Below are 57,307 nucleotides of genomic sequence, written 5' to 3'. Positions count from 1 at the left end.
AGCCGTCCCGCCCGCCCGAAAGGGGCTGGGACCAGCTGACGGGGTCCGTGCCGGAGCTGGTCCGTTCGGGCACCGCCGCGCCCTTCGGCAGCCGCAGCACGGTGCCCGCCTCGATGCGGTGGGTGCCCTCGCGGAGGGTCACCTTCTCGGCGTGGTGGCGGGTGCGGTCGACCGCACCGGTGACGGTCAGCGTGAGTGGTTCGTCGATTTCGACGCGTACGGTGTCGCCGATCCGGACGTCGGTGTCGGCGCGGAGCACGGCGGGTGCGTCGAAGCGGGCGCGGGGCGCGTCGTCGCCGGCCCAGGCAGCGACGAGGAACAGGGCGGGGACCAGCAGGGCGGTCAGCTTGAGCCAGTACTGGAAGGCCTGCACGAAGGTGATGCTCCGCATGCCCCCGGCCGCGACAGCGCCGGTGACGACGACGGCGACGACGAGCGAGCCGAGCCAGTCCGGGGCGCCGGTGAGGATCTCCAGGGTGAGCCCCGCTCCCTGCAGCTGGGGCAGCAGATACAGCCAGCCGATCCCGACGACGAACAGGGACGCCAGCCTGCGGACGGCGGCCGACTCCAGCCGGGCCTCGGCGAAGTCGGAGAGCGTGTAGGCGCCGGAGCGGCGCAGCGGGGCGGCGACGAGCACGAGGAGAACGAGATAGCCGGCGGTGTAGCCGACCGGGTACCAGAGCATGTCAGGGCCCTGGAGCAGGACCAGACCGGCTATGCCTAGGAAGGAGGCGGCGGAGAGGTACTCGCCGCTGATGGCGGCGGCGTTGAGGCCCGGCTTGACCGTGCGCGAGGCGACGTAGAAGTCGGAAGTGGTGCGGGATATGCGCAGGCCGAGCGCGCCGATGAGGACGGTGGCGAGCACCACGACGGTGACCGCGGCCACCGCGTAGGTCTGGTTCACGGGTCAGCGGCCTTCGACGAGCCTGGTGAAGTCGCGCTCGTTGCGCTCGGCCCGTCGCACGTAGCGGCGCGCGATCAGCCACATGACGGGATAGACGCCGAAGCCGAGGGCGGCCCAGACGAACGGGGCCGGGGAGTCGAGCGAGCCGCCGAGTGCGGCGGGCAGGGCGAAGAGGAGCGGCAGGGTGCCGACGAGCATTCCGAGCGCGCCGAGGGCGTAGAGCGCGGCCCTGAGCTGGCTTCGCATCAGCGAGCGCACATAGGTGGCGCCCAGCGTGGTCTGCTCGCTGATCTCGAATCGGGCGGGCGCGTGGCCGGGTGGCCGCCGGGTGCCACGCGGCACCCCGGTGACCACCTCGCGGCGCGGGGGCTGCTCTGCTGACATCGGCGTTACGCTCCGGCGTCTGTCTGCGAAGTGGGGAGGAGGAAAGGAGGGGCATCTGGGATGGGGAGTCTACGCAGCGGCGATCACGGCCGGTAGGGGCGAGCCTGCCGCCTCCGGGCCGGCCGGCCGAGGGAGCGGACGCGGGTGAATCGACCGGACCGAGTGAGCGGACCAGAGGGAGTCGACCGGAGGGCGGCCGGGGCAGGAGGAGCCGGGCCTGCGGCCGACCGGGCCCAGAAGGCCGAGGCCGGAGGACGCCGGGGCCGTAAGGGCCGGGGCCGGCTGGCAGCCGGGCCGAGAAGGCGGGCACCGAGGACGCCGAGACCGATGAGCCGGGCCGCGGAAGCCCGAGCGGGCGGCGGGCCGGAGCGCCCCTGGCCTCAGGACCCGGGCCCGAGGGACCGGGCCGTAGGGGCCTGATCAACCGGTCAGCGCGCCCCGGGGCTCGCACAGGCGCTGAGCGCGATCTCCAGCTCGACGTACGACTCCTCCGCGCGGCGGAACGCCACCTCCAGCGCCGCCTCGGTACGCGGACCCCCGAGGCCCTTGGACGCCTCTCGGATGTCCTCCAGCACGTCCGCCCAGCGGCCCGCCGCGCTGCGGGCGGCAGCGAGCAGCGTCTGGAGTTCGGCCGGGCCCGAAGGACGCACGGACGGCAGTCCGCGCAGTTCGTCCAGCAGTGCTTCGATGTCGGACATCAGGCCCCTTCCTCCCCGTTACGGCGGTCGTGATCAAGGTTAGGGGCCGTGCCGCGGCACCAGGTGCCGGCCAGGGTGTGCCTCGCCCAGCGGGTGGCGTACGTCGCCGTACGGCCCGCCGCCTGCGACGAACGGCCGTTCGCGGCCGCCGAACGGTCAGCCGCCCGCCCCGGGCACGACCTCGCCCGTGCTCTTGGGGCCGCGCGGCAGCATCAGCAGATCCCGTAGCTGGCGCGCGTGGCGGCGGCTGACGGCCAGCTCGGCGGTGCCCACGCGGACGGTCGTCGTCCCTGCGTCCAGGCGTAGTTCGTCGATGCGGGCGAGTGCCACGAGGTGGCTCCGGTGGATGCGCACGAAGCCGCGCGGGGCCCAGCGCTCCTCCAGCGTCGACAGGGGGATACGGACCAGGTGGCTGCCCTCAGAGGTGTGGAGCCGCGCGTAGTCGCCCTGGGCCTCGACATAGGTGATGTCGTCGACCGGTACGAAGCGGGTCACACCGCCCAGTTCGACCGGTATCTGCTCGGGCCCGGGGACGACAGTGGCGGCCGCGACGGGCACGGGCCTGCCGCGCTGTGCGTCGCGCTGCGGGACGATCAGCTCCCGGACTCTGCGCACCGCCTCCGCCAGCCGTTCCCTGCGCACCGGCTTGAGCACGTAGTCGACGGCCTTGAGGTCGAATGCCTGCACGGCGAAGCCCTCGTGGGCCGTGACGAACACGATGAGCGGCGGCCTGGCGAACCCGGCGAGCAGCCTCGCGACGTCGAGCCCGGTCAGCCCGGCCATGTGGATGTCGAGGAAGACGACGTCGATGGCGTCGTCGCTGTCGGGACCCGCCTCCAGTGCCCGTCCGATGCGCCGCAGCGCCTCGGTGGCATCGGTGGCACCTTCGGCGCTGCGGATCCGGGAGTCGGCACGCAGGAGGTAGAGCAGTTCCTCGAGCGCCGGTTTCTCGTCGTCGACGGCCAGTACGCGCAGCATGGTGCGGAGTGTAGGCGTGCCTCGGGGCCGGGACCATGTCCCCGTTCCCGTACGGGTTTGCGAGCGCGTCGGACGCCTCGCCGCCGGGTTGAGCAGAGCGCCTTCCTGCTGCGTATTCCAGGGTGACCGCCCGTAACATGAGGAATCGAGGACCCCCCATGAGCCGCCAGCAGCCGCACGAGGATGTGGCCGCCTACGCGCTGGGCGTCCTGGAACCCGCCGACGCATTCCGCTTCGAGGAGCATCTCGCCGAGTGCGTGATGTGCGCGGTCCGGCTCTCGGACTTCACCGACGTCGCCCGGTCCCTCGCCGAACTCGCCGGCCCCGCCCGTGTCGACGCCCGTCCCTCGCCCCGCCTGATGGACCGGCTCACCCAGCACGTGGCACTGGAGCGGCGGCGGGGCCGCAGGCGGAGGCTGCGGCTGGCGGCCGCGGCCGCGGTCCTGATCGTCGGCCTGCCCGCCGCCGTGGTCGCGGCGCAGGACGGCGCAGCCCCCGCCCCGCAGCCGGTCGTGGCGGCCGATCCGGTCACCGGGGTGCGGGCCACGGTCGCGCTGCAGGACCGGGGGTGGGGGACCTCGGTGGCGATGCGACTGGCGGGCCTGCCGGGGCCGCGCACCTGCCGGCTCGTTGCGATCGGCAAGGACGGAGTGGAGCATCCGGTGCTCAGCTGGTGGGTGCCGGCGGGCGGGTACGGCATGGCGGACGGCCCAGGGCACGCGGGGCCGCTGGACATCGAAGGGGGCACCGGGCTGCACACGGCGGAGATCGGCCGGTGGGAGGTGCGCGGCGAACGGGGCGAGCGTCTGCTGTCGATCGGCGGCTGAGCCGGGCAGCGGCACGCGATCACTTCAGCAGGCGCGAGAGCCTCCGGTCGGCGAGCGGCTTGCCGCCCGTCTGGCACGTGGGGCAGTACTGCAGGGACGAGTCGCTGAACGACACCTCGCGGATGGTGTCGCCGCACACCGGGCACGGCTCCCCCGTACGACCGTGCACGCGCAGTCCGCTCTTCTTCTCCGACTTGAGCCGGCCGGCCGCCACGCCTCGCGAGCGGGCGACGGCGTCGGAGAGGGTGGCGCGCAGTGCTTCGTAGAGCACATCGGCCTCGTGCTCGTCCAGCTGGTGGACGAGCTTGAAGGGCGACATCTTCGCCGCGTGCAGGATCTCGTCGCTGTAGGCGTTGCCGATGCCGGCGATCAGGCTCTGGTCGCGCAGCGCGCCCTTGATCTGGCGCCGCTCCCCCGCGAGTACGGCCGCGAAGGCGGCGCGGTCGAAGGAGTCGGCGAGCGGGTCGGGGCCGAGCCTGGAGATGCCGGGCACATCGGCGACGTCCCGTACGAGGTGGACGGCCAGGCGCTTGGTGGTGCCCGCCTCCGTGAGGTCGAAGCCCGCGCCGTCCACCAGGACCGTGCGCAGGGCGAGCGGCCCCTTGCCGGGCCGGGGCGGCGTCGCAGGGAACTCGTCCTTCCATTGCAGCCAGCCGGCCCGGGCGAGATGGACGACCAGGTGCAGACCGGCGGCGGTGACGTCGAGCCATTTGCCGTGCCGGTCGACGGCGGTGACGGCGGCTCCCTCGATCGCGGTCAGCGGGGGGTCGTACGTCTTGAGGACGCTGACGGCCACCGGCACGACACGGGCGATCTCACGGCCGACGAGATGGCCGTCGAGAAACTCTCGGAGCGCTTCGACCTCGGGCAGTTCGGGCATGTCTCCACCCTGCCGCACCGGGCGGCCCGTCGCATCGAGTACAGCCCGCGCGCGGGGGTCGCTGCCCGTGGCGCGGCCGGGTTCCACCGTCCGTGGACGCGTCCAGGTTCCACGATCCGTGGACGCGGGCGGTGTCACAGTCCGTGGACGCGTTCCGTGTCACAGTCCGTGGACGCGGGCGGCCGTCGCGCCGGAACGGCCCGTCGTTCCTCCTCGCCGAGCACGTCCGTGAGCTGCCGGGCCGCGTCGACGGCTTCGCCCTAGACGGCCGGCCGGCACACCGGCCGGTCGGACCCGAAAATCAGCCGCTCCGTCCGAAGGAGTCGAGCACGGTCCCGTGTACGCCGCAGGTCGCGCACGCTCCAGGCGGCTCAGTCGGCCTCCGTGACAAGCCCGGAGAGCATGCACATCGTTGGGTCGCTCGGCCGAGCCAGTACCGCAGCGGCCCACGCCGGCCAGTTCACCGCGGGCGACGGGCGGCTTGCCGAGGTGGCCGAGCCCAAAAGTGAGTCCGTTGACCCGGGCCGCGGCCTCGGCGACGGGCAGCTGAGAGGGCAGGATGACGAGGTCCGAGGCGAGTTCGGCATGGCGACGGCCTCATCCATGCGAAGCGTCCTCGTGCGCCCTGTGGCCGCAGACGAGGGCCAGCAGCTCGTCGAGCTCCTCCCGCGCCGCATCCGCCAGGCGGTCGAGGTCGGGCAGAGCCTTGCCGTCGGCGACGAGCCCGATGTGCACCTGGCCGCTGTACGTCGACATGGCCACCGCCAGGGACTGGCCGCGGGCGAGCGGCGCCATCGGGTAGATCTCGCGCAGGGGGCAGCCGCCGAGGGACAGGGCCGAGCGGGGCAGCGGCACGCTGGTGACGAGGACGTCGAAGAGCATCCGGGCCGCACCGCCCGCCAGCGGGGCGCCGAAACGGTGGGCCAGCGGCGGCAGCTGGTCGGCCAGCAGCGCGACGGCGCCGGCGCCGCGCGCCGGGCCCGCGGCCTTGTTGCGGTCCATGGCCTTCCGGACGGAGGCGAGGCGCAGCCAGGGGTCGGGTTCGGCGACGGGCAGCTGGAGCAGGTACGCGGACAGCTTGTTGCCCGCGCCGGGCGGACTGCCGGGGCGGCGGCGCGAGACCGGTACCAGGGCGCGAGGGCCCGCGGCGGGCAGCCGTTCGCCACGCCCGTGCATCCAGCGCCGGAGCGCGCCGGCGACGACGGCGAGCAGGACGTCGTTGGCGGTACCGCCCATGACCCGGCGCACCTGTTGCACATCGTCCAGGGGCAGGACTGCGGTGCCGAGCCTGCGGGTGCCGCTCGGGGCCGCGGTCAGGGCGGGCAGTCCGCGGGGGTCGAGCCGGCTGGCCCGTACGACGGAGGCGCCGACGCCGACCGCGCGACCCAGTTCCTCGATACGGTCCTGGGCGAAGTCCGCGAGACCGCGCGGCCCGGCGAGCCAGGAGCGCGGGGGCAAGGGGCGGGCGCGGCGGGAACCGGTGCGGCGGACGTCGGCGATCTCGTCGAAGATGCCCGCGCCGATGGCGACGGCGCGCATGCCGTCGGCGAGGGCGTGGTGGAGCTTGACGAGGACGGCGAAGCGATCGTCGCGGGCGCCGCGCAGGAGGTACATCTCCCACGGCGGCAGACCGCGTTCAAGGGGACGTTCCATCAGCTCACCGGCCGCGGCCGTGACCTCCGCGGTGAAATCGTCCCCGACCAGGCTCACTTCGCGGACATGGCGGCGTACGTCGAAGTCCTTGGCGGTGCTCCAGGCCGCTCCGCCGACGGGCAGCAGGACGTCGCGCACACGCATCCTCAGCCGGGGGATGGCGGCGGCGCGGCTCGCCAGCAGATCGACGACGCCCGCCGCGCCGGGCCGGGACTCGAAGAGCGCCAGAGCGCCCAGGTGCATGGGGTGACCGGCGGATTCCAGATGCCAGAACGCCAGGTCCAGCGGGTCGAGCAGCTCAGAGCTCAAGTGATCCTCATGTCTTCCGGAGGCCGGGAGTCGCAGTCAACCGCTTTCTATCGGTTACGGTCAAGTATGATCTGTTCACGCACAGTTAACAGTCGTCGAACCATCAGGTCTCGAGCCTGTCGGGGATGAGGAACTCGCACCACACGCATTTTCCGCTCCCCCGCGACTCCACGCCCCAGCACTCGGACAGCCGGTCGATCAGCATCAGGCCCCGTCCGGAGACCCCTGACTCCCCCGCGTCCCGCCTGCGCGGCAGCGCACTGGAGCCGTCCTCGACCTCGATCCTCAACCGCCGTTCGCTGCCCGACAGCACCCGTACGGTCACGAAGGCCCCGCCGTCCGTGTGCAACAGCGCGTTGGTGATCATCTCGTCGGCGGCGAGCTCCACCTCGTCCACCCGCTCCCGCGCGCCCCAGGCCAGCACTGCGGCCCTGACCATGTGCCGCGCCGAGCGCAGCGCCTCCGGGTCGTTCTGTCCGACGTGCTGCTGGAGGCGGCCGCCCGCCTGGGCCGTGATCGCGCCTCTGCGGCGCAGCAGCAGCAGGAGGGCCACGTCGTCGTCCCCGGCACGCTGGTCGACGACCTCGCACATCCGGTCGGCGAGCAACTGGAGGTCGCGCGGCCCGTCGTGCACGAGGGCGGTCAGGAACTGCATGCCGTCGTCGAGGTCGGCACCGGGCTGTTCGACCAAACCGTCGGTGAAGAGCAGCAGCGTCTGCCCCGGGTCCAGTTCGACCGTGCTCACCGGGTATTCGAGCCGGCCGAACTCGGCCGAGAGCCCGAGCGGCAGCCCGCCCGGCACCGGCACTCTGCGGCAGCTGCCGTCCTCGTCCCTGATCAGCGGATCCACATGGCCCGCGCGCACCGTCTGCACCACGCCGGTGGACAGGTCCACCTCCGCGTAGGTGCAGGTGGCGAACCGGCCGGTGTCGAGCTCGTGGAGAAAGACCGAGGCGCGGGCCATCACCGTGGCGGGAGGGTGCCCCTCGGCCGCGTAGGCCCGCAGCACGATGCGGAGCTGCCCCATGACGGCGGCCGCGTGCGTGTCGTGGCCCTGTACGTCGCCGATGACGGCACCGACGCGGCCGCCGGGCAGCGCGATGATGTCGTACCAGTCGCCGCCGATGTCCCGGCCGAGGCGGGCGGAGCGGTAGCGCACCGCGATCTGCGCGCCGGGCACCTCGGGAATGCGGCGGGGCAGCATCGCCTGCTGGAGCCCCTCGGCGAGGTCGTGCTCCTGCTCGTACAGCACCGCGCGCTGGAGGCTCTGCGCGATGCTGCTGCCGAGGGCGACCAGAAGGTTGCGGTCCTCCAGGGTGAAACCGGTCTTGTCCCGGTACAGCAGCCCGAGGGCCCCGATGGGCCGGGCCTGGGCGATGAGCGGCAGATAGGCGGCGGCGGAGATGCCGAGGCCCTTGATGTGCGGCCACAGCAGGGGGTACGACTCGGCGAAGTCCTCCTTGGACTCGATGAAGCGGGGAGTGAGCGTGCGCACCACTTCGCTCATCGGGTACTGCTCGTCGACGCGGGTGTAGCGGGTGCCCGGCACGAAGGCGTCCTCCGGGCCCTCGGCGACCAGATGGATCCGTCCGGATTCGAGCAGGCCCATCACGAGGCTGGTCGCGCCGAGAAGTTTCAGGCCGTGCGACCCCTTCAGCAGTTCGATGACGTCCTGGATGGTGCGGGCGTGGGCGAGCGCGGCCGTCGTGGACTCCACGACGCTGGCCTGGCGGCGGCGTTCCACGTCCACCTCGACGCGTGCGCTGGAGTCGGCGAGTTCCTGGGTGGCGTCCCGCACTATGCCGATGATGCGTACGGGGCGGCCGGTCTCGTCCCGCCGCACGCACGCCTGGGTGTGCGTCCAGCGCAGCGTTCCGTTACGGCAGCGGATCCGGAAGTAAGCGCCGTATCGGTCGTTCCCGCGCTTGAGTGCCTGCGCCACCATGGAGTCCAGCCGGACGGCCTCGTCCGGCGGCACCCGTACGGCCAGGCTCGCCGGGTGGCCGTCGTACTCGTCCGGGTGCAGATCGAACACGTCGAGACCGGGCTCGTCCAAGTGCATGAGACCGCTGATGAGGTCCCAGTCGAAGGAGCCCATGCGGTTGAGCGTCAGACTTGTGTCCGCGTGCGCCGGCCAGTCGTCGGGGAGCGACAGGGCACTTGCTGCCCGATCAGCCATGGAGCCACTCTGCCATCATTCATTGCATTCCACGACCGGATCCGGCGGGCTCCTTCAGCCCTGGAAGCCGTCCGGCCCCCCGGCCGCCGCCGCAGGCGGCACCGGGTCCGGATCGACCGGCGCCTGCGGCTCCAGATCCGGGACGGGCGGGTCGGCCGGCAGCGGCTCGACCTCGTCCTGCGGCGGCTCGTAGGGGAAGTCCGCGGGGGGCACGGCACCCGGGTCATCGGGCAGGGGCTGGTCAGGCAGAGGCTGATCGGGCAGAGGCTGATCGGGCTGGGGCTGATCGGGCTGGGGAGCCGGGGCCTGGGGCGCGGGGGCCTGTTGCGGCGGGGGCTGGGGCGCCGGTGGGCCGTCGGGCCCGGTGGCCGGGACCGAGGCGTCACCCTGCATGGCACCGGAGGACTCGGTACGCGTGAGGTCCGAGAACACCTCGTCGGGGTCGACGGGCGGCAGGACCGCCGGGCGGGCGTCCTCCTCCCCGTCGGTGCCGGTGGGCCGTTCGATCCAGGTGCTGTCGGCGATGTTGACGATCACGAGGTTGTTCACGACCTGGGTGGCCGGCTTGATCACGACGACGCGGTCACTGCGGTGGCCCGACCACGCCGCGCCCTCGATCACCACTGGGCGCTTCACGGCCATCGGCGGCTTCAGCGGATTGCCTCCGGCGCAGCGCACCCGGGGAGCGCCGTACTCGTCCACGAGCACAGCGGTCCCGGCCTGGAGGACGGCCTGGAAGGCGGCGGCTTCGCCGTCACGGAAGCCGTAGCCGGTGATGCGGGTGTCGGCACGGAGGACGACAGGGGTGAGGCCGCGCAGGAACGGGGCGATGTCCTCCTGATCGATGCCGGCGCCCTCGGCGAAGGCCCGGACCTTGTTCTTGTTCTTGTTCTTGTTCTTGTCCGCGCCGTCCGCGCCGTCCGCGCCGAGGTGGCGGACCAGGGCCTCGACGTCGCAACTCGCGGTCTCCTGGACGCCTCCGTACAGACCAGGGGTCGAGCCCAGCATCGTGCGCAGGCTCGTACCTCCGCCCGCCGGGCTCTTGGGAGCCGGCGCCACGGGCGGCGGCGCGAAGGGGGCCGGGGCGGACGCGGTCGACGCCGTGAAGGGATCCGGGCCCCTGGCAGCGAGGGGCTGGAGGAGCACGTCCGCCGAGTCCGCCGCGCGGCTCTCGCCGCCGCATCCGGTGGCCAGCGGCCCCACGCACAACGCGGCGACCGCCGCGACCAGACGATGCATCGGTGAGCGCACCAAGATCTCCCGTCTCCTGCAAATCCGAGATGTCCCTCTCTTTCTGACGGACAGACAGACGAGGCGCGACTTGAACGCGTTCAATTGAGCACCTAAGCTTCACCCCAATGAATTGAACGTGTTCAACCATGGGGGTGGCTGCCTGATGTCCGCACTGGTCAACATGATCGTGATGCTCGGAATGCTCTTCGTGGTGCCTGCGGGACTGCGTCTGATCGACCCGGTCGGGCTCGCGTCCATTCGGCGCACATGGCCGTTGTTCGCGGTGGCGGGTTCCGTCGCCCTGTGGCTTCCGCGCGGTGCGGCCGCCGTCGCACTCGCCGCTGTCTACGGCGTGGGCACACTGCTCCTGGCCGCCCAGGCCCCGCGCCGGCTCGTGCGCACGCGGTCGCTCGCTCCCGCCGAGTTCGCGGTGCTCACCGCACTGGTGACACCGGCGGTCGCGGGCGTCGCGCTGGTCGCCGAGCGGGCCGGTCACGAGCTGTTCGGCTTCACGCTGCCGATCCTGGCCCTGACCGTGCCCCACTTCCACTTCGCGGGCTTCGCGGCGGCGCTCGTCGCTGGGCTGGTGTGCGAAGCGGCGGGCGCGGCCGGCCGTCTCGCCCGGTTCACGGCCCTGAGCGTGCCGGTCGGCACCGTGCTCGTCCTGGGCGGGTACTTCGTGGGCGACTGGGCCGAGCTGTTCGGCGCAGTGGTGCTGACCGCGGGTATGTGGGCGGTCGCATGGCTGACCTGGCGCGACGTCCGCGGCGGCGAGCGGGACCGCGGCACGCGGGCACTGCTCGGCGTCTCGGCGGCCGTACTGGTTGCGACGATGCTGCTCGCACTGAGCTGGGCCGTCGGCGAGGCCGCCGACCTGCCACACCCGGACCTGACGTGGATGGCGGCCACCCATGGCCTCGGCAATGCGCTGGGCTTCGCCCTCTGCTCAGTGCTCGCCTGGCGACGACTGAAGGAGAGTGCCGTATGAACCGCCCGATGAACCACTCGCAGGACATGCGAGGCTCGTTCACCTACCCGGAGACGGGCGCCACCCGGCACGGTCCGCTGCCGGACGGCTACCAGCATCTGCACCACACGACCCGCGTCGGCCGCGGCCGCGCGGCATTCGAGCAAGCCGGGGCCGCGGTGACCGGCTGGGACATGCACCGCAGGTCCGGAGCCCGAGTGCGGGCCACCGCCGCACGGGCCGAGGCCGGGGTGCGGGTGCAGGTCTCGCTGGGCGCCGGGCCATTGCGGCTGGCCGCTCCGTGCGAGGTGGTCTGGGCGGCGTACGAGCAGGACCGCATTGGCTTCGCGTACGGGACGCTGACCGGCCACCCGGAGCGGGGCGAGGAGTCGTTCGTGGTCGACATCCGCGAGGACGGCTCGGTGTGGTTCACGGTCCTGGCCTTCAGCCGCCCCGCCGCCTGGTACACCCGGCTCGCCGGGCCGCTCGTGCCCGTGGCGCAGCGGCTGTACGCCCGGCGGCTCGGCCACACGCTGCGGCGGATCGCCGCCGGCGCCGGGCGGCCGTCCGACTGACGGGCAGGACCGGAGCCGACCCGACGGGGCCGCCGTCCAACCGACCGGCAGAGCCGGAGCCGACCCGCCCGGACGCCCGTGCGAACCTGGCGGGACCTGAGGCCCAACCGCCCCGGCCACCCACACAACCGACCCGGCACGACCGCACCCCACCAACCCCGGACGCCCGCCCAACCGGCCCGGCACGACCAGAGCCCAACCAGCCCGGCGCGGCCGCCAATCGATCGGCGGGGCCGCACCCCACCAACCCCGGCCACCCACACAACCGACCCGGCGGGGCCGGCCAACCGATCGGCGGGACCGGAGCTGCCCGATACTGAGAGGGATGGAATGGTTCGGCGACGATGCCTACTGGCTGAGCCGGCTGGTCTTCCAGCGGGCTCTGGCCGCCGTGTACCTGGTCGCCTTCCTCTCCGCGGCGCTGCAGTTCCGTGCGCTGATCGGCGAGCAAGGAATGCTCCCGGTGCCGGCGTTCCTGCGCCAGGTGCCGGCCCGGGCCGCGCCAAGCCTGTTCCGGCTGCACTACAGCGACCACCTCTTCGCCTTCGTCGCCTGGACCGGCGTCCTGCTCTCGGCGGCCCTGGTCGCCGGGGCGGCCGATGATGTGCCGCTCGGTGGCGCGATGGCGTGGTGGGCGGTTCTCTGGGCGCTCTATCTGTCGATCGTCAACGTCGGCCAGACCTGGTACAGCTTCGGCTGGGAGTCGCTGCTGCTGGAGACCGGGTTCCTCGCGATCTGGCTCGGCAATGAGCGCACCGCGCCGCCGGTCGTCGTGCTGTGGCTGCTGCGCTGGACGCTGTTCCGGGTGGAGTTCGGCGCCGGACTGATCAAACTGCGCGGCGACCGGTGCTGGCGCGAGCTGACGTGCCTGTACTACCACCATGAGACCCAGCCGATGCCCGGCCCGCTGAGCTGGTACTTCCACCATCTGCCCAAGCCCGCGCACCGGGTCGAGGCGGGCGCCAACCATGTGGTGCAGCTGCTGGTGCCCGTCCTGCTGTTCACCCCGCAGCCGGTCGCGAGCATCGCGGCGGCGCTGATCGTGGTGACGCAGCTGTGGCTGGTGCTGTCGGGCAACTTCGCCTGGCTGAACTGGCTGACGATCGTGCTCGCCCTGCCCGCCGTCGACGGCTCGCTGATCGTCGACGGGCCCGAACTGTCACGCGCGCCGCTGTGGTACGCGGTCGTGGTGCTCGCCGTGTCCGCGGGGCTGCTGGCTCTGAGCTACCGGCCCGTGCGCAACCTGTTCTCGCGGTATCAGGCCATGAACCGCTCCTACGACCCGTTCCATCTCGTCAACTCCTACGGGGCGTTCGGGACGGTGGGCCGGGTGCGTTACGAGATCGTGATCGAGGGCACGGACGAGCGCGTGGCCCACGCGGGCACGGTGTGGCGCGAGTACGGCTTCAAGGGCAAACCGGGCGACGTCCGCAGACTGCCCCGTCAGTTCGCGCCGTACCATCTGCGGCTCGACTGGCTGATGTGGTTCGCCGCACTGTCCCCCGCGTACGCCCGGTCATGGTTCCTGCCGTTCGTGGAACGGCTGCTGGAGGGCGACCGGGACACGCTGCGCCTGCTGGCCCGCAATCCCTTCCCGGACGCCCCGCCCGCGCAGGTGCGCGCGAGGCTGTACCACTACCGGTTCACGACCCGGCAGGAACGGCGGCAGACGGGGGCGTGGTGGCACCGGACCGCCGTACGGGACTTCCTGGCGCCCATGAGGCTGCACTGAACGACGGGCCCGCGGCCGCCACGTGAGCCTGTGGGGAACAACGCCGGTGCGCGGCAGGAGCCATGAGCAGCCCCGTGCCCCCTGCCGGGGCGGGCAGGGGGCACGGGGGCACAGCGCAGATCAGTCGATGCCGGGAAGGATGTGCGGCTCGGCCAGGTCTTCCTCGTACCCGGCGAGTCGGATCGGGGCCGAACGGGCCCAGACCTCGAGGTTGCGAATCTCTTCGGCCTTGCCGGGCCGTTCGCCGCCGTCCTCCGACGGCCGCTTCTCGTGCTTCACATCTGGTGTCACCGCGCACTCCTCTGTGTCGCGTATGTGGGACAGGGCAGTTGGGTCGCGGTGGCGCCGTCAACTCTGGCGGGACCGCGGCCGGGTTGAAGACCTGTCCCAGGAGGGCCGAAGGGGATTGGTAAGTCCCTTGGAGGCCGTCCATTCACCCCAGGGTAACCAAATGAGCGGACCTGCGCTCGATGGGGCCAATAATGCGGCTCAATTCACGCCAACGACCCCCTCTGGATGGACAACGGCCGGTGCACCTGCTGGTGCACCGGCCGAAAGGGGTGACGGTATGGGTGAATTACCCGTTTCCTACCAGTTGGCGAGGCCGTAATCCTTGAGGAAGCAGCCGAACAGGTCCTCGCCGCTCTCGCCCCGCACGATCGGGTCGTACACGCGGGCGGCTCCGTCGACGAGGTCGAGCGGGGCATGGAAGCCCTCGTCCGCCAGTCGCATCTTGTCCGGGTGCGGGCGCTCGTCGGTGATCCAGCCGGTGTCCACGGCGGTCATCAGGATGCCGTCGCTCTCGAACATCTCCTGCGCGCTGGTGCGGGTGAGCATGTTGAGCGCGGCCTTGGCCATGTTGGTGTGCGGGTGGCCCGCCCCCTTGTAGCCGCGGCTGAAGACGCCCTCCATGGCGGAGACGTTCACGACGTACTTGCGCCGGCCCCGGGCCGCCGCCATCGCCGGGCGAAGCCTGCTGATCAGGATGAACGGCGCGGTCGAGTTGCACAGTTGCACCTCGAGCAGCTCCACCGGGTCGACCTCGGAGACCGTCTGGATCCAGCTGTTGCTGTCGTGCAGGTCGGGGACGAGGCCGCCGGCGTCGATGGCGGTACCGGCCGCGATGCGCTCCAGGGACGCGGAGCCGCTGACGAGCGCGAGGTCGGTGACCTCCTGGGCGCTCAGGCCCTCGCCGCGGGACGAGGGCAGGGCGGCGACGGAGTCCACGGCGCCGCTGCCGAACGTGCCGATGACCTGGGCGGGCGGCAGCTCGCCCGTCGGCAGCGGGGCAGACTCGGCGACCACGAGCTCGCGGTACGCCTGCGGCGAGCGGCGCACGGTCTGGGCGGCGTTGTTGATCAGGATGTCGAGCGGACCCTCGGCGGCGACCGAGTCGGCGAGGGCGACGACCTGGGCCGGGTCGCGCAGGTCGATGCCGACGATCTTGAGCCGGTGGATCCACTCGTCGCTGTCCGGCATGGCCTTGAAACGGCGGATGGCGTCGTTGGGGAAACGCGTGGTGATCGTGGTGTGGGCACCGTCGCGGAGCAGCCGCAGCGCGATGTACATGCCGATCTTGGCACGGCCCCCGGTGAGCAGGGCCCGCTTGCCGGTCAGGTCGGTGCGGGCGGCACGGCGGGCGCGGTTCTCTGCGGCGCACTTCTGGCACAGCTGGTGATAGAAGGCGTCGACCTCGACATAGCGGGTCTTGCAGATGTAGCAGGAACGGGGGCGCTGGAGTATGCCCGCGATCTCCCCCACGACGGACGAGGAGGGCAGCAACCCCTGCGTCTCGTCGTCGATGCGCTCGGCGGAACCGGTGGCGGTGGCCTCGGTGACGGCCCTGTCGTGCGCGGTCTTGGCGGCGCGGCGCTCCTGCCGGCGGCGCTGCTTGACCGTCCGGTAGACGCCGGCGGTGGCGCGGCGCACCGCGATGGCATCCGGGTGGTCGATGTCGAGCTTGTCGAGCTCTTCGAGCACGCTCAGGCAGACGGCCAGACGCTCGGGGTCGATGCCCGGTCCGTATACCGGGCTGTCCTCTGTGACGGTCATGGCCTGTGTTGTTCCTCGATCACTCGAATGCCGGAGTTTCAAAAGCGCGATTTTACCGAGTGATGAGGTGCCGGCCAAATGACGAGCGTCACCCAAGGACGGTGCGGTCGGGCGGAGTGCTGCGCGCCCAGTGATCCGGTCGGCCCGCCGCGTTGCCCGTGGGGCGTGGCGGCCATGAGCGGACTGGCCGATTCCGTGCGCTGGCCGACTGGGCCGATTGGTCTGGACATGTGACGAGAGACACCACATCACGGCAACCGCTTGCATCAGACGGCATACGGGTCCTTGGGCGGGCGGTGAGTGGCGGGGAGGGGGCCCGGCGGTGCCGCAGGCCGTTCGTCGGTTGCGGGCGGGCGGATCCGTTTCCCGCCAGGTTTCACCATCCGCACACAGATCCCCCGGATTGCACCCCACTATGTGATCCGACAAGGCCACCGACCACTCGGAAAATGGGGGGGTGGGGCATGCCGGATGGGGGTCCGGCATGCCCTACCGGGATCCCGGCACGCGGTCGAACACGCAGTCCCCGCACAACCCGCCGACCGGGCAGCGGTAGTACAGGCAGCAGGTGCGGCGCCGCAGTGCGGGACCGTGCACGGTCCCCGACAGGTCGGGGTGGGCGAACAGCTCGTCCGCGAGCGCGGCCGCCTTCTCGGCGACCTCCGGCCGCCCGGTGCGCCCCGCCCACGCGGTCAACTCCCGTACGGCACCGGCGAGGGCCGAGCCCGCGTTGCCCCACAGCAGCCGTGCCGAGATCCGGGTGTCTCGGCGCAACGCGTCCGCGAGGGGGACGAGATGCCGCAGCTGGACGCTCTCGCGGACGGCGGTCGCGCCCCCGCCCCCGGCCGACGGGCGCGGCTCCCGCAGCACCAGATCGTCGGGCGACGTCCTGCGCGGGTCCCAGTGCAGAACGGCCGGGTCCAGATCGGGCACGCAGTCGTGGAGTACCGCGGAGCCCAGGGCCACGGACCACAGGCGCGCCGCGAGCCCGAGGTGGGCCACCGAGGCGGCGACGCGCCGCTCGGGTGCCCCCAGCCGGGCGGAGACGGCGTCGACACGCCAGGTGAGCAGGGAGCCGTCCCCTGGCTCCGCCGCGTACACGTGCGCGAGCGGGGTGTGCCCCGTGCCGGGCTCGCCGGCCCGCAGCGCGAAGAACCCTCCCACGGACGCCGTCTCCGCCCACCGTGCCGCCTCCACACCGCTCCCCTTTTCTCCCACCCGAAGCTCTCCCGCCATATCTCTCCCACCCGTGCCGGACCGCCCGTATCTCTCCCACCCGTGCCGAACCCGTGTCTCCCCCACCCGTACCGGCTCGTGGAAATTCCGGTGACGCCGTGCGTGATCACCGTAAGGATGTCCCGGTGCCCGGCGGCGAACGACGCCGGTGTCACTGCCGCGCGCGCGGCAGTGACGCACATCGGATACTGGGGATGAACCCGCGCGCCGAGCGGGTCGGCGGTCCCCCCGATCCGCCTGCGCCCCCGCCGGAAGGGGGAGTCGGACGTCATCCCGTACTACGTCAGCAGTACGGACAAGTGCCTGCTCAAGAACGACGACGTGAAGGCAGAAGGGGGACAGGGTAATCATCATGAGCTCCCTCGCGCTGTCCGTGCTCCTGTCGCTGGTCTCCGCGGTCGCCTACGCGGCCGGGGCGATCCTCCAGGAGCACGTGGCGACCACCACGCCGTCCCGCCCGTATGCGCCGCTCAACCGAGGCGGTTGGTGGGTCGCCGTGCTGCTCAACAGCGTGGGCGCGGTACTCCACGTCGTCGCGCTGGCGTACGGGCCGCTCAGCGTCGTGCAGCCGCTCGGCGCGCTCACCATCGTCTTCGCGCTGCCGATGGCGGCGCTGTTCGTACGGCGCGGGGCAGGGCCGACGGCCTGGCGCGGCGCGATCATGGCGACCGCAGGGCTCGCCGGGCTCCTCGCGCTGACCGGGGGCTCCGCTTCCCAGTCGCTGGGCGGCGTGGAGCGCGCGGTGCTCGCCGCGGTGACGATCGGCACGGTTGCCCTGCTCTTCCTGGGCGCTCAAGGGGTGCGCCGGCCGATCGTGCGCAGCGTCCTGCTGGCCGGAGCGGCGGGCGTCGCCTTCGGTATCGCCTCGGTGTTCACCAAGACCGTCGCCGTCGACTGGGACTGGAGCGCGCCGCTGACGCAGTGGCCGAGCCTGCTCGTCGTGGCCGTGCTCGCGGTCGGGGGGCTGCTGCTGTCCCAGGCGTCGTATCGCGGAGCGGGCCTCGCGGCCCCGCTCGCCACGGTCACCGTGGTCAACCCCGTGGTGGCCGCGGCGGTCGGGATCACGCTGTTCGGCGAGGACTTCAGGTACGGGCCGGCGGGCACGGTGCTGGCGCTCGGATGCGGTGTCGTGGCCGCGGGCGGGCTCGTCCTTCTGACGATCGAGCGGCTGGGCAACGGCGTGCAACCCCGGGACCGCCACGTGCACCGGGAGCGCTCAGAGGGGCGTGCGACCTTGTCGGGAGATCGCGTCGCTCCCCCGCGCGCCGGATCAGATCGACACGCCGCCGGCCCTGAGGTAGGCGAGGGGATCGATGTCGGACCCGTATCCCGGTCCGGTGCGGATCTCGAAGTGCAGATGCGGTCCCGTGCTGTTGCCGGTGGATCCTGAGCGGGCTATCCGCTGGCCTGACGTCACCTGCTGGCCGGTGCGCACGGTGAGCGCGGAGAGATGCGCGTACTGGCTGTACCGGCCGTCGCGGTGCCGGATGACGACCTCGTAGCCGTACGCGCCGCCCCAGCCGGCCGACACCACCGTGCCCGCCGCCACCGCCTTCACCGATGTCCCGGTGGGCACGGGGAAGTCGACGCCCGTGTGATACCCGCTCGACCAGGAGGAGCCCGCCTTGCGGTAGGCGGTGGACGGCCCGGCGGTCACGGGTGCGCTCAAACCGGCATGCCGCTCGGGCCGGGACTCCGCCTTGGCCTGCCTGTCGGGCTTTGGTTGGGGCTTGGGCTTGGGCTGCTGTTCCGGCTGGGGCCTGGCCTGCCGCTGGGGCCTGGCCTGCTGCTGGGGCTTCGTCTGCTGCTGGGGCTTCGTCTGCTGCCTGGGCTCGGCCTGCGGTTTCGGTGCCTGCTGCCGGGGCGCCGGCGGCTCGGCGGCGGGCGCTGTGCGCTCCTTCGGAGGAGCAGCGGGAGCGGCGGGAGCTGCCGCCGTGGCGCGCAGGACCAGTCGCTGGCCGGGGAAGATCAGGTCCGGGTCGTCGCCGACCACGGCGCGGTTGTCCGCGTACAGCCGCTGCCATCCGCCCCTGACCCGCTCCTTCTCCGCGATGCCGGACAAGGAGTCGCCGCGGGCGACCGTGTATCCCTCCCGCTGGGTCGGAACGGTCGTGGGCGAGGCCGCGCGTTCGAAGGCCAGCGCTCGCTTCGGCTCGGCGTGCACAGCCGGCGCCATGGCGGGTGCGTCCCCGCCCCGGGTGAGCCGGGCACGCTCCGAGCAGGTGGGCCAGGCGCGCTCGCCCTGCCCTTCGAGAACCTTCTCGGCGATGGCGATCTGCTGGTCCTCGGTGGCGAGGTCGGCGCGCGCGGCGTATCGGATCCCGCCGTAGGCCTCCCAGGTGGACTGGGTGAACCGGAGCCCGCCGTCATGGCCGTTGCCGGTGTTGATCTTCCCATGGCCCGTGGACTCGCAGGCCGCGACCTTCCCCCCGAGATCGCCGGATGCCGCGTGGGCCGATCCCGCGCCGATCAGGGGAAGCGCCATGCCGGCGCCGCCGACGGTGACGGTGAGCGATGCGCGGTTGATACGACTCGGCTGATATCGACGGTGCCGACCGGTTCCGGCCATGGTGTGCTCCCCCACTACATGTAGGTCACGCATGCAGGTCATGCCGCAGGCGGCCAACGTAGGGGTGGAATACGGAGCGTGACAAGGTTTCAGACCGAGAGTGTCCGGAATGCTTCCCCGGCCCCGGCGGGAGACACCCCGCCGGGGCCCGGGCCGCCGCTTACGGCTCCACCACGATCTTGCGGCCGTGGCCCGCCGCGAACCGCTCGACGGCCTGCGGGTACTGCTCCAGCGGCAGTCGGTCGCTGATGAACACCGACGGGTCGAGCACGCCGGTCGCGAAAAGTGCGGCCGCCCGCTCGTAGCTGTGAAGAACGGCCATGGAGCCGGTGATGGTGATCTCCTGGTTGTAGATCCGGTACGGCTCGATCACCGCCGTCGTCGCGTAGTCGGCGACGCCGAACTGGAGGAAAGTGCCGCCCTTGGCGACGCGGCCGAGGCCGTCCTGGATGGCCTTGGCGTTGCCGGTGGCATCGATGACGACGTCCCAGCCGCCGGGGCGCTCCAGTTCGTCTGCGGAAGCGGCCGTACGGGAGCAGCCGAGGAGCCCGGCGGTAGCGAGGCGGTCGGGATTGACGTCGAGGACGTCGACGCCCGCGGCGCCGGTGCGCTTGGCGAGCTCCAGCATCATCAGGCCCATGGTGCCGGAGCCGTAGATCAGGACCTCGGCACCGAGCGTGCCGCTGAGCACGTCGTAGCCGCGCACGGCGCAGGACAACGGCTCGATGAGGGCGGCGTCCTTCACATCGATGTGGCGGGGCAGTCTCACGCAGTTCGCCACCGGTGCGACGGCGTACTCGGCTGCGCCACCGGGAACGGTGACGCCGATGGCCGCCCAGCGGTCGCAGAGGTTGCCGCGCCCGCTGCGGCAGTAGCGGCACTCGTGGCAGTGCAGCGACGGATCGACCGCGACCAGGTCTCCTACAGACAGTTCCGTGACGTCCCTGCCGACGCCGACGACCTCGCCCGCGAACTCGTGGCCGGGCACGATCGGCAGGGTGGGCGCGAACTCGCCCTGAAGGATGTGCAGATCGGTGCCGCACAGGCCGCACGAGGCGACGGAGACGACGACGTCGCGGGGCCCGGGGGTGGGGTCGGGCACGGTCGTGACGGTGACCTTGCCGGGTGCTTCGACGATCGCTGCCCTCATTTGACGGCTCCAAGAGACAGGCCCTGGACGAGCTTGTCCTGGGCGGCGTAGCCGGCGGCGAGCACCGGCAGGGACACGACGACGGACGCGGCGCACAGCTGGGCGAGGAAGAGACCCTGGCTGGTGACGAATCCGGTCAGGTACACGGGTGCGGTCTGGGCGACGACGCCGGTGAGCACCCGGGCGAACAGCAGCTCGTTCCAGCTGAAGATGAAGCAGATCAGCGCGGTGGCGGCGATGCCGGGCCCGGCGACGGGCGCGACGACCCGGGCCAGAATGGTGGGCAGCCGGGCGCCGTCGACCTGGGCGGCCTCGATGATGGAGACCGGCACATCGGCGAGGAACGACTGCATCATCCACACCGCGATCGGCAGGTTCATCGAGGTGTAGAGGATGACGAGGAGCCAGATGTTGTCCAGCATCCCGGTGTTCTTCGCGAACAGGTAGACGGGGAGCAGCCCGGCGACGACCGGCAGCATCTTGGTGGACAGGAAGAAGAACATCACGTCGGTCCACTTGCGCACCCGCCGGATGGACAGCGCGTAGGCCGCTGGCAGCGCGAGCACCAGCACGAGCGCGGTCGAGAACAGGGACGCGGACAGCGAGTTGATCAGCGGCGGCCACGGGGTGGGACCGCCGCCGCCCCCGAAGAACTCGCGGTAGCCGTCGAGGGTGAGCGAGGCGGCGAACGAGGGCGGATTGGTGGCCGCGTCCGCCTCCGAGTGGAAGGAGGTGAGCAGCATCCACAGGGCGGGCAGACAGAACGCGATGCCGGCGATCCAGGCGACGAGGCCGAGGGCTGCGGAGCGCCTGCGGGCCTTGCGTGCCGCGGGCGGCAGCGCCTGGTGGGACGGTCGGACGGTGGCGGTGCTCATGCGCGGGTCGCCTCCTCACGGAAGAGGGACGAGACCACCCGGAGTGCGAACGTCGCGATGACGATGGTGCCGATCACGACGACGACTCCCGCGGCGGACGCCAGTCCGTACTCGTGGGCCTGGTAGAAGGTCTGGTAGATCGTGTAGGGGAGGTTGGCGGTGCCGAGCCCGCCGGAGGTGAGGGTGAACACGGCGTCGAAGTTCTGCACGATGTACACCGAGCCGAGCAGAATGCCCAGTTCGAGGTAGCGGCGCAGATGCGGCAGGGTCAGGTAGCGGAACGTCTGCCAGGCGCTCGCGCCGTCGAGCCGGGCGGCCTCCATCATCTCCGCGGGCCTGCTCTGCAGTCCGGCGAGCAGGATCAGCATCATGAACGGTGTCCACTGCCACACCAGGGCCGCTTCGACGGCGAGCAGCGGCATCTCGGAGATCCAGTCGGGCTGGGCCGGTGCGTCGATGCCGACGAGCCCGGCGGCCCAGTTGAGGGCACCGTTGAACAGCCCGTACTCGGGGTTGTAGAGGGCGTGCTTCCACAGCAGGGCCGCGGAGACGGGCACCAGCAGGAACGGGGTGATGAGCAGGGTGCGCACGATGCCGCGGCCGAAGAAGGTGCGGTCGAGCAGCAGGGCGAGGAGCAGTCCGAGGACCACGCTCGCGATGACGACACTCGCGGTCAGCAGCACGGTGGTCAGGACCGAGGCGCGCAGCGCGGCGTCCGTGAACACGGAGGCGTAGTTGCTCAGGCCCGTGAAGGCGCGTTCGTCGGGGGCGAGGGAGTTCCAGTCGAAGAGGGAGATCACCAGTGTGGCCACGAAGGGCAGCTGGGTGACCGTGATCAGGAACACGAGGGCGGGCAGGAGCGGAGCCCTGGTGGCCCAGGCACGCATCCGGTCGCTGCGGCGGGCCGTGCGCGGCGCGGAGGGCGGGGGCTCGGGTGCCGTGCCGGCCGCGGTCTGCGGCCGCTGCCCGGCGGGTGGGGGGGACGGCGTGCTCAGCGATGTACTCACCGGTACTCCTCGGCGACCTTCTCGGCCAGGGACTGCGACTTCTTCAGCGCCGCCTCGACGGACTGGCGGCCGGCGATGGCCGAGCTGATCTCCTGAGACACCCTGGTGCCGAGGTCGGTGAACTCGGGGATGCCGACGAACTGGATGCCGGGCGCGGGGCGGGGCTGGGTGCCGGGGTTCTTCGGGTCGGCCTCGGCGATGGCCCGCTTGGTGACGTCCGCGAACGCGTCCGCCGCCTTGAGGTATTCGGGGTTGGAGTAGGTGGAGGCCCGCTTGCCGGCGGGCACGTTGGCCCAGCCGATCTGCTCGCCGACCAGCTCCTCGTACTCCTTGCTCGATGCCCAGGAGATGAACTTCCAGGCGCTGTCGGCCTTCGTGGACGCCTTCTGCATGCCCCAGGCCCAGGTGTAGAGCCAGCCGGAGCTGTCGGTCTTCTCGACCGGCGCGGGCACATATCCGATCTTCCCCTTGACCGGGGAACCGGCGGCCTCCAGGGAGCCGGCGCCCGCGGTGGCGTCGTACCACATGGCGGTCTTGCCCTGGGTCATGTTGTTGAGGCACTCGGCGTAGCCGGACTGGGCCGCGCCCGCCTCGCCGTGCTCCCGGACGAGGTCGACGTAGAACTTGGTGGCCTTGGTGAACTCGGGCGAGTCGAGCCGTGCTTCCCAGTCCTCGGTGAACCAGGTGCCGCCCATGGTGTTGACGACAGTGGTGAGGGGAGCCATGACCTCGCCCCAGCCGGGCAGGCCGCGCAGGCAGATGCCCTTCATGCCCTTCTCGGCGCCGTCCGCCTTCGCGGCGAGGTCGGCGACATGCTGCCAGGTGGGCTTGTCGGGCATGGTCAGGCCCTTCGCCGCGAACACGTCCTTGCGGTACATGAGGAAGGACGACTCGCCGTAGAAGGGCTGGCCGTAGAGCTTGCCGTCCTCGGCGGTGAGCGAGTGGCGCAGGGGCGCCAGGATGTCATTCTGGTCGAAGGCGGTGTCCTCGGCGGCGTATGTGTCGAGGGAGTGCAGCCAGCCGTTCCTGGCGTAGATCGGCACCTCGTAGTTGCTGATGGTGGCGACGTCGTACTGGCCGGCCTGGTTGGAGAAGTCCTGGCTGATCTTGTCTCTGACGTCGTTCTCCGGGAGGACGGTGAAGTTGACCTTGATGCCGGTGTCCTTGGTGAAGTGGTCGGCGGTCAGCTTCTGCAGTTCGACCATCTGCGGGTTGTTCACCATGAGCACGTTCAGGGTCTCGTTGCCTCCGGAGGAGGACGAACCGCCGCCGGCACCCCCGCATCCTGCGGCGAGGACGACGAGGGCAGCCGTGGCGGCAACCGCACTGATGCGCTTTCCATGGTGTCGTCGCTTCAGGGTCATGGATGTCTCCTGGGATTTCAGAGCGGCTCATTGTGCCGGTTTCGGGCGGTTCGTTCGGCTTTTCTGGGTGTGACGGGCCGCCCCCCCGGGGGGTGCGGTGGGTGCTGTTGTGGAGGTGTCGGATCAGACGCGGACGACCTGCGGCCCCAGCAGGGAGTAGCGCTGGGCCTCGGCCGAGGAGAGGCCGGTGTCGGTGATGACGGCCTCGAGGTCCCCCACCTCGGCGAAGCGGCAGAAGCTCACCGCGCCGAACTTGGTGTGCACGCCGGCGAAGACGCACCGCCGCGCGCTGCGCACGGCCTGCGCCTTGACTTCGGCGACGGCCGGGTCGGGTGTGGTGAGGCCGTATTCGCGGGAGATGCCGTTCGCTCCGATGTACGCCAGGTCGATGACGAAACCGGCCAGCATCCGGGTGGCCCAGTGGTCGACCGTGGCCAGTGTCTGACCGCGGACCCGGCCGCCGAGCAGCAGCACGGCGATCCTCTCCGCGTCCGCGAGGACGGTCGCCACCGCCAGCGAGGCGGTGACCACGGTCAGCGGCCGGTCCCTCGGCAGGGCCTCGGCGACGAGCTGCGGGGTGAAGCCCTCGTCGACGAAGACGGTCTCGGCGTCGCCGAGGAGGTCGGCGGCGGCCGCCGCGATCCTCGACTTCTGCGGTACATGACGTGTGGTGCGCATCGCGAGCGTCGTCTCGAAGCCGGCGCTCTCGACCGGATACGCCCCGCCGTGCGTGCGCCGCACCAGTCCGTGCTCCTCCAGGGTGGTCAGGTCACGGCGGATGGTCTCCTTGGCCACCGCGAACCGGGCGGCCAGCGCATTGACCTCGACCGACCCGTTCTGCCGGGCCGTGTCGAGAATTCCCCGTCGGCGTTCCTCGGTGTCCACGACGCACATCCCTGCTGGTGCCGGTCTTGCTGGCGGGCTCGACGTCCGTTCGGGCCCATGCGTCGTTTGTACAAGCAACCGGGGCGGCTGGACCAGCGTCTTCGCGGGGTGCGGTGTGCCCGTTCATGCCCGTTTCGTCCATCGCGTCGTGGCTGGTGGGCGGTGATGTGCTGGGGCGCCACGGGTCCTCCCGGTGCCCGCTTGGGGCGTGAGGGAGTCCGAACGGCGCCCGGGTGCGGGCGCAGGGGCCCGGGCAGGGTGCGCGGCACCGCCCGTACGCCGACGATCGGTGAATGGCCCCGGCCGCCCGGACGTATGCGTACGTGTACGAAGGGCGACAGCGGCATGACGGCATGACGGCACGGACGTACTTCCGACGGACATCCAGGAGCACACAGATGAGTGGCACAGCTCAGATCGGCGTCACGGGACTCGCGGTGATGGGCCGCAATCTCGCCCGCAATTTCGCGCGCAACGGTCTCACCGTGGCCGTGCACAACCGGACCGCGGCACGGACGCGCGCGCTGGTCGAGGAGTTCGGTGACGAGGGCACGTTCGTGCCGGCCGAGTCGGCCGAGGAGTTCGTGGCGGCGCTGGAGCGGCCCCGCCGGCTGGTCGTGATGGTCAAGGCCGGTGAGGCGACGGACGCGGTGATCGAGGAGTTCGCGCCGCTGCTGGAGGACGGCGACGTCATCATCGACGGCGGCAACGCCCACTTCGCCGATACCCGCAGGCGCGAGAAGCAGCTGCGGGAGCGCGGCATCCACTTCGTGGGCGTGGGCATCTCCGGCGGTGAGGAGGGCGCGCTCAACGGCCCCAGCATCATGCCGGGTGGCTCAGCCGAGTCGTACACCTCGCTGGGCCCGCTGCTGGAGCGGATCGCCGCCAGGGCCCCGGACGGCGCGCCGTGCGTGACCCATGTCGGTCCGGACGGTGCGGGCCACTTCGTCAAGATGGTCCACAACGGCATCGAGTACGCCGACATGCAGCTGATCGCCGAGGCGTACCACCTGCTGCGCGCGGTCGCCGGGTACTCACCGGAGCAGATCGCCCGGACGTTCCGCGGCTGGAACACGGGGCGGCTGGACTCCTATCTGATCGAGATCACGGCCGAGGTCCTGGCGCACAAGGACGCGGCGACGGGCAAGCCGTTCGTGGACGTGGTCACCGATCAGGCGGAGCAGAAGGGCACGGGCCGCTGGACGGTGCAGATCGCGCTCGACCTCGGGGTACCGGTGTCGGGCATCGCGGAGGCGGTGTTCGCGCGCTCCCTGTCCGGCCACGCCGGGCTGCGTGAGGCGTCGCGGGCGCTGCCCGGCCCGGCGGCGAGGCCGCTCGGCGCGAAGGAGGCGGCACGTTTCGCCGACCGGGTCGAGCAGGCGCTGTACGCGTCGAAGATCGTGTCGTACACGCAGGGCTTCCACCAGGTGCGGGCGGGCAGCGAGGCGTACGGCTGGGATGTCGACGCGGGTGCCGTCGCGGCGATCTGGCGGGCCGGGTGCATCATCAGGGCGGCGTTCCTGGACCGTATTCGCGCGGCGTACGACGCACAGCCGGAGCTGCCGAGCCTGCTGGCGGACAAGCGGTTCGCGGAGGAGATCGGGGCGGCGCAGGAAGACTGGCGCGAAGTGATCGCGACGGCGGCGCGGCAGGGTGTGCCGACGCCCGGGTTCGCTGCGGCACTGGCGTACTACGACGCGCTGCGCGCGGAGCGGCTGCCGGCGGCGCTCACGCAGGGCCAGCGCGACTTCTTCGGCGCGCACACCTATCGCAGGATTGACCGCGAGGGGTCGTTCCACACGCTCTGGGGCGGTGACCGCTCGGAGGTCCGGTCGGACTGAGGCCTCGGGCGGGGACGGTACGGGATCCGGCGGGGCGGGCGGCTGTCGTCCGGTAAGGGCTGGACTCCGGCGGGGCGGGCGGCTGTCGTCCGGTAAGGGCCGGACTCCGGCGGGGCGGGGGTCGGGCGAGCGGGCTGTCGCCTGTACGCGCCCGGCGGCGCGGGCGGGTTCGTGGCCGGCCCGGCCGTACGGGTGGCCGGGCCGGGCAGCGGGACCTCTCAGGCGTGGGCCCGTGTCAGGCCGGGCCCGGCTGCGGTTCGGGAGGCGGTACGGGCTCCGGAGCAGGTCCCGGTGGTGTGGGGATCGGGTCCGGGGCGGGGCCCGGCTGGGGCGTCGGCGTCGGCACCGGCCTGGGCAGCGGGCCCGGATCGGGGGGCGGACCGGGGGTCGGTGAGGGGATGGGCTGTGCGGGGTCGGGATGGGGGTGGGTCATACCGCACCTCCAGAGTGCGAAGTCGTGCGTTCCCAATCTCTACCGGTGCGCGTTCCCACGCTCGCCGTGTCCAGTCGTCGGGCCGCCGATCCGGTGGCTGCCTGTCCCGGTCCCGTCAGACCCGGCCGGGCCACCGGACCGCCGGCCCGGTGGCCTCACCCCCTGTCCGCGGCCCGGGCTGCCCGGGCCGTCGGACCGCGGGTCCGGCGGCCGCGGCCGCGGCCGCGGCGCGCAGACCGGGCTCGGGGCTGGCGAGCACCGGCAGCGCCGTACGCGTACGAGCGGCGGCGTCGGCCATGGAGGCCTGAGCCAGGACGACGACATCCGCGTCGCGCACCGTGTCGACGGCGGCCGCGACCGCGTCCAGGTAGCCGTCCCGGTCCCCCGCACGGAAACGCTCCCAGGCGTCCTCCACCAGGAGCGTCCGCAGCTGCGGCGTACGGCCCCGGGCCTCCTCACGGATGAGCTCGGCGGTCGGCTCCAGGGTGCTGCGGAGCGCGGCCACGATCACGATCCGCTCCCTGCGGGCGGCGGCGGCGCACATGGGCCTGTCGACGCGCAGCACCGGTACGCCGGCTCGTGTCGCGGCCGCCTCGGCCACGCCGCCGATCGTGGAGCAGGTGCACAGCACGGCGCTCGCACCGTCCGCGGCAGCGTCGGCGATCACGTCCGCGACCGCGTGTGCGACGGCGTCCGCGCCCTCGTGCCCGGCTCGTTCGAGCAGGTCCTCATGGACGAGGTGGCGCAGGGACAGGGCGGGATGGTGCGTGTCGCGCAGGGCCTCGAAGACCGGGACGTGGACCGGGGACGTGTGCAGGAGTGCGAGCATGCCGGGATCGTAGGCGGTGCCACCTCTCGCGTCGCAGGTGTCACCGATGTCTCAACGGGGAACACCTCCTGCTTCGAAACCCGCGAGCATCTGCTCCAGTGCCTGCTGGTCGGGGCCGATGAACGGGTCCGCATCGGGTGCGGCGGCGATGGTGTCGATCATCTGCGGGGCGAGGCCGAGCGCGGGCGGCAGGTGGGTGCTCAGCACGGCTTCGGGCGCCATCTCGCGCAGCGGCCGGACACTGGCCGCGTACCTGTCCGGGTCGACGTTGTGGATCCACGGGCTGTCCACCGCCGCCCACAGCAGCTGGCCCGCCCGCAGTTCGTCGTCCTTGATGTCTCCGGCGGTCGCTCCGGAGGCGAGTTCGGCGCTGGCGACGGGTGCGCCGAAACAGTCGGAGCTGAAGCAGGCGCCCGACTTGTCGTCGTAGAAGCCGACGGTGGCGGGGTTGTCGAACAGCGGTGGGCGGAAGGCCCGCAGGACGCGGTCGCCGACGTCGAGAGACTGCCCCGGGTTGAGCAGGAAGACCCGGTCCAGAGGCAGGGGCCGCTCCGTCGACATCATGCCGACCGCCAGATACGTGGTCACGAGGCGGGCCCGGGGCGCCGCGTCCAGGAGTGCGAACAGCCCGCCGGTATGGTCCCGGTCGGGATGCGTGAGCCAGATCCAGCGCACGTCCTCCGGATCGATGACGCTGCTGAGGGTTTCCAGGAACCGGCGGTCGGGAAGGCCGAGGCCCGTGTCGACGACGACGGGTTCGGCGGCGTGGAGCACGAAGGCGTTGACCGTGAGGTAACCGATGCCCGGAACCGGCAGGTGGTCGCCGAGGACGCAGATCTCGTGTCCGATTCTGTGAATGGCCATGACTTCTCCGGGAACCCCCCAGGGGCAGGATCGGATCACGGCTCACGGTGCCGCGGTCACACACGGGCCCCGCGCCGGGTAGGCACGCCCGTCCCCGGGCCGTCATCAGCGCTTCTGCTCACAGTCTCCCCCCACCGGGCCGGGACCGCTGGCCCCACGGTCTCGCCTGCGCGTGGGGCCGGCGGTCGACCACCGGCCCCACGCACGGGCGAGCAGGGTCCTCACAGGCCGGGATGCTCCTTGAGCTGTGCCTCGGCCTCGCGGACGAGTTCGGCGGGTGCGGTGGGCGCCTCATCCGGATGCTTCTGGGCCCACTTGGCGGCGTACGGGCACAGCGGCACGACGGGGACGTTCTCGCGGGCCGCGGTCGCGTAGAACTCGCGCACCAGGGAACCGGCTATGCCCTTGCCCTCGTGGCCCGGTTCGACGACGGTGTGCACGGCCACGAGGGCGGGGGTGTCCCCCGCCAGCACGAAGTACTCGACGCGGCCGGCCACCTCCCCGTCCACGTGCGCTTCCAGCAGCCCCGCGGGCCTGTTGTCGCGGATCTCGGTTGCTCCCACTGCGGCGGACTCTCCTCGGTGGATCGGACGGGGCCGCCGACGGGCGGTCCCCGCCGGCGGTGGGTCGCGAGCGGTCAGACCACGGCGTGCGGGCTGCGCGCGGTGTCAGTGCCGGGCACGGGAGCGGACGCGTCCGAGCCGAGGGCGACGATCTTGTTGGCGGCGTCGACGTGGACGACGCTGGGCACGAGCGAGCGTGCCTCGGCGTCGTCGACCTGGGCGTAGCTGATGAGGATCACCAGATCGCCGGGGTGGACGAGGTGCGCGGCGGCCCCGTTGATGCCGATGACTCCGCTGCCGCGCTCGCCCTCGATGACGTAGGTCTCCAGGCGCGCGCCGTTGGTGATGTCGACGATGTGGACGAGTTCGCCGGGCAGGAGGTCGGCGGCGTCCATGAGCTCGCGGTCGACGGTGACGGAGCCGACATAGTGCAGATCGGCCTGGGTGACGGTCGCCCGGTGGATCTTGGACTTGAACATCGTACGAAGCATCGAAATACTCCTGGATCTAGGCTCCCTGCCTGCGTTATTGCAGGTCAAGGGCGATTTTCCTACCCTACAACGAGTCGCGTGTCCGGGCAGCACCCCCCAGGTCTTTCAGGACTCATGCTGACCGCTTACCGACTTTCCTGACGCTCCGTCAGGCGGCTGTGGGAGGGCTTCACCCACTCTCCCGAACCGGACTACGACGACGACGACACAAGCCTACGCAGCACCCCGAAGGGCGTCCATGAGCACCGTCACTCCGGCGGCCTGGGCGGCAGTCGGGGACGAAGGCGGTCGACCGGGAGTCAGGCCGCGCGCCGCCATGGATCAGCTGACCCAAGCCCCTCCGTACGCCAGGCCGATCCAGCCCACCCGTGCTCCGCCCCTCAGGTCGAACCTGCTCCCGATCGCGCCGCGTCGTGAGCGGGACGGCGTACTGCGTCACACCCGCCGCCGTACTCGGATCGGCTACTCGGATCACGTACTCCGGCCCCGAGCCCGGGTCAGCTGCTTCAGTTCGATGATGGTCGCCACGGCGCGCAGCCAGGTGGCCGCGGTGTCGTCGGCGGCGGTCCCGCCCACGAGTTCGGTGCCGGCCCGCAGCCACTCCCGTACGAGCACGGCCGCCTCCCGGCGAGGCAGGGGCTCGGGCAGCTCCGCGGCGCGGGCGAGTCCGCCGGCGCGCACGGTGTCGGCGAGGAAGGCGACCGAGCGCGGCTCGGTGCCGAGGCGGTCGAGGATGACGGCTGCGGCCGCGGCGCCGTCGCCGAACAGGGCGGTGCGCCGGGTGCCGGGCTCGGCGGCGAGGCCGTAACGCAGCAGGACGGTGATGTCGAGCCGGGCCAGCTCGTCGTCCGTGCGGTCCGGCGGGTACGGGGCGTCGTCGTTCATGGCGGGGCCTCGGGTGTCTCGTCTCATCTGACTGGTCCGCTGCGGCTCAGTTGACGGTGACGGTGTAGGTGATGCGCTCGGGGGCCTGGGAGGGGGTGGTCGCCCCCGTGGTCGGGGTGGCGGAGGGTCCGGTCGTCTCGGGGGGCAGGCTGGAGGTGTTGCCCTGGCAGGTGGTGAATGTGCAGTGCAGCAGCGTGAATTGAGTGGTCCCCTTGCCCTTGGCCTCGAAGGTGAAGGTGAGCCGGCCGCCGGCACCGGCCACCGGCTCGTCGCCGGAGTCGGACGCGTAGTCCTGACCGCGGCTGACCAGCACCGAGCTGTCGGGCTCGGGGTCGACCAGGTACCAGTACTCGCGGGTGGAGGCGTTCTGGTCGACGGTGAGCGTGAAGCGCTCGCCCGGCTCGGCAGTGATGCTGGTGTCCTTCACCGGGTGGCTCGTCGGGCGGCTCGCGGTGCTCGTGGAGCCGCCGGCCGGTTCGTCGGCGCCGGGGCCGCAGCTCGTGGCGAGGGCGAGGAGCGCGGCCGCCGCGAGGGCGGCACCGCCCCTGCTACCGCGGAAGATAGACGCTGTACGCGTTGGGGAGATCACTGTTGGAAGCCTTGCCCATGTGGCCGTTGATGAAGTCGTCCTCGCTGACCCAGGTGGTCGAACCCCAGGGGTTGTACACCTGAAGCATGTCACCCTCCTGGGCGATGATGGTCATCGCGTGGGCGCCCTCCTTGCCCGAGACGTCGACAGGCACCGGCCGCCCCTGCGCCACCGACTTCTCGACCTCGGTGAGGACCGCCCTGCGTTCGGCGGCGCTGTCCAGGTCCTGGCGCTCGTAGTCAGTGCCGGTGGCACTGCCGACGGCGGTGTCGTTGATCCGTTCCTGCCCCTCCGGCCCCATGCCGCCCCAGTTCTCGCCGCCGTCGCCTTCGGTGTGCAGCCGGTGCTGTTCGGCCACCAGGCGCTGCTTGAAGGCGTCGGGGTCGTCCTGCTGCCCGTCGGGGCCGCCGGTGAGGTCGAGCGCGTACAGGGGGTCGACCATGGCGCGGGACGTGACGGTGGACGAGGCCACGCAGGTGCCCTCGGAGCCGTCCCCGCCCTGTACCCACCGCTGGCCGTTGAACGTGACGAAGTCCTTGTTGTTGTTCGAGCCGTCCGGCGCCAGGCCCTCGTCGTTCATGCTGTCCCCGGCGGTGACCACCGGAGTGAGGTGCCGGCGCAGCCAGTCGGGGTCCTTGCCGTGAATCTTGTCCTGGAACTCCCCGATCTCGGCGACGCTGTGGCCGGCGGCCAGGGCCTTCATCAGGTAGGCCCGCTCCTGCGGGGTGTCCGACTTCGCCAGCATCCGCTCCATGGCGATCTCGTCGTCGAGACCCAGCCGGTCCATACGCGTCGACGCACGCGCCAGGTCGCCGGCCGCGAGGATCTCGTTCAGCTCCGCGTCGGCGCCCCAGACGCCGGTGTCGGCGAGCATCAGCTTGTCGACGGCGGTGAGTTCGCTGGTCTCCATCTTCCCGGCCCGTGCCTCGGCGGCCCACTTGTTCAGGTCCCGGGCCGCGACGCGGGTGGCCTCCTGCGCGTCGGAGACGGCGTCGTGCATCAGGTCGACCGCGTAGGAGCCGAAGTGGGCGGCGTTCTTGCGGTCCCACTCCTCCTCGTCGTTCTCGTGCAGGTCGTCGAAGAAACCGTCCTTGCCGCCGAGCGTCTTCCTCTGCTCCAGCAACTGTCCGCGGCCCTGCTCGTCCTTGCGCTGTGCGGCGCCGATCGCGTCGGCCAGCGTCAGCAGCACCGACGCGCACTCGTGGAACGCCTCCCTCATCTGGCTCACCGACCGCCCGGCGGCGTTCACCGCGTCGGAGGCGAGGACGCTCGTGTCGCCGACCCACACCTCCGGAAGACCCCTGCGGCCCACCCGGTCGACCTGGTCGAAGACGCTGCCGACCGGGTCGACCTGGCCGCGGTACAGCTTTGCCAGGCCCTCCAGCACGCCCTGGTCGCCGCCCGGTACGGGCACCGAGAGGGCGTCGTCGATCAGGTCGAGGAGCTCGTTCTTGCTCCCGGCACCGAGCATCTTCTTGGACAGCCCGGCGAGCCACGCGAGGCGGAAGGAAGGGGAGTCGAGAGGAGAGAAGAAGAACGACACCGGCCCGCTCCTCAGTAGCTCAAGAGGGCGGAGGTGCGCACGCCCTGCGTCGATGTGTCGGTGCGGCTGCTCGTGCCGCCGGTGGGGACGCTGTCCACCTGCGTCTCCACGAGACCGTCGGTGCCGCGGTAGGTCTTCTTGGCCAACTGCACCTTGCCACCGAGCTCGTGCAACGCCGACGCCAGTGTCTTGGCCTCCGCCTCCCAGGCCTTGACGAACGCGTTCAGCGCCGACGCGGCGTCATCGCCGCCGACATCGCCGTACGAGTATTCCGTGCGGGACTTGACTGCCGAGCTGACGCCGTCCATGTCCCTGCCGGCGTTGTCGAGTTGCTGAGCCGGGCCGGTCATACCTGCCTTGGCCTGGTAGCCGTCCGAGCCCACCGCGCCTCCCCCGTGTGCATTCGATTGTGACCGGCGGGCAGGCTAACACGCACTGGGCATACAAACGATCATGCGTCTTCCGTCACACACACCTCCTCCACATCACCCGCCCACGGCACGCCTTGGCGCTGATCCCGTCCCAGGCGATCGGCTACAACTCGCCGTAGGCGTGCAGCGCGTACGAGCCGACGCCGCGGCTTACCCCGCTCTTCCCCAAGCCCCGAATTGGCGCCTCCACTTTGCGGCTGGTCGTGTTCACGTCCGACGCCGCCCGTCCGCAGCCACCAGGCTACGCGGAGGATCGGTTCAAGTCGCCCGACCGGACGTCGTCAATCAGGCCGTATTCGCTGTCCTTGGCGAGAGATACGGCCTCCAGCCTCCAGGAGCCGGTCATCCTACGGAGCGCCCAGGCCCCGAATCTGCATTGCACCTCCGAGCGGGCACTTTTGCGCGACGAGTACGCCGCCGAGCCCCGCGTCGCCGCCACGATCGCGGCTCTGGTCCCGTGAATGCGCTGTGTCGGGACCTTGTCCATGCGAAGGCGTGCTCATTGGAGGCCTGGACCTCGGAGCGGAGGAGCTGGGTTCTCCGTTGCAAACCGTGCGTCCCTTGTGGCCACGAACACTGCGAAGAAGATCGGCGCATATCTGCGTCAGGCGCTCGATCCCGTCGCCCTGAGTGCCGACGCCGGCCTCTCGCACTGCTCACCGAGCGTGTCCCTGAAGGCGAGCCATGAAGTGAACCTTCCGAGCGGGAGCCAGGCATCTGCGCCCAGGTCCCCGCCACGTAGGTCACCAGTTCGGCAAGCCGGGACACCTCCGTCCCAATGCTGACCGTTTGCTGACCCGAGCGGCCTGATCACCTCCCTGGCCTGCATAACTGCCGGGACGCTAGATCTTGCCGAGAGTGCTGCGCCAGCCCCCTCCACTCCCCCGCCGCGACAACGATGCCGGCGTACGCAACGCCGCTCGGGAGATCTCCGTGATCACCGTCACTGCGGCATTCAGTGGCGAGGCACCCTGTCTGCCCAACGCCAGCCGACGGTTCGATAGAGCACCTGCCGCACGGACACTCCGGAGCCGGCGCTTGGCGCGGCGGTGAACGAGTCGCGGGGCGAACATGCCCGTCAGGGGGTGGCAAGCGGGACGATGACGTCCACCCACGGGTCTCGGATGGGTTCGTGCGTGGCGGTGTCGTCCGTGATTTCGATGAAGCCGCGGGGCCGGGCCCCGCGCTCGGTGCAGCGTCCCTGCCTCTCGGCGCTTGCGTCGAGAGCGAGATGGCGGTCCAATGCTGAACGTGACTGCCGTTGGTGGGCGCGGTTCCACAGGCGCCGCGGCCGGAGAGCGCGCAAACCCTCTCGAGGAGCTCTCGCTCGAGCAGCTCCGTCGGCGCAGAAGCATGAAGTGGCGCACACATCCAGCGGACGTCCTGCCCCTGTGGGTGGCGGAGATGGATGTCCCGCTCGCGCCGCCGGTCGCCGACGCACTGCGCGAAGCCATCGAGACCGGTGACACCGGGTACCCGGCCGGAACCGAGTTCGCGGAGTCGCTGGCCGGCTTTGCCTCGCGGCGCTGGAAATGGGACGGGGTGGCGGTCGACCGCGTCGCCGTGATCCCGGACGTGATGATGGGCGCGGTCCAGGTGCTGCGGCTGATCACCGACTTCGGCGACCCTGTCGTCGTCAACTCCCCTGTGTACGCACCCTTCTACGCCTTCGTCACCCATAACGACCGCCGGATCATCGAAGCGCCCCTCGGGCAGGACCTCCGGGTCAGCCTGGAAACGCTCGAGGAGACGTTCCGGCGTGCCCGGGAACACAGCGGCAAGGGCAAGATCGCCTACCTCCTCAGCAATCCACACAACCCGACAGGCACGGTTCACACCTTTGAGGAGCTCGCCGCCGTGGCGGCACTGGCTCGGCAGTACGGAATCCGTGTCGTCGCCGACGAGATCCACGCCCCACTCGTACTGCCGGGCGCCACGTTCACGCCCTACCTGAGCGTGCCCGGGGCCGAAGACGCCTTCTCGCTCATGTCGGCGACCAAGGGCTGGAACCTCGCCGGGATCAAGGCGGCGCTCGCCATCGCGGGGCCTGAGGCAGCCGCCGATCTGCGCCGGATGCCCGAGGAGGTCCACCACGGCGCCAGCTACCTGGGCGTCATCGCCCACACTGCGGCCTACCGCCACGGGGACAAGTGGCTCGATGCGCTGCTGGCAGGGCTCGACGCGAACCGAGCCCTGCTGGGCCGGCTCGTCGCCGAACACCTGCCCGGGGTCGAATACACCAGGCCGGAGGGAACCTACCTGGCCTGGCTCGACTGCCGGCCCCTCGGCCTCGCCCCGGAAAAAGGCACCACGGACCTCGCGGTTGTGACAGAACTGGCAGGCCCCGCACAGCTATTCCTCGAACACGCCAGGGTGGCTCTCTCCTCCGGGCACATCTTCGGAACGGGAGGAGCCGGGCACGTCCGCCTGAACTTCGCCACCTCCCAGTCCGTCCTCACCGAGGCGATCACCCGAATGGGACGCACCGCCGCCCTCCACACGCACTAGCCGAACGAGCCCCCGCCTCGACGCGTCGGCGTGCCCCCATGGCCGGATCCCGCACGAGGGACAGCAGCCGACTCATCCTGCGCCCACGCACACCGGCTGCACGCAGCCGGGGCGCGATCCACCCCCGACCCAACGAGAGCCGACATGGAAGTCGGCCGACCTCAGCAGCGTGGCCGGCATGCTCACCTTCTTCATCAACGGCCGCAGACACCGCGGTGCCTGATGTCGCCGAGCGCCTGACCATCGCGAGCCCGACAGCGGCTGTCCGCGCTGTCTGCGGGGGGCGGCACGGTCAGTTGCTGACGGCAGGTGGCAGCGCCGGGTACGAGATCCAGGTGCCCAGGCCGTTACGGAGTGCGGAACCCTCGAAAGGTCACCTGCTTGCGGGTCTCGAAGCCGAGCCGCTCGTAGAGTGCGATCGCGCCGGTGTTTGCCTCGGACACGTGCAGGAAGGGACGTTCGTTCCGCGACACGATGCGCGCTACGAGCGCACTCACCAGGCGAGCGGCGTGGCCTTGCCCGCGTGCCTCGGGTGCGGTGGAGACGGCGCTGATCTCGGTCCATCCCGGTGGGCGGAGCCGTTCGCCCGCCATCGCCACCAAGGTGCCGTTCTCGCGGATACCGAGATAGGTGCCGAGTTCGATGGTGCGCGGCCAGAACGGCCCCGGTCGGGTCCGTTCGACGAGGTCGAGCATCTCGGCGACGCTCCCCGCGCCCAGTTCGACCACGCCGGAGTCCGGCTCGGCACGAGAGTGATCGAGCCGGCTGTTGCCCGGCCAGATCATCTGGCGCCCTTCGAGGACGAAAACCGCCTCCCAGTCCGACGGCGGGATCGCTGGGCAGCTGAACATGTCGGCGAACTCGCCTCGACCGAGCAGCCGAGCGAGGTCGGCCCACGCCGCCGAATCCGCGTCGGGAGATACCGATGAGAAGGTCGCGACTCCCGGCAGGTAGGTGGCAGCCCGACCGAGTCGGCGGGCGAGATGCGCGTGATGACCGCCGAGTGACTCGCCCACCGGGTCGTCGAGTGCGACGACGTCGCGGTCCACCGTCATGCTGCACCTCTCGTGTCGTGCGGGGAAGTCAGTCGCCCGGGGCGCTCATCTGCTGCACGGATCCCACCGACGGCAGCAGCGTATCGAGAATGCGCTGACAGTCGGCACGCGCCCCCGGCTCCGAGGCCCAGGCCGGGTGAGCACGCCGCTGATGAGGTCAAGGCACCGGCCAGGTGTTGTCGTCTCTACGGCCCACACGTCGTGGTCGGGCGCGACCCGCCAGACCTCCTTGTGTTCCGCGTCAGGGGAGAGTCGGGTCGGTGCAGGGTGACGGGCCAGGGCGTCAGGGCGATGGACGCCGGCACCTGCAAGTTCGACGGATGACGCTCGTGCCGGCACGGGTGGGGCCGGTTCAGGACCGCCGCGTTGCCTTCCCTCGGCTTCCGGGCCGGTTCAGGAAGTGGAAGCCCGGACGGGGGTGCATGAGGAAGTCGTGGTGCGAGATGTTCCATGCGTAGGCGCCCGCGAGGCCGAAGGCCACCCGGTCACCTGCTCGCAGGCCCGGCGCCGGGACGTGGCGGGCGAGGACGTCCTTGGGGGTGCACAGCTGGCCGGTGAGGGTGACGCGGTCCTGGCGGGCGGCGGGTCGCGGCCAGGGGTGGGGCCAGGTGTCCACGGGAAGGACGGAGCAGGGCTGGTCGTGTCCCTTGGTCGCCGGCGTCCGCAGGTGGTGGGTGCCGCCGCGAACAACGGCGAACTCCTCACCGTGGCTGTGCTTCACGTCCAGCACTTCGGTGGCGTACCAGCCGCAGTACGCGGTCAGGGCGCGCCCCGGCTCGATGCGCAGCGTCAGGTCCGGATGGGCGTCGGAGAGGTGGGCGAGGCCCACGCCGTACCCGGCCCAGTCGAAGCGCTGCTCGGGGGTGGCGTAGTCGACGGTCATGCCACCGCCGACGTTGACCTCGGCGATGCGGACCCGGTGGCGTGCGGCCAGGTCGGCGGCCCAGGTCACGACGGACTCGGCAACGGCGAGCTGTTCGGGGGCGCCGAGGCCGCTGGCCAGGTGGGCGTGGACGCCGAGCAGTTCCAGGTGCGGGCAGGTTCCGTCGGTGAACACGCGGACGGCCGAGTCCGCTTCGGACGGGTCGATGCCGAACGGGGTGGGACGGCCGCCCATCGCCAGGGAACTGCCCGCCATCGACGCCTCGGACAGGGGGAGGTTGAAGCGGAGCAGGACGGCCACGCGGGTGTCCGGCGCGAGCCGCCCGGCGAGCTCGGCCAACCTGTGGAGTTCGTACAGGCTCTCGACGTGGAAACGGGCCACGCCCCGTTCCAGCGCGGCCGCGATCTCGGCCGGGGTCTTGCCCGGGCCGCCGAAGGCCAGCGGGTGGTCCGGCACCACGTTGGCGGCGTGCGCGAGTTCGCCGCCCGAGGAGACCTCGTAGCCGTCCACGTACGGGCCGAGCGCCGCCAGGATCTCCGGCTCCGGGTTGGCCTTGGCCGCGTAGTACAGCTCGACGCGCTCAGGCAGGGCCGCCCGCACGGCCGCCGCATGCTCCCGCAGCGCCCCAAGGTCGTAGACGTAGGCCGGCAGTTCTTCCGGGGACAGGGCCTGGACGCGGTCGCGCACCGCGGGCGTGGGGGTGGTCATCGTGCTTCGCTCCGGTCGGGGTCGGCGGTGGGCAGCACGTCCTCCGCGAGTGGTGAGGTGAGGCGGACGTAACCGGCCTCGCGGTCGGCCTTGCGCTTCCAGCGGGTGAGCAGGTTGGCCTTGGCGGGCAGGGGCACGCCGGCCAGCAGGGCGGCGAGCTGTGGTGGGCGGCCGTGGCGGTCGGCATACGTCTGAAGGGTGGCGCGGACCTGGGCCCACAGGGCGGCCTCGATCTGCGGGTGCAGGTCGGCGACGGCGGCGAGCATCTCCGCGACATGGTTGACCAGCAGGCAGTAGACGACGCGGTCCCAGCCGCGCTGGGCGTCGTACGTCATGGGGCCGGCGACTTCGGCGGGGAGTGCGGCGAGGATCTCCGCGTGGTGGTCGGGGACGAGCTTGGTGCCCTCCAGGTCGCGGAAGAGCACCTGGGCCGGCATGCCGTCGTCGTCCACGCAGACGAGGACGTTCTGCAGATGCGGCTCCAGCACCAGTCCGTGGTCGAAGTAGGCGGCCAGGACGGGGGGCAGAAGCAGCTTGACGTACGCCGCCCACCAGGTGAGGGCGGTCCGCGGGCCGGTCGCACCGAGGAGACGGGAGATGTGGCCGGGGCCGGTCGGATACTCGTCGGCGACGGCGCCCGCGAGCAGCGGGGTGGTGCCGGGCAGGAGCCTGGCGGACAGCCCCTCGCGGACGATGACGGCGAAGCCCTCCAGCAGTGCGCGGTCAGGGCTGCCGTCAGGTCCGGGGAGGGCGAGACTTCGGTAGGCGGGCTCGCGGAGCATGGCACTGCCGGGAAAGCGGGTGGCGAGGTCGTTCAGGACCGGCTCCAGCAGCCGCGTCAGCGCGACCGCGCCGGAAAGTTCGTAACTGGCGTTCTTGCGAAGGCAGTTGGTGATACGGACGTTCAGGCTGAACTTCAGGAACGTCTCGCCGTCGTAGAGGGTGCGTACGGAAGCGGTGGCGGCGAAGGGCTGCCCGCCGCGTCCGAGGTCGAGGATGTCACCCCGGTCGAAGGCTGTGCGCAGCGCCGGGTGGTCGCGCAGCATCTCGTACTGCCACGGATGCGCGGGCAGCAGCCGGTAACCGACCGGGACACCGGGACGCAGCCGGTCGAGCGGCGCGGCGGCCCCGTCCTCGGCGTTCTCCTCGGCGATCAGGTGCTCGCGGACGGCGAGATGGCGCAGCCGGAACGAGGCCCCGGCCTCCGGCGCGTAGGACAGCCAGGAGGCGGCGTCGCCGCTGCGGGCCTTGGGTGTGGGGTGGAAACGGTGGCCGAACAGCAGGGACTGCTCGGAGGCGAGATAGACGGCCGGCCCGTCGTCCTCGGCAGGGGCGGCCTGCCCGTCCCGCGTCGCGAGTGCGGTGGAGACTGCCCGGTGGCTGGAGGCCACCTGGTCCAGGAACTCCTCGTTGCGGACGCCCGTACGGAGCGACAGCTCGTCCCGCACGTGCTCGGCCAGACGCCGCCAGTCGATCTCCGTCCAGCCGCCGTCGCTCCGCTCCAGCACAGGCCCCGTGAACCGGTGTGCACCGAGCAGGGACGTACGGCGCAGGGCGACGCGCAGCACAGCGGCGCGGCGGGGCAGACGCAGCAGCAGGTGGCCGTCGGCGACGGCGGTCTGGTGCTCGGGGCCGGAGACCTCCCGCAGGAGGCAGTTGAGGAGAGTGTGCGCCACCACGTCGCCGGCGGCGGGGAATGCTGTGGGGGCCTCGGCAACGGGCGCGGTGCCGAGCGGGTTGTCCAGCGGGGGCATCAACGGCTCCAGGTCGGGCCGACGCCGGGGAGCGGGCGAACGGCCGTCGGTGATCAGGGTGTCGGCCACGCCGGGTCCGGCCTTGCCCAGCGCGATACCGGGCCGTGGGCGGGGGTCGAAGGCGGAGTGCGGCGCAGGCGACGACGCGGCCGCGGTGGCGCTCATCGCGCGACCCCCTCCCGCCGCAGATAGTTCGGGCCGGTGGTGTAGTGCTTGTTGATGTCGGCCGCACCCGAGCGCTCCTTGGTGAGCAGCGTCCCGGCCGTGACCATAGCCTTGACCGGCAGTTCGGGTGCGTCCAGGACCTGGGCGCGGAGGGTCCCGCCGGGCTCCCTGGGACCTGTGCCGAGTCGCTCGACCGCTTCGGCCAGCCGGTCACGCACGAGCCCCAGCAGCCTTTCCCGTGGGGCGCGGCCGTGCCGGGCCAGTCCGAAGGCGTACGCGCCCGCACACAGGTGAACGGTGATGGTGGTGAACAGGTCGACGACGGCTCGGTCGTCGTCGCCGAAGATCCGGGCGTCGTCGAACGCGGTGGGGTCGGGGGCGTCGGCGCCCAGGGTCTGCCGCATGCGGGCCGTGTTGACGCGTGGGCCGTCGTTGTCCTTCAGCACCACCCGCAGCCGGGTACGTCCTGCCTGGCTGTCGAGCACCAGCGAGATGTTCTGCTGGTGGGACTCCAGCGCGATGCCGTAGCGGAAGAGTGTGGTCTGCCAGTCGAAGAGCAGGGTGAGGCAGGCGTCGAGCAGGGCGAGCGCGTCGCCGCCGTAGAAGCGGTCGGCGAGGTGGTCGATCACCAGCCGCCCACCGGGGGCCTCGCTCAACAGTCCCGCCATGGGCACGACCACCGCGTCGCCGAGGCCGGCCGGGAAGCGGCGGCAGAGTACGGCGAGGAGTTCGTGGCCCGCGTGGGCGTAGACCGACTCGTCGGCATGCAGGACGGTGTCGCGGAAGCGCGGCTCGCGGGCGATCACGGCCTGAAGGAGCCGCTGTGCCGCGGCGCCGTCCACGAGGGTGCCGGGCTTGATGGTCCGGCGGTTGCGCAGGCCCAGGGTCGCGGTGGCGAGCGGCACTTTGAGGTGGAGGGCGGGATCGGCGGCGAGGGCGACGGTACGCATGGACAGCGTCGGCACGGCCTCCAGGTAGGGGTGCTCGGCGAGGACCGCCTCGCCCTCCAGGCCGGCGTCCCGCAGGGCCTCACGCAGCGGGGCGCCGAGCGTGAGGGGGTGTACGGGAAGGGTGAGGTGGCTGGGGAGGAGCTGTGGGAGGGCGAGGTCCGCCGGGGTGGGCCAGCAATCCGGGAACGTGCCCTGCACCGTGAGGGCCTGCCGCGGCACGGCGATCCAGCGCAGCGCGAAGCGCGGGTGGAACTCCGGCGCAAAGGCGCGCAGTTGTTCGTCGTCGAGACCGAAGCGCCCCCGCGCGGTCGGGTAGACGGGGTGGTCGTGGCGGGCGGCGAGGGTATCGTGGGCGAGGCCGCCGGCGAGGCCGGTCCAGTCGGCGGGATCCCTGCCGTAGCGGGCGGTCAGTCCGCCGGTGACGTCGTCGTGGGTACGGGCGTGCAGTCGCATGGTCGCGAGGGTCTGGCGGCACTCCTCGGCGAAGGCGGCGAAGCCGCCCCGGTCGACAGGGGCGGCGAGCGCACTCAAGGCGTCGAGCACCGCGTCGTGGCCGGTCAGCTCGGTGCCGTCCGACTCCCGTACGAGCAGCGGCAGGCGTGCGGCGTACACGCTCTGGAACCCGTCCGCCAGGACCGGCAGCAGCAGGGCCTCCCCCGCACCTCCGGGAAGCGCGAGCCGCAGCCAGGTGCCGTCCTCCTTGTGCACGCGTGTGGAGCGTGTGCGCAGGCCGACGACGTCCTCCCGCAGCAGCGCGCCGAGCACCCTCAGCAGCAGGTCACGCTCGACCGTGTCCGTAGCCACCGCGGTCATCGCACCGGCCGTGGTCTTCGCCGTCACGGGGTGAACTCCCAGCGCTGACCGGCGAGGAAGTCGGCGACGACGCGGTCGACGGTCTCCTGGTCGGTGCCGATGGCCCGGACTACGCCGACGTAGTCACGGTTGGTGCGGTACAGCTCGTGCCGCTCGCCCAGCTCCCGCAGTGGCCGGTACGTCAACGTCACACCGTCCACCAGCAGGTCGGCCGCGGCAGGGGCGGCCGTCAGCGTCCCCGCGCTCTTCGCGCACGGGTACGCCAGCCGGGCCGCGCCGTCGGTACGGGCGCCGAGGTCCGCCGGCAGCGGCTCGCCCAGGTGCGTACGCAGGATGTGCTCGAAGAGCGGGATGTCGAGCAGCTGGGCCAGCAGCAGGTCGCACTGGTCGCCGATGGCACGGTAGTTGACCTCGATGATGCGGGCACGGCCCTGGTGGACCACGAACTCGGTGTGGCAGGCGCCGAAGCCGACGCCGAGGGCGTCGAGCTGGGCGAGGATCTGCGCGACGACCGGTTCGGGGTGGGCCGGGACGAAGGTCAGGCATTCCTCGATGAAGTACGGGGGCGGGGACAGTTCGGTGCGGAAGCCGCCCAGGACGTGGCGGACTCGGCCGTCGCCGAGCGTCTCCAGGGTGCAGAGCTGACCGGCGAGATACTCCTCGACGACCAGCGCCGCGTCCGGGCGCCGTGCCTGGATCTCCTTGCAGCGCAGTACGAGGTCCTCGGGCCCGCCGGCCGACACCACGTCCTCGCTCGCCACACCCTCAGACGGCTTGACCACGCACGGGTAGGGCACATCGAGGCCGGACAGCACGGCCGGGTCGTGTCCGGCCGGGAGTTCGGTGGACCACACCGTGTCGGCCCCGGTGGCGGCCAGGTGACGGCGCATGTGCGCCTTGTCCTTGGCCCGCAGTGCGGCCTGCCAGCTCTTTCCCGGCAGCCCGAAGTAGTCCGCGGCCAGGGCTGCCTGGGTCTGCAGGTGGTCGCTGTTGGTGAAGACCGCGTCCGGCTTGCGGTGGGTCGACATCCGGGTGATGACGGCGCGGAAGTCGCGTACGTCACACTCCAGGACCTCGATGTCCGGGTGGCGGCGGCGGTGGGCTTCGGGCTGGTCCGTGAGAACGGTGACGTCGAGGCCGAGCCGGGCTGCGGCCGGGAGGAAGCCCTCGGTGACCGAGTCGGTGGGGTTGAGGGCGAGCACGTACAACCGCATGAGCGGCGGCCCCTTCCGAAAAGGAGTGTCGGACGCCGACGACCGGCCATCGGCGGCAGCTTAGGAAAGGCAACCCTAAGGGTTCAACTCGGCCTCACTCGCCTGGAGGTGACCCTTACTCAGTTGGCAACGACCTTGTGATTAAGGTAAGCCTTACCTACTCCCTCTGACGCCGGAGAGTCGATGACCATGGCCCCGGGTACTGCCGCGGCTGGCCCAGCCCTGAGCACTGCCTCCGCCCTTGCCGACACCTACCTGCGCCTCGCGGGCTGCTGCGAGGCGCTCGACGCGCGGGTCGCGTCCCCGGGTCCGGGGGCCGCGGGGCGCTTCTCCGGTTCGGAGCTGACGGAGAGACAGGACACGCTGGACGCCTTCGTCGACGCCGAGGCCGCCCGCATCCGCCGGCGCGGACAGACCGCCCGCAGGGATGTCGCCGCCTCCCGCGCGCTGCACGATTACCTCTGGTCCGTCAGCCTGCTGATGAGCGGTGCCTGGTACCTGGACCGGCGCGTGCCCCGAATCCACCCGAGCGAGGTACGGCTGGATCTGACGACGGGCGCCTTCGAGGTCACCCCGACGTCCGATTTCGCCTGCCTGCCGGACGACCCGGCGGCACTGCTGCCCGGCGCGCGGGTACTCGGCCACGAGGAGGCGCTGCGCGCGGAGTTGCGATCAGCCGTCGCCGACCATGTGCGCCCCCTGCTGACCGCCATCGGCCCGGCCGTCCGGCGCGGACCGCGCGCCCTGTGGGGCATGGTCGCCGACGACCTGGTGTCCGGCATCTGGTACCTCGGCCGCACCCTCGACCAGGAGGAACGAGCCATTCGGGCGGCGACCGAGCTGCTGCCGACCGGCATCCCGCCGTTTCCTGGCGGCGCCGGCTTCCGCCGGCTCACAGGCCGGGAGGGACAGCGATATCTCACGCGGACCCGGCTCGGCTGCTGCCTGTACTACACGCTCGCTCCGGACGAGGCATGCCTGACGTGCCCGCGGACGTGCGACGCGGAGCGGGTGCGGAGGCTGGAGGCCGAGGACTGACGGCGCCGACACCGGCCCGGGGGCCTTCCGCGTCTTACCGCCCGGGAAGGTGGTGACCGGCACTGCGCCCTCCTCGGTGAGCCGAGCGAAGTCGGTGACGACGGGTAGGAGTGCGCCGCGAAGCCACAGCGGCAGCCGATCCCGATGACACTCGTCGCGGCAGCCAGCGGGCGCCCAAGGGGCCGATCCAGAGGCCGCTCCATCGGCGGTCGGGTGCTCGCGAGACCCGTTGCAGCAGTTCCCGGACAAGTCGGCGGCGGGTCGTGACCGTCACTCACCTCCGCGTCCCCTCTCCCCCACTCCCCCTCCGTCTCTTTCCGTCCCACCCCCACAGCTCACGCTAAGGTTAGGCTAAGCTAAGTTCGCGATGGAGGGCGGTGGCCTCCGGGGCCACGTCATCAGGGGAGGGCGAGGTCACCCATGGGCTTGCCGGCCATCGGCTCCTGTCCCATGCGCCGACCGCACCACGTCCCTCCGTCCTGCGTGTCCGGGCGATCGACCCGGCACGGCGGCGCTGTTGGTCCACGACAGCCACGACGAGAGACGGAGAACATGACGGTACGGGTTGCGGTGGCCGGAGCGAGCGGCTACGCCGGCGGGGAGATCCTGCGCCTGCTGCTGACACATCCCGAGGTGGAGATCGGCGTGGTCGCCGCACACAGCAGCGCCGGCCGCACGCTCGGGGAGGTGCAGCCGCACCTGGCCGCGCTCGCGGACCGCGTCCTCGTGGAGACCTCGGCCGCCTCACTCAGCGGGCACGACGTGGTGTTCCTGGCCCTGCCGCACGGCCAGTCCGCGGCTCTCGCCGAGCAGTTCGGGCCCGAAACGCTGATCGTGGACTTCGGAGCGGACTTCCGCCTGCGCGACCCGGCCGACTGGGAGCGGTTCTACGGATCGGCCCATGCCGGCGCCTGGCCCTATGGGCTGCCCGAACTTCCCTCGGCGCGAGACGAGTTGAAAGGGGCGACCCGGGTGGCCGTCCCCGGTTGCTACCCGACCGCGGTGACCCTGGCGCTCTACCCGGCCTTCGCCGCGGGCCTGGTGGAGCCGGAGGCCGTGATCGTCGCGGCGAGCGGCGCCTCGGGAGCCGGCCGTGTGGCCAAGACACAACTGCTCGGCTCCGAAGTGATGGGCTCGATGAGCCCGTACGGAGTCGGGGGCGGCCACCGGCACACGCCGGAGCTGACGCAGAACCTGTCGCGAGTGGCGGACGAGCGGGTGACCGTGTCCTTCACACCGACACTGGTGCCGATGACCCGAGGCATCCTCGCCACCTGTTCGGCCCGCATGCGTGCGGGAACCGGCGCCGGTCCGAGCGAAGTGCGGTCGGCGTACGAAACCGCCTACGCCGACGAGCCGTTCGTCCGGCTGCTGCCGGCCGGCCGGTGGCCGTCGACCGGCGCCGTACTGGGCTCCAACACCGCGCAGGTACAGGTGGCGGTGGACGAACAGGCCGGTCGACTGATCGCCGTGAGCGCGATCGACAACCTGACGAAGGGCACCGCGGGTGGCGCGGTGCAGAGCATGAACGTCGCCCTCGGCCTGCCGGAAGAGCTGGGCCTGCCCACGAATGGAGTGGCTCCGTGAACTGGGGGCACTCCCCCTACGCCCTGCGGGCGTGGTGGTACCCCCACCCAGCGGTGGCTGGGGGAGCACGCGCAGCCACATGTCTGCGGTCGACGACGATGCCCGCGCCTCCGCTCCTCCTGCCTTCGGCGGGTGACGCCCCCGGCGCGGTCGGAGACGGGGGGACCTCCCAGGCGTCGGCACTGGGAGAGAACGGAGAAGCACAGTGACCGTGACCGCTGCACAGGGATTCCTCGCGAGCGGTGTGCCCGCCGGGATCAAGGAGTCCGGCGATCCGGACCTCGCCCTGGTGGTGAACCGTGGGCCGTCGCATGCGGCTTCCGGGGTGTTCACCTCCAACCGGGTCCAGGCCGCCCCCGTCCGCTGGTCGCAGCGGGTGCTGGCCGACGGCCGGATATCGGCGGTCGTCCTCAACTCCGGTGGCGCCAACGCGTGTACCGGGCCGCGTGGCGCCGAGGACACGCGGGCGATGGCCGAGCACACGGCGCGGGCCGTGGGAGCGGTGCCGGACGAGATCGCGGTGTGCTCCACCGGACTCATCGGTGTCCCCCTGCCCATGGACAGGGTCACGGCCGGAATCGACACCGCCGCGGCCCGACTGTCGCCCGAGGGGGGCGAGGAAGCGGCCGTCGCCATCAAGACGACGGACTCGGTGCACAAGACGGCGGGGGTGTCCGGCCCCGGGTGGACGGTGGGCGGTATGGCGAAGGGCGCGGGGATGCTCGCACCGGGGCTCGCCACCATGCTCGTGGTGCTCACGACGGACGCGGACGTGAGCGCACCCGCCCTCGACTCCGCCCTGCGGGAGGCGGTCCGTACGACCTTCGACCGGGTGGACTCGGACGGCTGCATGTCCACCAACGACACCGTCCTGCTGCTGGCGTCGGGCGCGTCGGGTGTGACACCGGACCCGGGCTCCTTCGCCGAGGCCGTGCACACGGTCTGCCTGGATCTGGCTCGGCAATTGGTCGCGGACGCGGAGGGCGCGTCGAAGGAGATCGAGGTGGAGGTCGTCGGCGCGGCGTCGGAGGGGGACGCCGTGACGGTGGGCCGGTCGGTGGCCAGAAACAATCTGCTCAAGTGCGCTCTCCACGGAGAGGACCCGAACTGGGGCAGGGTGTTGTCGGCGATCGGTACGACGTCCGCCGTGTTCGACCCCGACCGCCTGGATGTGGCCGTCAACGACGTCTGGGTGTGCCGGGACGGCGCGGCGGGCGAGTCCCGGGACAAGGTCGACCTGTCGGGACGCCGGATCAGGATCACGATCGATCTGCGCTCCGGTCACGCGTCGGCGGTGATCTGGACCAACGACCTCACCGCTGAGTACGTCCACGAGAACAGCGCGTACAGCTCATGAGAGCGGTCGAGGCACGCGCGGCGTGCGGGGAGTTGGAAGCCTTCCAGGGCCGGACGGTCGTCATCAAGTTCGGTGGCAACGCCATGGTGGACGAGGACCTCAAGCGGACGTTCGCCCAGGACGTCGTGGAGCTGTGGCGCGCGGGACTGCGCCCGGTCGTCGTGCACGGGGGTGGCCCACAGATCAGCGCGTTGCTCGACAGGCTCGATCTGGAGGTGCGCTTCGAGGCGGGGCTGCGGGTGACCACTCCGGAGATCATGGATGTGGTCCGGATGGTGCTGACGGGTCAGGTCCAGCGGGAGCTGGTAGGGCTCATCAACCTTCACGGGCCGTTCGCGGTGGGGATGACGGGCGAGGACGCGCACACCATGACGGCCGTGCGGCGGGCCGCCTGGGTGGACGGCGAACCGGTGGACATCGGGCTCGTCGGCGACATCGTCGAGGTGAATCCGGATACTGTGCAGGCCCTGTTGGGTCAGGGCCGCATCCCGGTGGTCTCCCCAGTGGCACGCGGGACGGACGGGCAGGTCTACAACATCAACGCCGATCTCGCGGCGTCTGCGCTGGCGGTCGCCCTCGACGCGGAGAAGCTGGTGATGCTCACGGATGTGGAAGGGCTGTACGCGAACTGGCCCCACAGCCCTGAGGTGATCGAGCACCTGACGGCCGGCGAGCTGGAGAAGCTGCTGCCGGAGCTGGCGAGCGGGATGCTCCCCAAGATGGAGGGCTGCCTGCGGGCTGTACAGGCGGGCGTGCGCATGGCGCACGTTCTGGACGGCCGGGTGCCCCACTCCGTCGTGCGGGGCGTCTTCACCCATGACAGCTCCGGCACCACCGTGGTTCCGGACCAGGAGCAGGGCGACGCCCGGCCGTCGGCCATGAGGCCGGTCGTCGAGGACTGAAAGCGTTCTCGACGCGCCGGGCGTCCTCGTCGCCTGAGGGAACGTCACACAACAGGGGCTGGTCCGGAAGCGTTCTCCGGACCAGCCCCTCCTGCGTGCGCCTGCGCGGGATCAGATCTCGCGAGCGAGGACCTGCGAGTTGCGACCGGGGTCCAGGGAGTTCGCCCAGGCCGCGGGTGCGAGACTCGCGCAGGAGGGCGCGAAGCCGTACCGGCGGAAGAGGCCGCCACTACCGGTCGTCGCGGTGAACAGGGCGCGCAGCGACTGAGCCGCCGCCGTGGCCAGCGCCGCCCGCAGCAGCACAACGCCCACACCCCGTCCCTGCCGGTGCGGCGCGACGCAGAAGTTGTACAGGACACCCGTGGGCCCGCCGTCACCGACCGGATCTGCCGGATGAACGCGCAGGCCCAGACAGCCGTCGAGCGTGCCGTCGGGCGCTTCCACGACCAGGAAGTCCGCCGCATCCCTGGCGTACAGGGAGAAAGGACGCTCACGCAGCGCTCCCGAGCGGACGAACGGCCGGGACAGGGCGTGGAGAGCGGCGGCATCGCCGGCACGCGCCGGCCGTACGGTCCGCGAGGCAGGCGGGGACGTACGCGCCGGCAGTGTGGCGAGGCGCGTGGTGGCCGTGATCAAAGGATTCCCCTCTTGATTGCGTCAGCACTCGTAGTGGTCGGCCCTCATCGCGCCGACGCCTCGGTCTCGCGGCCGTCGACGAACGTCGACACCACCTCGATGTCACCGATGCGCGAGGTGCTGACGCGCCGTGGGTCGTCTCCCAGCACGACCAGGTCGGCGCGCTTGCCCGGAGTGAGAGTGCCCGCGCTGTCGTCCCAGTGGCAGGCGTAGGCGCCACCGACGGTGTACGAGCGCAGCGCCTCGTCGACGGTGATGCCCTCGTCCGGGCCGATCACCTGGCCCGACTCGGAGGCACGCTCGACCATGAACTGGACGGCTCGCAGCGGCGATCCGTCCGTGACGGGCCGGTCGGAGCTGCCCACCAGCGTGATGCCGTGGTCCAGGAAGCTTCGGCCCCGGTACAGCCAGGGGGCCCGGTCCTCGCCCATGATCGATGCGTAGTCGTCGCCGAAGTAACGCAGGAAGTTCGGCTGGATCACCGCGGCCGCGCCGAGCTGTGCGAGGCGCGGGAGCTGGTCGGGCCGGATCAGGCCCGCGTGTTCGACGCGGTGCCGGGCGCCCGGGCGCGGGCGCAGACGCTGAGCTCGTTCCAGGGCGTCCAGGGCGAGGTCCGCGGCGCGGTCCCCGATGGCGTGGACGGCGAGCTGCCAGCCGGCGAGATGGCCGTCCACGATGGTGTCCGCGATGCGCTCGGGGTCGTCCTGGAACTGACCGGTGTGTTCCATCCCGTGGTACGGGCTGGTGAGTGCGGCGGTACGGGCCATCATGCCGCCGTCGGTGTAGATCTTGAGGGCGCCCATGGAGAGCCAGTCGTCGCCGAACCCGGTGCGCAGGCCGAGGTCGAGGGCGCGGGGGATGCCGTCGCAGTCGTGTGAGGCGACGGGACGCAGCGTGTCCCCGGCCGCCATGAGCTGCACGCGCAGGGGCAGCCGGCCCTGCTCCCGGAGAAGCTGGTAAGCCCCGAGTTCGACGGGGCTGTGGCCCAGCAGACCGCCCCCGATGCCCGCTTCGGCGCAGGCGGTGACGCCTTCTGTCAGACAGACCCGGCCCGCCCGCTCGATGGCGTCCGCGAGCTCCGCCTGGGAGTACGGCAGACGCAGTTGCCGTGCGGCGGTCATGGAGCTCTCGGCGAGAAATCCGTCCTGGTGCGGGACATCGGCGGGAAGCAGATCCAGGACGGCGCTGTTGACCACGCAGCCGTGTCCGGAGTCGTGCATCAGGAACACCTTGCGCCCGTGGCTGACCTTGTCCAGTTCGGCGGCGGTCAGGTGGCGCCCCAGAGCGCGCTGGTCGTAGCCGGCGACGTCCACCCAGGCGCCGGCCGAAGACTGCGAAGACTGCCGGGAGACGGCGTCCGCCACGACGGCGAGCACGTCCTCGATCCGTGTGCAGGGCGCCACGCTCGGCGTGCTCGCCTTCAGACCCGTCCAGGCCAGGTGGACATGACTGTCGATGAATCCGGGCAGCACCGTGGCCCCCTGGAGGTCGATGACCTCGCGGGCGGGCAGCGAGGTCACCGCGTCGTCCAGGCCCACGATCCGGCCGCGCCAGATGCCCAGGTCGTGGGCGACGGGATGGTCCGGGTCCATGGTGACGATATTCGCGTTCGTCAGCCTCGTGCAGAGCATGGGCAGTCGTCCCTAGGGTGTCTCCGCCATGGCGGCGTCCCCGGCCATGGCTGGGCGCTTGCGCGCGGTGGGCACCATCAGCGGAGTGCCGGTCTCGGGATCGTCGATGATCCTGCAGGGCAGGCCGAACACGTCCTCGACCAGCTCGGCGGTCATGACCGTCGCCGGGTCGCCTTCGGCGGCGATGGTGCCGCCGGGCCTCATCACCACCAGGTGGGTGGCGTAGCGGCAGGCCTGGTTGAGATCGTGCAGGACCGCGACGATCGTGTGCCCCTTCCGCTCGTGCAGATCGGCGCACAGATTCAGCACCTCGACCTGGTGGGCGATGTCGAGGTACGTGGTCGGTTCGTCGAGCAGGAGGATGGACGTCTCCTGCGCCAGCACCATGGACAGCCACACGCGTTGCCGCTGGCCACCGGAGAGGTCGTCGACGGGCCGGTCGGCGAGTTCGAGCACGCCGGTCTGCCGCATCGCCTCGATCACGGCGGACTCGTCCTCGGCGGACCACTGCTTCAGCATCCGCTGGTGCGGATAGCGGCCGCGGGCCACGAGATCCCCCACCGTGATGCCACCCGGCGCGGTGGACGACTGCGGGAGCAGGCCGAGCCTGCGCGCGACTTCGCGGGAGCGGTACGACGAGATGGCGGCCCCGTCGAGATACACCTCGCCCGCCTTGGGCCGCAGCATGCGGGCCAAGGCCTTGAGGAGGGTGGATTTGCCGCAGGCGTTCGGGCCGATGATCACCGTGAACGAGTGGTCCGGTATGACGACCCCGAGAGAGGTGGCCACGGTCCGCTGCTCGTAGGAGAGTGTCAGGTCCTCGGCGCGCAGCCGGGCTGTCGGGGGGATCGTTCCTGTCATGCGCGGCTCTTTCGCGATTCCGTGACCAGCAGCCAGATGAGATACAACCCACCGATGGTGCCGGTCGCCGTACCCACCGGAAGGAGAGCGGGTGAGAAGATGCGCTGCACCGCGAGATCGCTCCCGGCCAGCAGGAGGGCGCCCATGAGGGCGGCCGGGACCAGTGCGGGGCCGGACGACCGGATCAGCCGCCGGGCGAGCTGGGGGGCCGCCAGCGCGATGAACCAGATCGGACCGGTCACCGCCGTGGCGAAGGCGGCCAGCGCGACACTGATGAAGAGCAGCGCCAGCCGGCTGCCCGCCACGTTGACGCCGAGCGCCGTCGCCGTGTCGTCGCCCATCTCCACCATGGAGAGCCTGCCGGCGAGACCGAAGGCGAAGGGAAGCAGGATCGCGACCGCGATGCCGACCGCGGCGGCGTGGTCCCAGCCCCGGTTGCCCAGGCTGCCGATCAGCCAGGCCTGGGCCTCCAGCGCCTCCTGCCAGCTCGCCCGGGTGATCAGGTACGAGTTGACGGCGAGCAGCAGGGCGCTCAGGCCGATGCCCATGACGACGAGCCGGAACCCGTGCATGCCGGCGCCGAACACCAGCAGGTAGACGGCGGCGGCCGTGGCAAGGCCGCCGATCAGCGCGCCCAGCGCGATCTGGGTCATGCTTCCGTGGAGCACGACGATGACGATCAGCGCTCCGGTCGCCGACCCGTTGGTGAAGCCGATGATGTCCGGGCTGCCGAGCGAGTTGCGGGTCAGGCTCTGCAGGATCGCCCCGCTGACCGCCAGCGCGGCCCCGACGCACAGCGCGGTCAGCAGCCGTGGCATACGCAGGGTGTTGACGATGAAGTCCGCGCCGCCCGACCCGTTGCCGGCCAGCGCCTGGAGCACTTCACCGATCGAGAGCTCGAAGTCCCCGGTGGTCAGGGTGATTCCCATGACCGTGGTGAGCGTGACCAGCAGAGCCGCCGTCACGGCCACCGCGCGGCCCTGGACCCGTAGGGAGAGCCGCCCGGTGCGGGTACGGATGACGAGACCGCTCACCACGCGGGGCTTCGGGACGTCCACAAAATCGCTCACTTTGTCGGGTGCCGGGGTGTCGGAGGCTCTGACCTCCCGTACGGCGCTCACAGCATCGCCAGCTTCGGGCGGCGGCACAGCGCGAGGAACAGCGGTGCTCCGATGAACGCGGTGACAATGCCGACCTGGACCTCGCCGGGCGCACCGAGCACCCGGCCCAGGACGTCGGCGCCGATGAGCAGGATCGGCGCGATCAGCATCGAGTACGCCAGCACCCAGCGCTGGTCGGGGCCCACCACGAAACGGGCCATGTGGGGGACCACGAGGCCGACGAAGCCGATCGGTCCCGCCGCGGCGGTGGCGGCGCCGCACAGCAGCATCACCGAGACGGCGCCGAGCACCCGGGTCCGGCCGACGTTGACGCCCAGTGCACGTCCCATCTGGTCTCCCAGGGCGAGCGCGTTCAGCGAGGGAGCCAGCGCCAGGGCGATGACCAGACCCACGACGACGAAGGGCAGGATGACGTTCACGATGTCGTAGGTGCGGCCCGAGAGCGCGCCCACCGTCCAGAACCGGAACTGGTCGAACGCCCGCGGATCGAGCAGCAGGACCGCGTAGTTGAAGGCGTACAGCACCGCTGTGACCGCCGCACCCGCGACCACCAACCGGTCAGGGGTCGCGAGCGTCCGCCCGGACGAGCCGAGCATGTAGACCGCGACGGATGCGATCGCCGCACCCAGGAAGGCGAACCAGACGTAGCCGAGGGCCGTCCCCACGCCGAGGAACGCGATCGCCACCACCACGCCGCTGGAGGCGCCCAGGCTCACGCCGAGCAGACCGGGATCGGCGAGCGGATTGCGGGTCAACGCCTGCATGAGGGCGCCCGAAAGCCCCAGTGCCATGCCCACCATGAGGCCGAGCAGGGTCCGGGGTATCCGGTAGTCGTGGATGATGACCGCGGCGTCCGACCCGTCGGGCTGCCACAGCACGCTCCACGTCGAGGTGAACGGGATGTCCCTGGTGCCCACCCACACGCTGAGCAGCGCGACCAGGATCAGTGCGCCGAGCCCCACGAGGATCCCCAGGCCGCGCAGTGCCGCCGCTGCGGCCCGGCGCTTCGAGGAGGCAGTTGGGTCGTCGGCATCGATCTCGGATGCCGTCCGGGCCTCGACCGACGACAAGAATGACCCCCTGGTGGCAGATGGCGCATCACGCAGGAAAGGTGACGTACGCACAGGAAAAGCTGACTTAGGTGAGCCTAACCGAACCGGTAATACAGGGTCAACGCCCGTGCGTTTTCTGCCAGTACGACAGGTGCGCCGAGGCCGGAACCGGGGCTTGGCCTGGCATTTGATTAGAGTAGCCTTACCTAACCACTGTCTCGTCTCCGCCGGAGGTACCGCATGCTCGATGGAGGACCGACGGGGGGCCACGTCCTTTGGAGGGCGATCGGGAGCCAGCGTCGCCGCATCGCCGGGGCCTCGCTCCTCGGCATGACGCACCAGGTGTGCGAGGCGATGGTCCCCGTCATCATCGGCGTGATCATCGACGAGGCGGTGGCGACCGGTTCCGCCGGCGCTCTCCTGCGCTGGCTCCTGGTACTGGCCGCGCTCTTCTTCGTCCTGTCCACGTGCTACCGGACTGCCGCCAGAATCACCGACGGAGCGGGGGAACGCGCCGCGCACCGGATCCGGCTCGAACTCGGCACCCGGGTCCTCGACCCGCGCGGCGGCGCCGACGCGGGCAGGCTCCCCGGCGCACTGACGGCCATCGCCACCGGCGACGCCAAACGGGTCGGTGCGGTCGCGGCCGCACTGCCGTACGCGATGTCGGCGGTCGCCGGACTGGCCGTCAGCGCAGTGGCACTCCTTCGTATCTCGGTACCGCTCGGCCTGCTCATCCTGCTCGGCGTCCCACCGCTGCTGTGGCTCGGCCATGTGATCAGCCGACCTCTCGAACGGCGCAGCGAGGTCGAACAGGAGCACGCCGCCCACGCCTCCGGCGTCGCCGCCGACCTCGTCGCGGGTCTGCGGGTCCTCAAGGGGATCGGCGCCGAACCGGCCGCGGTGTCCCGCTACCGGCGGACCAGTCAGGACTCGCTGACGGCGGCGCTGCGTGCCGCCCGCAGCCGGGCCTGGCACGCCGGCGCGATCCTCTCCCTGACCGGCATCTTCATCGCGGTCATCGGACTGGTCGGGGCGCATCTGGCGATCCGCGGCTCGATCAGCGTCGGCGACCTGGTGGCGGCCGTGGGACTCGCGCAGTTCCTCCTCGGGCCGTTCCAGCTCCTCACCTACGTCAGCGCCGAGTTCGCCCAGGGCCGTGCCTCGGCCGGCCGGATCGCGGAAGTGCTGGCGTCGCCCCCCGCCGTGACGGCGGGCTCGGCCACGCCGGCCCGGCCCGTCACCGGGCGGCTGCGGCTGCGCGGCGTCACGCACGGCGCGCTGCGTGGCGTCGACCTCGACATCGGCCCCGGGGACTTCGTCGGCGTGGTCACCAAGGACCCGGCCGCGGCGAGGGACCTGCTGCTCTGCCTTGGCCGGGAACTCGACCCCGCCGAAGGGGCGATCGAGCTCGACGGCGTATCCCTGGCTTCGCTCGATCCCGACGGCGTGCGCGGCGCGATCCTGGTCGCGCACCATGACGCGGATCTGTTCGAGAGCAGCCTGCTGGACAACGTACGGGCCGGAACGGAAAGCGACACGGCGGACGTCGAACCGGCCCTGGCAGCCTCGGCCGCGGATGATGTCGCACGCGCCCTGCCCCAGGGTGTGGACACCATGCTGACCGAACGCGGGCGGTCCCTGTCCGGCGGACAGCGTCAACGAGTCGCACTGGCCAGGGCGCTCGCCGCCGAGCCCCCGGTCCTGGTCGTCCATGACCCGACCACCGCCGTCGACACGGTCACCGAGTCGCGGATCGCCACCCGCCTGAGGGAGCTTCGCCGTGACCGCACCACGATCCTGGTGACCACGAGCCCCGCTCTGCTCGCCGTGACCGATCGCGTGGTGGTGCTCGACGACGGCGCGGTGACCGCGGACGGCCGCCATCCGGACCTTGTCGCCGGCGACGAGGCCTACCGCTCGGTGGTCCTGGCATGACGGCCGTGAACGACGAAGCAGTGAACGACAACGGCGCGGACGGCCAAGGTACGACCGGTCGACGTACGACCGGTCAACGTCCGAAGGACCGACGTGCGAAGGGCCGACGTGCGACCGGCAAAGGCAACAACGGCGAAGGTGCGAACGGCATCGGCGGGAACGACGGAGGACGGACGATGAGCGGAACCGGCACGCGGGATCGCGAACTCCTGCCGATCGCCACCGGTGCCCAGACCCTCGCCGTCGTCGGCTCGCTGCTGCGCCGTCACCGGCTTCTGGCGGTGTCCGCGGTGACCGTCCTGGTCATCGGAACCGGCATCGGCATGCTGACCGCCCCCCTGCTGGGTCGCATCGTCGACCTGGTCGTCGAGCAGCGCGAGCCGGGGTCGCTCACACTGCCGATGGTCCTCCTCATCGCCGTGGCCATCGGCAGGGGCGCAGGAACCGCGGTGGGCAGTTCCCTCGTCGCCCGGCTCGGCGAGACCATTCTCGCCGGCCTGCGCGAGCGCTTCATCGATCGGGCGCTGCGACTGCCGCTCGAACGCGTCGAGAAGGCCGGTTCGGGCGACCTGACATCGAGGGTGACCGGCGACGTCACGCTGATCACCAATGCGGTACGCCAGGCGCTGCCCGAGTTCAGCTCCGCCCTCCTCACCATCGGGCTGACGCTGGTCGGACTCACCGTGCTGGACTGGCGCTTCCTTCTCGCCGTCCTGCTCGCCGTGCCGATCCACGTCCTCACCGTGAGGTGGTACATCCCCCGGTCCACGCCCGTGTACGCCGCGCACCGGGTGGCGACCGGCTCCCTGCAGCACCAGCTCCTCGACAGTGTCGGCGGCGTCCGCACCGTGCGTGCGTTCCGGCTGAACGACAGGCACGCCGATCTGTTGGAGCAGCGGTCCCAGGAAGCCGTGGGCCTCGCGCTGCGCGGTATCCGGCTCGTCTCGGGGTTCTTCTCGCGGCTCAACCTCGCCGAGTTCGTCGGGATGACGGCGGTCCTGGTGACGGGATTCATGCTGGTCGACAACGGATCCGTGAGCATCGGCACGGCGACCGCGGCAGCGCTGTACTTCCACGCCCTGTTCAATCCCGTCAACGCCGCGCTCTTTCTGATCGACGAGGCGCAGTCCGCCGGCGCGAGCCTTGCCCGCCTGGTCGGTGTGTCCAGCCTGCCGGTCGAGCAGGAGTCCGACGTGCCGGCCGTACCGGTGGACGGTTCCGTCAAGGTGTCCGCGCTCAGCCATGCGTACGTCCCCGGGCACCCGGTGCTGCAGGAGGTCGACCTGGACGTGCGCGGCGGGGAGCGGGTGGCGCTGGTCGGCGCCAGCGGGGCCGGGAAAACCACCCTGGCGAAGCTGATCGCCGGCGTCCACGAGCCGTCCGGTGGTTCGATACGTCTGGGTGGCGTCGACACCCGCGAGCTCGGCCCGGCCGGTGTACGACGGGCGGTGACGCTGATCAGCCAGGAAGTCCACGTGTTCGCCGGTCCGTTGGCCGAGGACCTGCGGCTGGCCCGGCCGGAGGCCACCGACGACGAGCTGCGCGCGGCGCTCGCCAGGGTCGATGCCCTGGCCTGGACGGAGGCGCTGCCCGACGGGCTCGACACGGTGGTCGGCGAGGGCGGGCACCGGCTCACGGTGACCCAGGCCCAGCAACTGGCCCTGGCACGCCTCGTTCTCGCCGATCCCCCGGTGGCGATCCTGGACGAAGCCACTGCGGACGCCGGCAGCGCGGGCGCCCGCACCCTGGAGACCGCCGCCCTGCGGGCACTTGAGGGACGTACGGGGCTGATGGTGGCCCACCGGCTCCCCCAGGCCGCGACCGCGGACCGCGTCGTCGTACTCGACCAGGGCCGCGTCGTCGAGACGGGCACGCACGACGAGTTGGTGGCCGCGGGCGGTCGCTACGCGGCGCTGTGGGCGGCATGGTCAGCCAGCCGGCGGGAGCCGGAAGCCGCGCCGCAGGTAGCAGCGGAGGCCTGACCACCCGCCCTGACGCACAGGCCCCCAGGGGATTCCCCCTGGGGGCCTGTGCGTTGTCCTCACCGTCCCGTGGCCACCGGCCCGTCCTGGCCTGTCTGCGGACTCGCCATGGAGTTGCGCCTGTGTCCCGTTCCCCTCCGGCCCCAGGCCCTGACCGCAGGCGGGTGTGCACGGCGCCGGACGCGAGCAGCCGAAGGAGCCGTGCACGGCCTCGTCGAGCGGGCTC

The 57,307-nt window shown here is 71.5% G+C and carries 48 protein-coding genes and 1 pseudogene (1 of these 49 cut by a window edge); 13 read left to right on the top strand and 36 right to left on the bottom strand.

Going from position 1 to position 57,307, the window contains the following annotated elements:
* The 4 genes from J7E88_RS33960 to J7E88_RS33945 all read right to left on the bottom strand — a co-directional run.
* Positions 1-904: the 5' portion of a cation acetate symporter gene (locus J7E88_RS33960; RefSeq protein WP_215187342.1), read on the bottom strand. It extends 830 nt beyond the left edge of the window; the window shows 904 of its 1,734 coding nt (coding positions 1-904); its start codon is at positions 902-904; the stop codon falls past the left edge of the window.
* Between the two features lie 3 nt (positions 905-907).
* The gene (locus J7E88_RS33955) at positions 908-1,288 is read right to left on the bottom strand and encodes a hypothetical protein (protein WP_215187341.1); all 381 of its coding nucleotides are present in this window, start codon (positions 1,286-1,288) and stop codon (positions 908-910) included.
* 428 nt (positions 1,289-1,716) lie between these two features.
* Entirely contained in the window at positions 1,717-1,986 is a 270-nt protein-coding gene (locus J7E88_RS33950) for a hypothetical protein (RefSeq protein ID WP_215187340.1), read from the bottom strand.
* A gap of 156 nt (positions 1,987-2,142) precedes the next feature.
* The gene (locus tag J7E88_RS33945; protein ID WP_215187338.1) at positions 2,143-2,964 is read right to left on the bottom strand and encodes a LytTR family DNA-binding domain-containing protein; all 822 of its coding nucleotides are present in this window, start codon (positions 2,962-2,964) and stop codon (positions 2,143-2,145) included.
* A 158-nt stretch (positions 2,965-3,122) separates the two neighbouring features.
* On the opposite strand from J7E88_RS33945, the gene J7E88_RS33940 reads away from it, so the two are divergent.
* Positions 3,123-3,791, top strand: coding sequence for an anti-sigma factor (locus J7E88_RS33940; protein ID WP_215187336.1), 669 nt, complete (start codon positions 3,123-3,125; stop codon positions 3,789-3,791).
* Positions 3,792-3,810: 19 nt separating this feature from the next.
* Here the strand turns inward: J7E88_RS33940 and J7E88_RS33935 are convergent, their stop codons facing one another.
* The 4 genes from J7E88_RS33935 to J7E88_RS33920 all read right to left on the bottom strand — a co-directional run bounded on the left by J7E88_RS33935 (position 3,811) and on the right by J7E88_RS33920 (position 10,051).
* Positions 3,811-4,671 (bottom strand): Fpg/Nei family DNA glycosylase, encoded by an 861-nt coding sequence (locus J7E88_RS33935; protein WP_215187335.1) that lies wholly within the window; start codon positions 4,669-4,671, stop codon positions 3,811-3,813.
* A gap of 597 nt (positions 4,672-5,268) precedes the next feature.
* Positions 5,269-6,633, bottom strand: coding sequence for a wax ester/triacylglycerol synthase family O-acyltransferase (locus tag J7E88_RS33930; protein WP_215187333.1), 1,365 nt, complete (start codon positions 6,631-6,633; stop codon positions 5,269-5,271).
* A 103-nt stretch (positions 6,634-6,736) separates the two neighbouring features.
* Positions 6,737-8,812, bottom strand: coding sequence for a SpoIIE family protein phosphatase (locus J7E88_RS33925; protein ID WP_215187331.1), 2,076 nt, complete (start codon positions 8,810-8,812; stop codon positions 6,737-6,739).
* 54 nt (positions 8,813-8,866) lie between these two features.
* Positions 8,867-10,051 (bottom strand): DUF6777 domain-containing protein, encoded by a 1,185-nt coding sequence (locus J7E88_RS33920; RefSeq protein WP_215187329.1) that lies wholly within the window; start codon positions 10,049-10,051, stop codon positions 8,867-8,869.
* Between the two features lie 157 nt (positions 10,052-10,208).
* Between J7E88_RS33920 and J7E88_RS33915 the strand changes: the two genes are divergently transcribed.
* The 3 genes from J7E88_RS33915 to J7E88_RS33905 all read left to right on the top strand — a co-directional run bounded on the left by J7E88_RS33915 (position 10,209) and on the right by J7E88_RS33905 (position 13,319).
* Positions 10,209-11,033 (top strand): YndJ family protein, encoded by an 825-nt coding sequence (locus tag J7E88_RS33915; RefSeq protein ID WP_215187328.1) that lies wholly within the window; start codon positions 10,209-10,211, stop codon positions 11,031-11,033.
* A complete protein-coding gene (locus J7E88_RS33910) occupies positions 11,030-11,587 on the top strand; it encodes a DUF1990 family protein (RefSeq protein WP_251023610.1) in 558 nt (185 codons plus the stop codon). Before J7E88_RS33915 ends, J7E88_RS33910 begins: the two co-directional genes overlap by 4 nt.
* Positions 11,588-11,912: 325 nt before the next feature.
* Positions 11,913-13,319: a lipase maturation factor family protein gene (locus J7E88_RS33905; protein WP_215187327.1), complete on the top strand. Its 1,407-nt coding sequence runs from the start codon at positions 11,913-11,915 to the stop codon at positions 13,317-13,319.
* Between the two features lie 120 nt (positions 13,320-13,439).
* On the opposite strand, the gene J7E88_RS33900 is transcribed toward J7E88_RS33905, so the two are convergent.
* From J7E88_RS33900 to J7E88_RS33890, 3 genes are all read right to left on the bottom strand, one after another.
* Positions 13,440-13,610 carry a hypothetical protein gene (locus tag J7E88_RS33900; RefSeq protein ID WP_215187325.1) on the bottom strand — a complete coding sequence of 57 codons (171 nt, stop codon included), beginning with the start codon at positions 13,608-13,610 and terminating at the stop codon, positions 13,440-13,442.
* A 297-nt stretch (positions 13,611-13,907) separates the two neighbouring features.
* Positions 13,908-15,371: an SDR family oxidoreductase gene (locus tag J7E88_RS33895; protein WP_215187323.1), complete on the bottom strand. Its 1,464-nt coding sequence runs from the start codon at positions 15,369-15,371 to the stop codon at positions 13,908-13,910.
* A 489-nt stretch (positions 15,372-15,860) separates the two neighbouring features.
* Positions 15,861-16,568 carry a (2Fe-2S)-binding protein gene (locus tag J7E88_RS33890; RefSeq protein ID WP_308307706.1) on the bottom strand — a complete coding sequence of 236 codons (708 nt, stop codon included), beginning with the start codon at positions 16,566-16,568 and terminating at the stop codon, positions 15,861-15,863.
* A gap of 391 nt (positions 16,569-16,959) precedes the next feature.
* On the opposite strand from J7E88_RS33890, the gene J7E88_RS33885 reads away from it, so the two are divergent.
* Positions 16,960-17,997, top strand: coding sequence for a DMT family transporter (locus J7E88_RS33885; RefSeq protein WP_215187320.1), 1,038 nt, complete (start codon positions 16,960-16,962; stop codon positions 17,995-17,997).
* Here J7E88_RS33885 and J7E88_RS33880 read toward each other — a convergent pair.
* The 6 genes from J7E88_RS33880 to J7E88_RS33855 all read right to left on the bottom strand — a co-directional run bounded on the left by J7E88_RS33880 (position 17,878) and on the right by J7E88_RS33855 (position 24,457).
* A complete protein-coding gene (locus tag J7E88_RS33880; protein ID WP_215187319.1) occupies positions 17,878-19,176 on the bottom strand; it encodes a peptidoglycan DD-metalloendopeptidase family protein in 1,299 nt (432 codons plus the stop codon). The genes J7E88_RS33885 and J7E88_RS33880 overlap by 120 nt on opposite strands.
* A 160-nt stretch (positions 19,177-19,336) precedes the next feature.
* Positions 19,337-20,326 carry a zinc-dependent alcohol dehydrogenase family protein gene (locus tag J7E88_RS33875; protein ID WP_215187318.1) on the bottom strand — a complete coding sequence of 330 codons (990 nt, stop codon included), beginning with the start codon at positions 20,324-20,326 and terminating at the stop codon, positions 19,337-19,339.
* Positions 20,323-21,201 (bottom strand): carbohydrate ABC transporter permease, encoded by an 879-nt coding sequence (locus J7E88_RS33870; protein ID WP_215187316.1) that lies wholly within the window; start codon positions 21,199-21,201, stop codon positions 20,323-20,325. The genes J7E88_RS33875 and J7E88_RS33870 overlap by 4 nt, the downstream gene beginning before the upstream one ends.
* Positions 21,198-22,208, bottom strand: coding sequence for a carbohydrate ABC transporter permease (locus J7E88_RS33865; RefSeq protein WP_215187315.1), 1,011 nt, complete (start codon positions 22,206-22,208; stop codon positions 21,198-21,200). The genes J7E88_RS33870 and J7E88_RS33865 overlap by 4 nt, the downstream gene beginning before the upstream one ends.
* Positions 22,205-23,572: a sugar ABC transporter substrate-binding protein gene (locus J7E88_RS33860; RefSeq protein ID WP_215187314.1), complete on the bottom strand. Its 1,368-nt coding sequence runs from the start codon at positions 23,570-23,572 to the stop codon at positions 22,205-22,207. Before J7E88_RS33860 ends, J7E88_RS33865 begins: the two co-directional genes overlap by 4 nt.
* Positions 23,573-23,695: 123 nt before the next feature.
* Entirely contained in the window at positions 23,696-24,457 is a 762-nt protein-coding gene (locus J7E88_RS33855; RefSeq protein ID WP_215187313.1) for a DeoR/GlpR family DNA-binding transcription regulator, read from the bottom strand.
* Between the two features lie 398 nt (positions 24,458-24,855).
* Here J7E88_RS33855 and gndA point away from each other — a divergent pair, with 398 nt between their 5' ends.
* The gene (gene gndA, locus J7E88_RS33850) at positions 24,856-26,298 is read left to right on the top strand and encodes an NADP-dependent phosphogluconate dehydrogenase (RefSeq protein ID WP_215187312.1); all 1,443 of its coding nucleotides are present in this window, start codon (positions 24,856-24,858) and stop codon (positions 26,296-26,298) included.
* 548 nt (positions 26,299-26,846) lie between these two features.
* On the opposite strand, the gene J7E88_RS33845 is transcribed toward gndA, so the two are convergent.
* The 9 genes and pseudogenes from J7E88_RS33845 to J7E88_RS37585 form a co-directional block, all read right to left on the bottom strand.
* Complete coding sequence (locus J7E88_RS33845) at positions 26,847-27,560, bottom strand: aspartate/glutamate racemase family protein (protein ID WP_251023608.1); 714 nt, start codon at positions 27,558-27,560, stop codon at positions 26,847-26,849.
* Positions 27,561-27,611: 51 nt separating this feature from the next.
* Positions 27,612-28,424: an MBL fold metallo-hydrolase gene (locus J7E88_RS33840; protein ID WP_215187311.1), complete on the bottom strand. Its 813-nt coding sequence runs from the start codon at positions 28,422-28,424 to the stop codon at positions 27,612-27,614.
* 221 nt (positions 28,425-28,645) lie between these two features.
* Positions 28,646-28,987: a GNAT family N-acetyltransferase gene (locus tag J7E88_RS33835; protein ID WP_215187310.1), complete on the bottom strand. Its 342-nt coding sequence runs from the start codon at positions 28,985-28,987 to the stop codon at positions 28,646-28,648.
* Between the two features lie 74 nt (positions 28,988-29,061).
* A complete protein-coding gene (panD, locus tag J7E88_RS33830) occupies positions 29,062-29,478 on the bottom strand; it encodes an aspartate 1-decarboxylase (RefSeq protein ID WP_215187309.1) in 417 nt (138 codons plus the stop codon).
* 471 nt (positions 29,479-29,949) lie between these two features.
* Entirely contained in the window at positions 29,950-30,363 is a 414-nt protein-coding gene (locus J7E88_RS33825; RefSeq protein ID WP_215187305.1) for a hypothetical protein, read from the bottom strand.
* A 46-nt stretch (positions 30,364-30,409) separates the two neighbouring features.
* Positions 30,410-30,952 carry a protease inhibitor I42 family protein gene (locus J7E88_RS37200; RefSeq protein ID WP_215187304.1) on the bottom strand — a complete coding sequence of 181 codons (543 nt, stop codon included), beginning with the start codon at positions 30,950-30,952 and terminating at the stop codon, positions 30,410-30,412.
* On the bottom strand, positions 30,912-32,495 hold the full coding sequence (locus J7E88_RS33815) for a peptidoglycan-binding protein (RefSeq protein ID WP_215187303.1): 1,584 nt from the start codon (positions 32,493-32,495) through the stop codon (positions 30,912-30,914). Before J7E88_RS33815 ends, J7E88_RS37200 begins: the two co-directional genes overlap by 41 nt.
* A gap of 11 nt (positions 32,496-32,506) precedes the next feature.
* Positions 32,507-32,878, bottom strand: a complete 372-nt coding sequence (locus tag J7E88_RS33810; protein WP_215187302.1) for a hypothetical protein — start codon at positions 32,876-32,878, stop codon at positions 32,507-32,509.
* 151 nt (positions 32,879-33,029) lie between these two features.
* A pseudogene (locus tag J7E88_RS37585) lies at positions 33,030-33,251 on the bottom strand (aldehyde dehydrogenase family protein); the annotation flags it as partial.
* Positions 33,252-34,168: 917 nt separating this feature from the next.
* Here J7E88_RS37585 and J7E88_RS33805 point away from each other — a divergent pair.
* Positions 34,169-35,434 carry a MalY/PatB family protein gene (locus J7E88_RS33805; protein ID WP_215187301.1) on the top strand — a complete coding sequence of 422 codons (1,266 nt, stop codon included), beginning with the start codon at positions 34,169-34,171 and terminating at the stop codon, positions 35,432-35,434.
* 347 nt (positions 35,435-35,781) lie between these two features.
* Here the strand turns inward: J7E88_RS33805 and J7E88_RS33800 are convergent, their stop codons facing one another.
* The 5 genes from J7E88_RS33800 to J7E88_RS33780 all read right to left on the bottom strand — a co-directional run bounded on the left by J7E88_RS33800 (position 35,782) and on the right by J7E88_RS33780 (position 42,976).
* Positions 35,782-36,489 carry a GNAT family N-acetyltransferase gene (locus J7E88_RS33800; protein WP_215187300.1) on the bottom strand — a complete coding sequence of 236 codons (708 nt, stop codon included), beginning with the start codon at positions 36,487-36,489 and terminating at the stop codon, positions 35,782-35,784.
* 352 nt (positions 36,490-36,841) lie between these two features.
* Entirely contained in the window at positions 36,842-38,080 is a 1,239-nt protein-coding gene (locus tag J7E88_RS33795; protein ID WP_215187299.1) for a type III PLP-dependent enzyme, read from the bottom strand.
* Positions 38,077-39,834, bottom strand: a complete 1,758-nt coding sequence (locus tag J7E88_RS33790; protein WP_215187348.1) for an IucA/IucC family siderophore biosynthesis protein — start codon at positions 39,832-39,834, stop codon at positions 38,077-38,079. Before J7E88_RS33790 ends, J7E88_RS33795 begins: the two co-directional genes overlap by 4 nt.
* 161 nt (positions 39,835-39,995) lie before the next feature.
* The gene (locus J7E88_RS33785; protein WP_215187347.1) at positions 39,996-41,762 is read right to left on the bottom strand and encodes an IucA/IucC family protein; all 1,767 of its coding nucleotides are present in this window, start codon (positions 41,760-41,762) and stop codon (positions 39,996-39,998) included.
* 23 nt (positions 41,763-41,785) lie between these two features.
* A complete protein-coding gene (locus J7E88_RS33780) occupies positions 41,786-42,976 on the bottom strand; it encodes an acetyl-CoA carboxylase biotin carboxylase subunit family protein (protein ID WP_215187298.1) in 1,191 nt (396 codons plus the stop codon).
* A 183-nt stretch (positions 42,977-43,159) separates the two neighbouring features.
* Here J7E88_RS33780 and J7E88_RS33775 point away from each other — a divergent pair, with 183 nt between their 5' ends.
* From J7E88_RS33775 to argB, 4 genes are all read left to right on the top strand, one after another.
* Positions 43,160-44,014, top strand: coding sequence for a (2Fe-2S)-binding protein (locus J7E88_RS33775; RefSeq protein ID WP_215187297.1), 855 nt, complete (start codon positions 43,160-43,162; stop codon positions 44,012-44,014).
* Positions 44,015-44,566: 552 nt separating this feature from the next.
* Positions 44,567-45,601 (top strand): N-acetyl-gamma-glutamyl-phosphate reductase, encoded by a 1,035-nt coding sequence (gene argC / locus J7E88_RS33770; protein ID WP_215187296.1) that lies wholly within the window; start codon positions 44,567-44,569, stop codon positions 45,599-45,601.
* 205 nt (positions 45,602-45,806) lie between these two features.
* The gene (gene argJ, locus J7E88_RS33765) at positions 45,807-46,958 is read left to right on the top strand and encodes a bifunctional glutamate N-acetyltransferase/amino-acid acetyltransferase ArgJ (RefSeq protein WP_215187295.1); all 1,152 of its coding nucleotides are present in this window, start codon (positions 45,807-45,809) and stop codon (positions 46,956-46,958) included.
* Positions 46,955-47,860: an acetylglutamate kinase gene (argB, locus tag J7E88_RS33760; RefSeq protein ID WP_215187294.1), complete on the top strand. Its 906-nt coding sequence runs from the start codon at positions 46,955-46,957 to the stop codon at positions 47,858-47,860. Before argJ ends, argB begins: the two co-directional genes overlap by 4 nt.
* Positions 47,861-47,971: 111 nt before the next feature.
* Here argB and J7E88_RS33755 read toward each other — a convergent pair whose 3' ends face one another.
* The 5 genes from J7E88_RS33755 to J7E88_RS33735 form a co-directional block, all read right to left on the bottom strand.
* Positions 47,972-48,496 (bottom strand): GNAT family N-acetyltransferase, encoded by a 525-nt coding sequence (locus J7E88_RS33755; RefSeq protein ID WP_215187293.1) that lies wholly within the window; start codon positions 48,494-48,496, stop codon positions 47,972-47,974.
* 44 nt (positions 48,497-48,540) lie between these two features.
* Positions 48,541-50,127, bottom strand: coding sequence for an amidohydrolase (locus J7E88_RS33750; RefSeq protein ID WP_215187291.1), 1,587 nt, complete (start codon positions 50,125-50,127; stop codon positions 48,541-48,543).
* Positions 50,128-50,139: 12 nt separating this feature from the next.
* Positions 50,140-50,988, bottom strand: a complete 849-nt coding sequence (locus J7E88_RS33745; protein ID WP_215187290.1) for an ABC transporter ATP-binding protein — start codon at positions 50,986-50,988, stop codon at positions 50,140-50,142.
* The gene (locus J7E88_RS33740) at positions 50,985-51,953 is read right to left on the bottom strand and encodes a FecCD family ABC transporter permease (RefSeq protein ID WP_374196356.1); all 969 of its coding nucleotides are present in this window, start codon (positions 51,951-51,953) and stop codon (positions 50,985-50,987) included. The genes J7E88_RS33745 and J7E88_RS33740 overlap by 4 nt, the downstream gene beginning before the upstream one ends.
* Before the next feature lie 152 nt (positions 51,954-52,105).
* Positions 52,106-53,179 (bottom strand): iron ABC transporter permease, encoded by a 1,074-nt coding sequence (locus J7E88_RS33735; RefSeq protein WP_215187287.1) that lies wholly within the window; start codon positions 53,177-53,179, stop codon positions 52,106-52,108.
* A gap of 222 nt (positions 53,180-53,401) precedes the next feature.
* On the opposite strand from J7E88_RS33735, the gene J7E88_RS33730 reads away from it, so the two are divergent.
* Together J7E88_RS33730 and J7E88_RS33725 are read left to right on the top strand one after the other, a co-directional pair.
* Complete coding sequence (locus J7E88_RS33730) at positions 53,402-55,099, top strand: ABC transporter ATP-binding protein (RefSeq protein WP_215187286.1); 1,698 nt, start codon at positions 53,402-53,404, stop codon at positions 55,097-55,099.
* Between the two features lie 176 nt (positions 55,100-55,275).
* A complete protein-coding gene (locus J7E88_RS33725; protein WP_251023607.1) occupies positions 55,276-57,081 on the top strand; it encodes an ABC transporter ATP-binding protein in 1,806 nt (601 codons plus the stop codon).
* The last annotated feature ends 226 nt before the right edge of the window (positions 57,082-57,307 follow it).

Source organism: Streptomyces sp. ISL-10, assembly GCF_018614575.1.
Lineage (GTDB): Bacteria > Actinomycetota > Actinomycetes > Streptomycetales > Streptomycetaceae > Streptomyces.
The sequence above is the reverse complement of the archived record's forward strand: the minus strand, read 5'-3'. Positions and strand labels throughout refer to the sequence as shown.

Bases quoted from the DNA above. Each gene is read 5' to 3' on its own strand.
- J7E88_RS33955 (WP_215187341.1), bottom strand. From the start codon at position 1,288: ATGTCAGCAGAGCAGCCCCCGCGCCGCGAGGTGGTCACCGGGGTGCCG.
- J7E88_RS33950 (WP_215187340.1), bottom strand. From the start codon at position 1,986: ATGTCCGACATCGAAGCACTGCTGGACGAACTGCGCGGACTGCCGTCC.
- J7E88_RS33945 (WP_215187338.1), bottom strand. From the start codon at position 2,964: ATGCTGCGCGTACTGGCCGTCGACGACGAGAAACCGGCGCTCGAGGAA.
- J7E88_RS33940 (WP_215187336.1), top strand. From the start codon at position 3,123: ATGAGCCGCCAGCAGCCGCACGAGGATGTGGCCGCCTACGCGCTGGGC.
- J7E88_RS33935 (WP_215187335.1), bottom strand. From the start codon at position 4,671: ATGCCCGAACTGCCCGAGGTCGAAGCGCTCCGAGAGTTTCTCGACGGC.
- J7E88_RS33925 (WP_215187331.1), bottom strand. From the start codon at position 8,812: ATGGCTGATCGGGCAGCAAGTGCCCTGTCGCTCCCCGACGACTGGCCG.
- J7E88_RS33920 (WP_215187329.1), bottom strand. From the start codon at position 10,051: ATGCATCGTCTGGTCGCGGCGGTCGCCGCGTTGTGCGTGGGGCCGCTG.
- J7E88_RS33915 (WP_215187328.1), top strand. From the start codon at position 10,209: ATGTCCGCACTGGTCAACATGATCGTGATGCTCGGAATGCTCTTCGTG.
- J7E88_RS33910 (WP_251023610.1), top strand. From the start codon at position 11,030: ATGAACCGCCCGATGAACCACTCGCAGGACATGCGAGGCTCGTTCACC.
- J7E88_RS33905 (WP_215187327.1), top strand. From the start codon at position 11,913: ATGGAATGGTTCGGCGACGATGCCTACTGGCTGAGCCGGCTGGTCTTC.
- J7E88_RS33895 (WP_215187323.1), bottom strand. From the start codon at position 15,371: ATGACCGTCACAGAGGACAGCCCGGTATACGGACCGGGCATCGACCCC.
- J7E88_RS33885 (WP_215187320.1), top strand. From the start codon at position 16,960: ATGAGCTCCCTCGCGCTGTCCGTGCTCCTGTCGCTGGTCTCCGCGGTC.
- J7E88_RS33880 (WP_215187319.1), bottom strand. From the start codon at position 19,176: ATGGCCGGAACCGGTCGGCACCGTCGATATCAGCCGAGTCGTATCAAC.
- J7E88_RS33875 (WP_215187318.1), bottom strand. From the start codon at position 20,326: ATGAGGGCAGCGATCGTCGAAGCACCCGGCAAGGTCACCGTCACGACC.
- J7E88_RS33870 (WP_215187316.1), bottom strand. From the start codon at position 21,201: ATGAGCACCGCCACCGTCCGACCGTCCCACCAGGCGCTGCCGCCCGCG.
- J7E88_RS33860 (WP_215187314.1), bottom strand. From the start codon at position 23,572: ATGACCCTGAAGCGACGACACCATGGAAAGCGCATCAGTGCGGTTGCC.
- gndA (WP_215187312.1), top strand. From the start codon at position 24,856: ATGAGTGGCACAGCTCAGATCGGCGTCACGGGACTCGCGGTGATGGGC.
- J7E88_RS33845 (WP_251023608.1), bottom strand. From the start codon at position 27,560: ATGCTCGCACTCCTGCACACGTCCCCGGTCCACGTCCCGGTCTTCGAG.
- J7E88_RS33840 (WP_215187311.1), bottom strand. From the start codon at position 28,424: ATGGCCATTCACAGAATCGGACACGAGATCTGCGTCCTCGGCGACCAC.
- panD (WP_215187309.1), bottom strand. From the start codon at position 29,478: ATGCTTCGTACGATGTTCAAGTCCAAGATCCACCGGGCGACCGTCACC.
- J7E88_RS33825 (WP_215187305.1), bottom strand. From the start codon at position 30,363: ATGAACGACGACGCCCCGTACCCGCCGGACCGCACGGACGACGAGCTG.
- J7E88_RS33805 (WP_215187301.1), top strand. From the start codon at position 34,169: ATGCTGAACGTGACTGCCGTTGGTGGGCGCGGTTCCACAGGCGCCGCG.
- J7E88_RS33800 (WP_215187300.1), bottom strand. From the start codon at position 36,489: ATGACGGTGGACCGCGACGTCGTCGCACTCGACGACCCGGTGGGCGAG.
- J7E88_RS33795 (WP_215187299.1), bottom strand. From the start codon at position 38,080: ATGACCACCCCCACGCCCGCGGTGCGCGACCGCGTCCAGGCCCTGTCC.
- J7E88_RS33790 (WP_215187348.1), bottom strand. From the start codon at position 39,834: ATGCCCCCGCTGGACAACCCGCTCGGCACCGCGCCCGTTGCCGAGGCC.
- J7E88_RS33785 (WP_215187347.1), bottom strand. From the start codon at position 41,762: ATGACCGCGGTGGCTACGGACACGGTCGAGCGTGACCTGCTGCTGAGG.
- J7E88_RS33780 (WP_215187298.1), bottom strand. From the start codon at position 42,976: ATGCGGTTGTACGTGCTCGCCCTCAACCCCACCGACTCGGTCACCGAG.
- J7E88_RS33775 (WP_215187297.1), top strand. From the start codon at position 43,160: ATGACCATGGCCCCGGGTACTGCCGCGGCTGGCCCAGCCCTGAGCACT.
- argC (WP_215187296.1), top strand. From the start codon at position 44,567: ATGACGGTACGGGTTGCGGTGGCCGGAGCGAGCGGCTACGCCGGCGGG.
- argB (WP_215187294.1), top strand. From the start codon at position 46,955: ATGAGAGCGGTCGAGGCACGCGCGGCGTGCGGGGAGTTGGAAGCCTTC.
- J7E88_RS33750 (WP_215187291.1), bottom strand. From the start codon at position 50,127: ATGCTCTGCACGAGGCTGACGAACGCGAATATCGTCACCATGGACCCG.
- J7E88_RS33745 (WP_215187290.1), bottom strand. From the start codon at position 50,988: ATGACAGGAACGATCCCCCCGACAGCCCGGCTGCGCGCCGAGGACCTG.
- J7E88_RS33730 (WP_215187286.1), top strand. From the start codon at position 53,402: ATGCTCGATGGAGGACCGACGGGGGGCCACGTCCTTTGGAGGGCGATC.
- J7E88_RS33725 (WP_251023607.1), top strand. From the start codon at position 55,276: ATGAGCGGAACCGGCACGCGGGATCGCGAACTCCTGCCGATCGCCACC.